This window comes from Microbacterium sp. NPDC056569, assembly GCF_042793475.1.
In the GTDB taxonomy this organism is placed as follows: Bacteria; Actinomycetota; Actinomycetes; order Actinomycetales; family Microbacteriaceae; genus Microbacterium.
In genome coordinates this window covers 54,117-110,564 of sequence record NZ_JBHTUV010000004.1, presented here as the reverse complement: position 1 = coordinate 110,564, position 56,448 = coordinate 54,117, and the positions used below count along the sequence as shown (strand labels likewise).

Genomic DNA, 56,448 nt, shown 5'->3' with positions numbered 1-56,448 from the left:
CGTTCACTCGGATGCCGGCGGGTGCGAGCTCGAGGGCCAGCGCCTTCGTGAGCATCACGACCGCGGCCTTCGAAGCCCCGTAGAGCAGCTGGCCGGGCGAGACCGTGAACGCGTCCACCGACGCGAAGTTGACGATGGACGAGCTGTCGATCAACCGCGGGCGGGCCGCGGCGATCACGTTCAGGATGCCGAGCACGTTGATGTCGAAGATGCGCCGGTACGTCGACTCGTCGTACGTCTCGAGAGTGGTGGGCGGGTAGACGCCGGCGATGTTCGCGACGGCGTGGATGGACTCGCCGATCGGGAGCAGCTCGCCCAGCGCCCGCTCGAGTTCCTCGCGGGAGCGCACGTCGACGACAGCCGACAGGTAGGTGCCGGGGGCGGCGGCGTCCACGGCGCTCTCGACGACGTCGAGGCCGACGACCCGCCATCCGGAGCGCAGGAACGTCTGGACGGTGGAAAGTCCCATCCCGGATGCTGCTCCCGTGACGACGACGGTGCGCTGAGTGCCCTGCATGTGAGTTCCGGCCTTTCGATGCGTTTTGGCTGTTGGGAACCCAGTGCACCAGGCTTGAATAACCAGGGCAATGCTTGGTCGCGGATGGTAGACATAGGTTGAACCTTGAGAATGGAGCTCGTCATGGCACTCCCCACCGTCCGCCAGCTGGAGTACTTCGTCTCGGCCGCACGTGTCGGAACGTTCGCGGGAGCGGCCGCCGAGCATCACATCGCACAGCCGAGCCTTTCGGAGCAGATCAATGTGCTCGAAACCTCGCTAGGCGTCACACTCTTCACGCGGACGTCGCGCCGGCTCCTGCTGACGGACGCCGGCAAGCAGCTGCTGCCGCTCGCGGAGCGCACATTGAGCGATGCGCGCGAGCTCGCCGACTGGAGCAAAAGGCTGCGGTCGCTCGAGGAGGGCACCGTCTCATTCGGCACGTTCAACAGTGCGCACCTGTATCTGCTCACCGACCTGATCCGCGAGTTCCACGAGCTGTACCCGTCGGTGCGCATCCAGGTGGTCGGCCTCAACTCGTCGGAGGTTGCCGACGAAGTGCGTGAAGGTCACCTCGAGGCCGGGCTCGTCCAGCTGCCCGTCGACGATCGAGAGCTCGAGCTGACGCCGTCGGTCTTCCGCGATCAGGCCGTGTACGTGTCACGCAACCCCGAGCACACGACGGGGCCGATCGACATCGCGACCCTCGCGTCGCGGCCGCTCATCCTGTCGGAGGCGCGCTGGTCGAACGACGACCCGCTGCGCGTCTCGCTCACGGAGCGGGCGCAGCGCGAGGGGGCCGTGATCCACCCGATCGTCGAGGTCGAGTTCCAGACGCACGCCCTCGAGCTCGCTGCGCAGGGCGTCGGCGACTCCCTCGTCTCCTTCCACGTCGGACGCCAGTTCATGCAGGCGCGCGGACTCTCGTGGGCGCCGCTGGATCCTCCCATCGTCGAGCACTACGCGTTCGTGACACGCAAGGGCGGCGCCATCTCCCCCGCCACAGCGCAATTCATGCGGCTCGCCCACAGGATCCTGCAGCGCATCGCGCGCGACGCCCCGCCCCTGTAGAAGCAGACGACCGGCGCGGCACCGGCACTGACGCGGCGGTCACACCCGCGCCCGACTCCTCCCCACGAGGGTGCATGCGATGACGAGACCGGCGCCGAGAGCGATGAGCGCGCCCCCGAGCACGACCCCACGGAGCGGGTGATTCCGCTCCCGTGGCGGGGAGTGAGCCGCCGCCCGACCGCGCCACGCGGCACACAGGCCCCCGCCGACGACAAAACCCCCGGAGATCCGGGGGTTTTCATCTGTAGCAGGAGCGGGGCTTGAACCCGCGACCTCACGATTATGAGTCGTGCGCTCTCACCAACTGAGCTACCCTGCCAAACACATCCAACGGTCACGAATTGGATGCTGCGAGCCCCGAGTCAGGATTGAACTGACGACCCCTTCCTTACCATGGAAGTGCTCTGCCACTGAGCTATCGGGGCGTGCTGCCCGCAAGCAGGCAACTAGAAGAGGATACCAGAGCCGCGGCATCCTTCCGAACCGGCTCAACCCACCGTGTGGGTCCCGTCGGTGTACTGCTGCAGCCACGGCCACGGGTCGATGGCGGTGGTGCCGTTCTTGAGGAGCTCGAAGTGCGTGTGGGCACCGTACGAGCGTCCAGTGTTGCCGGTGCGGCCGAGGACGGTGCCGACCGTCACGCGCTGACCCTGGCTCACCTGCAGCGACCCGTACTGCATGTGCGCGTAGTGGCTCGAGATCAACTGGCCGTCGACGATGTGGTCGATGATCACGTGCACGCCGTAGGCGCCGCCGGCCTCGGAGGCGACGCGGACGGTGCCGTCGGCGATCGCCTGGATCGGCGCGCCGTTGCCCGGCGTGAAGTCGATGCCCTCGTGCATGCGGCCGGAGCGCATGCCGAAACCGTACGACATCGTCACTCCGACCGCGAAGGGCCACTGGATGTTCGAGTTCTGGTTGTTGTGGAACAGGTTCGAGAAGTTGCGGATGCCGGCCTCGGACGCGAGCTGGGCCGTCGTCGTGGTCGAGTAGTTCTCGGTGCGCTGCAGGGTGTCGCTCTGCGCGTCGCCCGGAGCCACATAGGCCTGGATCTCGGCCTCGTCGATCACCGGAGCCGTGTTGTCGCCCGCGGCGAGCACCGACAGCGAGGTTTCCGTTCCGCTGACCGCGGCGACCGCTTCGGCGGGGGTGGTCATGCCGACGGCCATCAGACCGACGATGCCGAAGACGCCGACCGAGAACGACGCGGTGGCGACGCGCTTGAAGGCGGAGCCGCGACGCGCCTGCGACCGGCGAGGCGCCGCGTGCGGGGCGGTCTCCTCGGCAGCAGCGTGGGCCTCGGCCTCGGGCGCGGCCTGCTGGACGGGGGTCTCCCCCGTGAACGAGAACAGGCGGGACGCCGCCTCGAACTCGTCGACTCCGGATGCTGCGGGCTGCGGGATCGGGCCGGTGAGCGGTTCGATGCGCTCGGTGCGGGGACGCTCGGCACGCGCACGCGCAGCGCGCTCCTCGACGGGCTGCGACGGCGCGCGGTCTGCGACCGGCTGCGCGGCGGGCACCGCCTGCGCGGCGGTCGCGGTCGTCGACGGCTCTGCGACACGCGGGGCCGCGACCGTCGGCTGCTCGGCACGCTGCGGAGCCGCGGGCGCCGGGGACTCTTCGCGCCGCGTCGCGGTTGTCGGCTGCGGGGCGGCCGTCTCCACGACGGGGGCGGTGGAGGCGGCCTCGGCGGCCAGGAGCTTCGCGAAGGTCTCGGCCATCCACGTCGAAGCGCCCTCAGCAGGCGTCGCGTCGGCGGCGGGCGCGGCCACAGCGGTGGTGGAGGCGGGCGACTCGGCGATCGCGACAGGCTCGAGGAGCTCGAACGGCTCCGCCGGCGCGAGCACGGTGTCGAGAAGCGGTGCCGGCTCTTCGCGGGTCGGCAGTTCGGCCTCGAACGCGGCGGCCGGACGCTCGGGCTCCGCGGGGGCGACGGGCGCGATCGGCGGCACGACCGTCACAGGCTGCTCGCCGGTCTGGGCACGACGCGAGCGACGGCTCGCCTGCCCCGCGGCGGGTGCGGCTGCCGCCGAACGCGCGCGGACGCGGGGCGCGGCGGGCGCGACGACCGGTGCGGAAGCGACCGGGAGCTCCACCGACGACGGACCAGGAGCGACGACCTCTGCGGTCGGCTCGGCCGAGACAGACGGGGCGGTTGCAGCCACGGGCGCCTGCGTCGTGGGCGCCTCGGCGGCCGGCGTCAGATACGTCGTCGCCTCGTGCTTGGTCGCGACGGCAGCATCCGTCATCCGCTTCGCGTCGACAGGACGGCCCCACACGACCGCGGGACGCTCGGGAGCCGTGCTCGCCGCCTGGCGCCGTGCGGTCGCACGGCCGGCCCCGGGAGTCTCCGGCGTCGCCTGAACAGGCGTTGCGGAGGTTCGGCTGGACCGGCGCGTGGGCGCAGATCCGGCCTGGGGGGCGTCGAAAGGCAAAGCGGAGTCGGGCTCTCGGGTCGTGCCGCGACGGGGGGTGTTCGCGACAAGGCGGTCTTCGGGCTAGGACCACTTCACCGTTTCGGGGCGGTGAAGGTAACGATCGGGTAAACCCTACCCCGGGCGTCCTGGGAATGCCATGTGCGGCTCGGATTTCATGGCGCGCGTCGCATGAGGATTCGATGAGAGTCGCCGTCTCAACGCAGTCCGGCGGCCTCCGCGAGGCGGTCGAAGATCGCCGGAGCCGCGGCGACGACAAGGGGCTCCCGCCAGCCGCCATCGGGCTTCGCACGACCGAAGCGACCGCCGGCCTCGGTCACGAGGAGGGACCCCGCGGCGAGGTCCCACGGGGCCAGGCCGCGCTCGAAGTAGCCGTCGAGACGACCGGCCGCGACGTACGCGAGGTCGCTGGCCGCCGACCCGCCGCGGCGCAGGTCGCGCGCAGGCACGGCGGGCATCACGCGGCCGATGAGCTCGATGTCGCCGGGCCGCGTCGCCGGGTCGTAGCCGAAGCCGGTCGCGAGCAGCGCGCCGGCGCCGCCGACCTCCGCGTTGACGGCCAGGCGGTTCACACCCAGCCACGCCCCCTCGCCCCGGGCGGCGTGGAACATCTCGCCCAGGACCGGGGTGTAGACGACGCCCGCCAGCGCCTCCCACTCGCCGGGAGTCGGCTCGCCCTGCACCGCGGCGATGCTCACCGCGTACGACGGGATGCCGTAGGCGTAGTTCACGGTGCCGTCGATGGGATCGACGACCCAGGTCACGCCGCTCGCGCTGCGCGCGCCCCCGGTCTCCTCCCCGAGGAAGCCGTCGTCGGGGCGGGCAGCCGTCAACCGGGTGCGGATCAGCGCCTCGACCTCGCGGTCGGCCTCGGTGACGATGTCGGCGAGCGCGGTCTTGGTCGCCGCGATCGCGACGCCGGCGTCGCGGCGCACCCGCGCGAGCTCGCCCGCCTCGCGGGCGATGTCGATGGCCAGGGATTCGAGGTCGTGCTCGAGGCTCATGCCTCCACGCTATCGGGCGGGACGCTCCGTCCGGCCCGGGCAGTCCCGACGACGGGCGGCTGCCGGGGCCGCGGCGCTGAGCCTGGGTAGCGTGGAGCTCATGGTCGCCGACGCCCGTTCCGCTCGTTCCCCGTTCTACGACGTCGCCATCGTCGGCGGCGGTCACAACGCCCTCGTCGCCGCCGCGTACCTCGCGCGGGCCGGACGCTCGGTCGTCGTCCTCGAGCGACTCGGCCACGTCGGCGGCGCCGCCGTGTCGGAGCGGCCGTGGGCGGGTGTCGACGCGCGGCTGTCGCGCTATTCCTACCTCGTGAGCCTGCTGCCGCAGCGCATCATCGACGACCTGGGTGTCGGCATCCGTCTCCTCCGCCGCCGCTACTCCTCCTACACACCCGATCCCGCGGACGCGTCTCGCGGAATCCTGATCGACACGGCGGATGCTGCCGCCACCGCCGACTCGTTCGCCCGCGTCACCGGCAGCACGGCAGAGGCGAGGCGGTTCGGGGAGTTCTCCGACCGCATCGCACCCGTCGCGCGCCTGCTCTTCCCGTCGATGACGCAGCCGCTGCCCCGGCGCGGCCAGGTGCGGGAGGAACTCGGCGACGACGGCCTCTGGACCGACCTTTTCGAGCGCCCGCTGGGTGCGATGCTCCGCTCGTCGTTCGACACCGACATCGCCCGCGGCATCGCCCTCACCGACGGCCTCATCGGCACATTCGCCTCGGCCGACGACGAGAGCCTGCGCCAGAACCGCTGCTTCCTGTACCACGTGATCGGCGGCGGAACCGGGCACTGGGACGTGCCCGTGGGCGGCATGGGTCGCGTCAGCGCCGAGCTGTCACGTGCCGCCGTCGAGGCCGGCGCCGAGGTGCGCACCGACGCCGATGTCGTGGCGGTGACGCCGGACGGCGAGATCACCCTCGCCGATGGAGGTGCGGTGCATGCGCGACTGGTGCTGAGCGGCGTCGGCCCCGCCGTGCTCGACCGGCTCCTCGCGGTCGGCGGCGCCGGCGCATCGGCTCTCGGTGCGGTCGTTCCGGAGGGCGCGCAGCTCAAGGTCAACATGCTGCTGCGGCGCCTCCCCCGTCTCCGCGACGACCGCGTCGCCCCCGAGGGCGCGTTCGCCGGCACCTTCCACGTCAACGAGACCATGACCCAGCTCGACGACGCGTACCGGGCGGCGGCGGGCGGCAGCATCCCTGATCCCCTCCCTGCCGAGATCTACTGCCACTCGCTCACCGACCCGACGATCCTCGGCCCCGAGCTGCGGGCAGCGGGCGCGCAGACCCTGACACTGTTCGGTCTGCAGCTGCCGCACCGCCTCCTCGAGGGACGGGACACGGATGCTGCGCGCACAGCGCTCCTCGAGGCGGCCCAGCGCTCGCTCGACGCGGTGCTGGCGGAGCCGATCGCCGACTGCGTCTACGAGGCACCGGACGGCACCCCGTGCGTCGAGGCGCGGACGACCGCCGACCTGGAGCGTTCGCTCGGCATGGCGGGCGGCGACATCTTCCACGGACCGCTCTCGTGGCCGTGGGCGGGCGACGACGAGCCGCTCGACACCCCGGCGCAGCGCTGGGGCGTTGCGACGCACCATCCGAGCGTCCTGCTGTGCGGCTCCGGCGCGCGCCGCGGCGGCGCGGTCAGCGGCCTCGGCGGTCACAACGCCGCGATGGCCGCGCTCGAGCTGCTCGGGCACTGACCCGGCGCGGTCAGTTCACCTGTTCTCACCGAGATCACACGTCGTGCCCGCGCGTAACGCGTGCACTCGGCGAGAGCACGTGATGTGGACGGATGCCGCGGCCCGAGGGCCCTCGGCACTCAGGGACGCGGCGGCAGCGGCGGAGGCGGCGGGTAGCCCTCGTACCCGGGCTGCGTCGTCGGCTGCTGCGGAGTGACCGGCTCAGGGGCCGGTGCCGGCAGCTCGGTCGACGGCGTCGGCTCGATCCGCGCGAACACGTGCGCGCCCGGCGACGGGTAGCCCGTGTAGTACGCGTTCCAGTCCGGCGAGCCGTCCGGGAGCATCGGCAGCGGCGTGACCGCATCGACGTAGTTAGGCCACGGCAGGAGGTCCTGGGTGGCAGGCGCGGCGGGTGCGGCGAGCGCGGCGGGGCCGACGGGCGCCGCCTGCACGGGGTAGACCACGTGGGGCCGGGGCTTCTTCGGCGCGAAGAGGATGTTCACGAGGGGGACGAGCGCCGTGCCGACGGCGGCGAGGATCGCGACGGCGACCACGATGCGCCAGTAGATGTCGGCGAAGTAGAACCACTCCCAGAACGCCAGCGGAATGATCAGCAGGGCCGCCAGCCCGACGACGAGCGCGATCGTGACGATGAACACCGCGCGGGTGAAGGCCGTGTCGTGGCGCTGGAACGCCTTGAAGTACAGACGTACGTGCAGCAGCACCAGCTGGAGAATGAGCACGATGAGCAGGAACTGGATGACCCGCGAGAATCCGAGCCAGGGGAAGCGCTCCGGCATCCAGATCATGATCGCGCCGAGCAGGAGCGCGATGATCCACGAGGCCATGCTCGCCAGGGCGAACCAGGCGGGCCGACGGGGTGCGAGGTGCGCATCGAGGATCGCGACCCCCGCGAACGCGACGAGCAGCAGGATCGTCAGGAACGCGCGGCCGACGAGACCGTTCTGGCCGCCGACCAGCACCCAGACCACGCAGACCAGCGCGGCAGCGATGAGGGCGCCGATCGCCACCCAGATGGCGACCCGCAGCAACGGCGAGGGCGAGGCATCCGTGTGCGCGGCATCCGCTGCGGGGGCGGGCGTCGCATACGGGTCGGGCGCGGTCATGGCGTTCCTCTCGTGACGCGGGCGGAGTGCCTGCACCGCCCATCCTGACACGCCGACCGGCGGCGCGTGGGAGCGATCGCGCACCGGCGGTCGGCGCCCGCCACGACAGGGGACGGACGGATGCCTCAGCCCGCCGCGCGTCCGAGACCGTCGACGAGTTCGGCGCCCGGCAGCGCGAGCAGAGCGCTGCCCGGCAGGAACAGCTTGCTGCCGCGCACTCCCCCGCCGATGACGACCTCCGGCGCCGCCGCCACGGCGGCGTCGACGAGGATCGGCCAGCCGGCCGGAAGCCCGATGGGCGTGATGCCGCCGTACTCCATGCCGGTGAGCGCCACCGCCTCGTCCATCGGCGCGAACGAGGCGCTGCGCACGTCGAGGCGCTTGCGCACGATGCCGTTGACGTCGGCGCGCGTCGTCGCGAGCACCATGCACGCGGCGAACCTCACGTCCCCGCCGCGCTTGCCCTTCACGACGACGCAATTGGCAGACGCCTCCGGAGCGACGCCATAGCGCTCACAGAACGCGGCCGTGTCCGCGAGCGCGGCGTCGATCGCGGCAACGCCCACCGTCGCGGCGACCGCGGGATCGAGCAGCGCGAGCCCGCTCGCGACCACGGGGCTGACGAGCTCGGGATGCCGCGTCGCAGCCTCCGCGGTGAGGGTGCCGGTGGCGGTCCAGGTCATCGCCTCAGGCTAGCCGCCCCGAGAACCACGAAGCGCCCCGCGGAGCGGGGCGCTTTCGGATGGTGGCGAGTGAGGGATTCGAACCCCCGAAGTCTAAGACGGCTGATTTACAGTCAGATCCCTTTGGCCGCTTGGGTAACTCGCCAGGTGCGCACCCGTCCGACTTTTCCAGACGACCGGAGGCGCGATCCACCATCTTACGCGTAGATCCCCGAGGTCCGAAATCGAGCCGGTTCAGGTGCCGATGCGGTCGAGATCGAGGCTGTCGAGCGCGCTCGGAGTGCGCAGCAGCGCCCCCTCGAAGCGGCACGTCGCGGCCGCGGCATCCATCGCGGACTGCAGCACCGCCTCCCAGTCCTCGGCGGTGGCGGGCGTGCCCGCGACGAGCGCGGCGATCGTCGCGGCGAAGGCCGCGTCGCCCGCGCCCATCGTGTCGACGATGCGGCCCGGCAGATTCGAGATCGGCCGGGTCACGACCACGTCGCCCGCTTCGATCGTGGCGCCGGCGGCGCCCTCGGTCGCCAGCACCGCACGGGCGCCGACGTCGACGAGGTGCGCGCGCAGCGCGTCGAGCCGCTCGTCGTAGAGGAGGACGGCATCGTCCTCTCCGACCTTGACGAGTGCGGCACCGGCGGCCAGTCGCTCGAAGCCGCGCACGAACTCGTCCGTGTCGTGCATCATGCCCGTGCGGGGGTTGGGATCCACGGCGACGGATGCTGCCGCCCCGGCGATCGCGTCGGCCAGCTCGGCGGCCTGCGCGGCGTCGTCGAAGGCGAAGCAACTGACGACCACGAGGTCGGCGTCCGCGAACGCCTTCCGCTCGGCCTCGCCGAAGCGGATCCGCCGCTTCTGCGACGCCTCGTTGAACTCGTACACCGGCTCGCCGGCCCCCGAGCGGGTGCTCACCGCGCGCGCCGTGCCGAGCAGCGACGGCGTCGCCAGGAGGTCGACGCCGAAGTCGGCGAGGTAGCGGCGCACGCGCGACGCAGGCTCGTCGTCGCCGAGCATCGCGACGAGCGTCGCGGGCACGCCGAGCCGCGAGAGTCCCACCGCGACGTTGAGCGCCGCCCCGCCGACGAACTCGCGCACGCCATGGCCGTCGCGCAACTCGTCGATGAGCGCGTCGCCCACCACGACGACGGTCATCGCCGCACGCCCGCGGTCTCGAGCACGCGTCCGACGAACGCCTCTGTGCGGCGGCGCGTGCCGTCGATCTTCAGGTCGACGCTCGCGCGCACCTCGTTCGGGGCGAGCGGGGGCGCCAGCCGCACGTTCTCGTGGCACGACAGGTCGGCGCAGATATACGTCCCCACGCTGTCGCCGTGCGCACCGGCTTCGCCGGCCTTGCGGGCGGTGTACATGGTGACCTGATCGGCCGGCTGCATCGTGTGGCACAGGTTGCACAGCGCCGCTCGCGCGTGGGACGACCCCTCCGCGCCGCGCAGCACGATGCCCGCGGGCTCGCCGTCGATCTCGGCTACCAGATACCCGCGCCCGCGCGTGCGCGGGTCGCGCCACGCCAGGAAATCGAGGTGATCCCAGTCGGTGATCATGAAGTCGGCGGGCAGGGCGACGAGTCGCAGCTCGTCGGCGGAGGCGTTCACGAACGATGAACGCAACTCATCCTCGGTCAGTGGGCGCATGGCACCTCCTCGCCCGCCCAGTCTACGAAGGACGACGGATGCCGCCACCCCGCGTGTTCGCGCACGCGGGGGCGGCAGCATCCGTCGTCCTCATCGTCAGGCCGACGCCGCCGGCGCCGCGGCGTCGTCCGTGCGGTCGGGAACGGAGCCGTCCGCGGCGGCCGAGCGGTCGCGGATGAGGAAGCCGAACCCGAACGCGATGAAGAACATCAGGACGCCGTACACGGCCGCGGGCAGCGACAGCTCGACCGAGCCGAGCACCGTCTGCGCGATGACGATGGCGAGCGTCGCATTGTGGATGCCGATCTCGAACGACGACGCGATCGACTGCCTCTTGCCCACCTTGACCAGGCGCGGGGCGAAGTAGCCGACGGTGAGGCTGATGAGGCAGAACACGATCGTGATGAGCGAGAGCCGGCCGAAGTTCTCGAGCAGCAGCGCCCAGTTCTGCGCGACGGCGCCGGCGATCACGACGACGAGGATGACGACCGACGCGATGCGCACCGGCTTGTCCATCGCTTTCGCGAAGCGCGGCCAGAACCGGCGCACGATCATGCCGAGGGCGACCGGCAGCAGCACGATCGCGAAGACCTCCACGGTCTTGGCCCACTGCAGGCCGAGCTGGTCGTCGAACGGGTTGAAGTAGAGGATCGCGAGGTTCGTGATGAGCGGAAGCGTGAACACGGCGATCACCGAGTTCACGGCCGTGAGCGAGATATTCAGGGCCACGTCGCCCCGGAACAGATGGCTGTAGAGGTTGGCGGTGGTGCCGCCCGGCGACGCCGCGAGCATCATCATGCCGACCGCGAGGATCGGCGGCAGCTGGAACGCGAGCACGAGCCCGAAGCAGATGAGGGGCAGCAGCACGAGCTGGCACAGCAGCGCGACGATCACCGCCTTCGGCTGCTTGAGGACGCGGGCGAAGTCGCCGAGGGTGAGGCTCAGGCCGAGCCCGAACATGATGATTCCGAGGGCCACGGGCAGGCCGATGGTGGTCAACGCTGACATGGGACTCAGTGTGTCAAACGATGCGACTGCGTGTCACGCGTTGTCCACAGCCGTCCCGGTGCCGTCAGGCGGACTCGACCTCTTCCGCCGGCGTGGTCTCGTCCGCCGAGGCGACACCGCGCGAGACCTCGTCGGCCTGCGCGCCGGCGTCGGGCTGCGGAGCCGGAACGCTGACGCCCGCCAGGCGCCAGACCGCGAACGCCGGACCGTCCGCCGACAGCAGCACGGCGCCGTCACCGGCTACCGCGAGGGTCGCGTCGCCGAAGGCGGCCTCGGCGCCGGCCGCTCCGGGCAGTGCGCCGGGCGCGAGCTCGACGTCGGCGTCGCCCTTGGCAGCCAGCACGAGCAGCGTCTCTTCGGCGGATTCGCGGACGAACACGACGAACCCGTCGTCGACGTGCACCCAGCGGAGGCCCCCGGTCGACAGCACCGGGTGAGCGTGGCGCAGGGCGATCAGGTCGCGGTACAGCGCGAGGCGCTCGGCCACCGCGGGCTGGGCTTCGGTGCCCCACGGGATCGGCGTGCGGCTCGCCTCGCCGTCGACGCCGACGAGGCCGAACTCATCGCCCGCGAAGACCACGGGAAGCCCCGGCAGGGTCATCATGAGCCCGGCCGCCACCGGCACCGTTCCGGGCGCCGCGTTGGTGGCGAAGCGGCCGGTGTCATGCGTGTCGAGCGGCTGCATGTTGCCCAGGCGCACGCGCCACGGGATGCCTGCGGTGAACCGCACCACAGCCTCGACGAACTCCCTCGCGGTGTAGCGCGGGATGCCGCCGATCGGCTGCGTGAAGAACCACGGCTCGGTCTCCTCGCGGCCGTCGTACGTGAGGTACGGGGCGTGCGTCGGCTCGGAGAGCCAGCCCCACACCGGCCTCGTGAACGACGGGTACGTCATCGCGCCGTGCCAGCCGTCGCCCTGCAGGTCGCTCGCGGCGTCGTTCGTCGATTCGCCGAGCAGGATCGTGTCGGGGTTGATCTCGATCATGGTCTTGCGCAGCAGCTGCCGCACCTCGGCATTGAGGTCGACGGCGCCGAGACGCCCCGTCATGTTGGCGACGTCGATGCGCCAGCCGTCGGCCGAGTACGGCGGCTTCAGCCACTTCGCGACCACCGAGTCGGGGCCCTCGATGAACCGGTCTCGCAGCTCCTGCGACGCCCAATTGAACTTGGGCAGCGTCGGCACGCCGAGCCACGACGCGTACTGGGTGTTCGCCTCGTCGGTGAAGTAGTAGAACTCCTCCTCCGGCGCGCCGGGGTGGCCCAGCGCCGCCTGGAACCACTCGTGCCGATCGCCCGAGTGGTTGCTCGTGAGATCGCCGATGACACGGATGCCGCGGGCATGCGCCGCCTCGATGAGCCGGATGTACGCCTCATCGCCGCCGAGGAGCGGGTCGACGCGGTCGAAGCTCGACGCGTCGTAGCGGTGGTTCGACGCGGCCGGGAAGATCGGCGTGAGGTACAGCAGGTCGACGCCGAGCGCGACGAGGTGGTCGAGCTTCTCGATGACGCCGTCGAGGTCGCCGCCGTAGAACTGCTGCGATCGCCCCGGCACGACCGGGTCGACGGGCTCGTCCCACTTCGCCGGGATCGCCCAGTCCGGTGTCGGATGAGTGTCGGCCTGCGCCGACCGCGCGAAGCGATCGGGGAACACCTGGTACATCACGGATTCGGTGAGCCACGCGGGCGGCGCCGGGTACGCGACGAGGGCGAAGTCCTCGGCGTCGAGCGTCTCGATCGTGTGCAGCCCGGTCTGGTTCAGCCATTCGACGCGCCCGCCCTCGTGGAGGAGCACCCAGCGGTAGCCGTGCCGCGGGTTGCGGACCGTCACGGGTGCCTCCCACCACTCCCAGCCGTCCGCGGCGCCGAGGGGCGCAGCATCCGTCCATTCCGGCTCGTGATCGGGGTTCGAGCGCGTGCGCACCGCCGCCAGGGGGCCGTAGCCGGCCGGCACGCGCAGCCGCACGGTGACCACGTCGCCGAGCTGCGGCGCGAGGTCGGACACGTACAGCGGCGAGCCGTCGTGGTGAGGGAGGAGGGTCGTCATGGCTCGGCCTTTCGTCAGGCGGGCGGTGGCGGTGCTCGCCTCGATCATCGCAGAGCGGATGCTGCCGCATCCGCCCTGCGATCGGCCGAGCTCGATCAGCCCTTCGTCGCGCCGGCCGTGAGGCCGCCGACGATGTACCGCTGCAGCAGCAGGAACACCACGACCACGGGGATGGCCGCCATCACGGCGCCGGCCGAGAACGCCGCCCAGTCCGCGTAGCGGGGGTTCGACACGAGCTTGGTCAGGCCGACCACGAGGGTCTGCTTCTCGGGGTCGATCAGCATGACGCTCGCGATCACGTACTCGTTCACGATGCCGATGAACGACAGCAGGCCGACGACCGCGAGGATCGGGGCGACCAGCCGCAGGATGATCGTGAAGAAGATGCGCGCGTGGCCGGCGCCGTCGATCTTGGCGGCCTCGTCGATCTCCTTGGGGATCGTGTTGAAGAACCCGTACATGAGATACGTGTTCACACCCAGCGCACCACCCAGGTAGATCAGGGTCAGTCCGCTCAGGGTGTTGAGGCCGATCGCCGGGAACCAGTCCCCGATCGCGCTCATCATGAGGAAGATCGCCACCACGGCCAGCAGCTGCGGGAACATCTGCACGACGACGATCGTGATGAGCCCCACGCGACGGCCGGTGAAGCGCATGCGGGAGAACGCGTAGGCCGCCAGCGCGCCGAGGAACACCATCGTGATCCCGGTGACCGTCGCGACGATGATCGTGTTCAGGAACCACATCGGGTACGGGATCTGGGGATCGGTCAGGATGCGCACATACGCGTCGATCCCGACCTGGGAGAACAGCTGGTTGCTGCCGGTCAGCGTGCCCCGCGGGTTGAGCGAGGCCGACAGCACGTACAGCAGCGGGAAGATCGCGAAGATCGACACGACGATCGCCACGACGTGTCGCCAGCCGGTGTCGGCGAACCACTTCCCCGGCGATCGGCGTCGCACGGGCGGGACGTACGGAGTCGGCGCCATTCCGCCCACGGCGCTTTCGAACTGTTCGGCCGTGCCGCCGGCGGACACCGCGAGCGCGGAGTTCTGTGCGACGGTCTTATCGGGGTGGGCGAGGCGGTCCTGGGAATCGGACATGTCAGTTCAGCTCCTCGAGCGCCTTGGTCTTGCGGAAGCTGATGACGGCGATCACCGCGACCACGATGAAGATGATGATGGTGAACGCCGAGGCGAGACCGTAGTCCCGGTTCTCGCCGGTGAACGCGACCTTGTAGACCATCGAGATCAAGAGATCCGTGTGGCCGACAGGCAGGCCGCTCACGTCCTGCATGCGGGGTCCGCCCTCGGTGAGCATGTAGATGGTGTTGAAGTTGTTGAAGTTGAACGCGAACGACGCGATCAGCAGGGGCGTCACGGTCACCAGCAGCAGCGGCAGCTTGATGCGCCGGAAGATCTGCCACGGGTTCGCACCGTCGACGACGGCGGCCTCGTTGACGTCCTCCGGGATGCCCTGCAGCGCCCCGAGGCACACGAGGAACATGTACGGGAATCCGAGCCACAGGTTCACCAGGAGCACCGAGACCTTGGCGAGCCACGGGTCGGTGAGCCACGGGATGTCGGCTCCGCCGAAGATCACCTGGTTGATGAAGCCGAAGCTCTCGTTCATCATGCCGCCCCAGATGAGCGCGCCGAGGAACGCGGGGAAGGCGTAGGGAAGGATCAGCATGATCCGGTAGACGTTCTTGAAGCGCATGCCCTTGTGGTTGAACACGAGGGCGAGCAGAAGTCCGAGGAAGAACGTCGAGGCCACGGAGACGATCGCGAAGACGAACGTCCAGATCGTGACCGACAGCAGCGGCGTGCGGATCGTCGGGTCGGTGACGGCTCGGATGAAGTTGTCGAAACCGACGAACACCTGCCAGCCCGGGAGCAGCTCCTCGCCCTCGGCCGAGACGAAGGCGCCCTCTCCGGTGTCGGTGTAGACCGTGCCGGTGGTGACGTCGGTCATCGTCCCGGCCGCGGCGTCGTACTCGAGGGTGGAGACGTAGAGGTAGCCCTTCTGGCCGTCCTGCGTCCGGATGGCGCCGTCGTTGGGGTCGTCGCTGAACGGGACGGCGAGGGCCTCGATGTCGTTGCTGCGCTGGAGCACCTCGGCGAACGAGAGGGTCGTCCAGCCGTCCACGGCGACGGCCTTGCCGCCCTCCACGGTCGCGTCGTCGACAGCCTCGAGCGGCTTCATGGCGGTGCCGAGCGAGACGTCGCCGTCAGTCGGGTCGGTGACCAGCAGGCCGAGCTCTCCGACGCGCTCGACCACCGTCACGTCGTACGTCGGCGAGTCCTCGACGCGCACGAGCGACGAGCGCATCAGCGAGGCGACCGCCTGATCCTTGCTGCCGTTGTGTCCGGTGCCGTAGTTCGTGAACCCGATGTAGCCGGTGTAGACGAGCGTGAAGATCTGGAAGAGGACCAGCATGATGATGCCGGGAGCGAGGTACTTCGCCGGGATCTTGCGGCGGGAGAAGTAGATCCAGTTGACCAGCGCCGTCACCACCACGACGAGCGCGAGCACGAGCCATTCGTTGTGCAGGAAGAGCACGAACGCGGCGTACAGCGCGATCGCGTCGACGATCGCGAGCAGGGCGATCTTCGCGATCAGCCCGCGCAGCGACCCGCCGGCGGCGTCGGCCATGCGTGCCGCGCTGCGCTGCCGCGGGGTCTGCGGCGGCGCCGCTTCGTTCGTCTCGGTGGAGAGGGTGTCGGTCATGGGGGCGTCCTCATCGTCGGGACCGGGACGGATGCCTCGGCATCCGTCCCGGTCTCGTTTCGCGGCCTCTCGACCGCCAGGTGTTACTGGATGGCGGCGGTCACGTCGTCGACGAGCTTCTGCCACGTCGTCGTCGGGTCGGCGCCGTTGATGATGGCGGCCTCGGCGACACCCCAGTACTCCCAGACCGATCCCATCGCGGGGATCGCGGGCATCGGGACGGCCTCGGCGCCCACGGCCTGGAAGCCGGCGACGATCGGGTCGGACGCCGCGGCGTCGGCGGCAGCGGTGAGCGCCGGGAGGACGTTGCCGGCCTCGAACAGGTCGAGCTGGACCTCTTCGGTGCCGATGTAGTTGACGAGGAAGTCGTTCGCGGCGACCTTGTTGTCGGACTCCGAGCTGACGAAGAAGCCCTTCACACCGGCGAACGGCTGGGCCGCAGCATCGGTCGGGCTGGGGACCACGTCGATCGCGACGTTGATGCCGCCGTCGACGGCCACACCGACGTTCCACGGCCCGGTCAGCCAGAACGCCGCCTCGCCGTCGAGGAACTTCGTCTTGGCGATGTCGCCGTCGACGTCGGTGTTGAGGGTGCCCGCGGCGCCCTGGGCGCCCAGCCAGTTGGCGAACTCGAAGCCGCCCTCGCTGCCCAGCTGGAGGTCGGACGGGTCGTAGTTGCCGTCGGCGTCGGTGCCGAACACGGGGGCGCCGAACGCGGTCTGGAACGGGTAGAGGTGGTACGGGTTGCCGTCGACGCCCTGCTCGACGACGAACGGGGTGGCAAGGCCCGCCGCGGTGCCCTTGGCGATCATGTCGTCGAAGTTGGCCGCAGGCTCGGGGATGAGGTCGGCGTTGCGCAGCACGGCGATGTTCTCGACCGCGTACGGGAGCATGTAGGTGGTGCCCTCGTAGGTCGACGCCTGGATCGCGACGGGAGCGTAGTCCGCGGCGCTGTCACCGAGCTCGATCGGGGCGACGACGCCGTTGGTCGAGAGCTCGCCGAGCCAGTCGTGCGCGCCCATGACGACGTCCGGGCCCTTGCCGGTCGGCACCTGCTGGATGAAGTCTTCCTTGATGTCGCTGTTGTCCTTGCCGACGAGGTCGACCTCGATGCCGGTCTTCTCGGAGTACGCGTCGGCCGCACCCTGCAGCGCGTCCACGCGCTCGGTGTCGACCCAGACCGTCAGGGTCGAGGTGGCGTCGCCGCCGTCTTCGGTCTCGGCCGGGGTGCCGCCGCCGCCCGCGCAGCCGGCCAGGACGATCGACGTGATGGCGAGGCCGCCGAGCGCGAGCCAGCCCTTCTTGTTCACCTTCATCGGTGCAGTGCCTCTCTGGAGTGCTGAGTGAGTCCGGCCGCACTGTCGGTCGCGACGGTGCGGGTTCGACTCTCGCCTGCGATTGCAAGCGCTTACATTTCTAACTCAGCAGACGATATATGGCAACACCGGGTTCGGATCGATATCTCGCCGTGACTTTTGCCGTCTGCATGGAACCGCTTGCACGTCGATCTCCGGCGCCAGCCGCGTGGCGCAGCATCCGCTCCCCCGCGTTGCGCCGCAGGCGCCGATAGACTGCCCGGCATGGCAGATTCCTCGTTCGACATCGTCAGCAAGGTCGACCACCAGGAGGCGGAGAACGCGCTCAACCAGGCCCGCAAGGAGATCGAGCAGCGCTACGACTTCAAGGGCACCGGAGCCTCCGTCGAATGGAGCGGCGAGTCCGTGCTCATCAAGGCGAGCACCGAGGACCGTGCGAAGGCCGTCCTCGACGTCTTCCAGTCGAAGCTCATCAAGCGCGGCATCTCGCTGAAGAGCCTCGAGTCGGGCGAGCCCTTCGCCAGCGGCAAGGAGTACCGGATCGTCTCGACGATCAAGGACGGCATCTCGTCCGAGAATGCCAAGAAGATCTCGAAGATCATCCGCGACGAGGGCCCCAAGTCGGTGAAGTCGCAGATCCAGGGCGACGAGCTGCGCGTGCAGTCCAAGTCGCGCGACGATCTGCAGGAGGTGCAGCGCCTGCTCAAGGCCGCCGACCTCGACGTCGACCTCCAGTTCGTCAACTACCGGTAGCGCCGGCCCGACCTGGGGCCCTCCTCCCCTCCCCGGCGTCGGCGCGCCTCGATCAGCGCCCGCCGGTCGCTGTCACGGGGCGACCGCGCGGAGAGCCGCGGGGAGTTCCCGCGCCAGCTCCCGCGCGAGATAGCCCAGCCCGAACCGCGCACCGAGCAGACGCCCTGCGCGGCCGTGCGTCCACGCCGCCCACACGGCGGCGTGCGCCGGATCGAGGCCTCGGGCGGCGAAGCCGGTGATGGCGCCGGCGAGCACGTCGCCGCTTCCCGAGGTCGCCAGGCCCGCGTCGCCCTCGTCCACTCGCCACACCCGCCCGTCGGGATGAGCGACCACGCCGTAGCAGTTGACGACGGCGGCGTATCGGTCGGCGATCTCGCGCACGTCGGCCTCGTCGTCCTCCCCGAGGTCACGACGCAGCAGGATGCTCGCCTCCTCTTTGTTCGGGTTCAGGACGAGGTTCTCGGGGAGGCTGCTGCGATCCACATCCGCGAGGACACCGAGCGCGAAGGCGTCCAGCACGAGGATCCCCGGGCCTACAGCGGCGACCGCCGAGAGCGTGGCGCGTGTCTCGTCCGCGTCCGAGAAGCCCGACCCGACCAGGACCGCGTCGGCCGAAGCGATCTGATCCCGCAGCCGCCCCTCCAACGGTGCTCCCGCGTCATCGGGGAGGGCGAGGACTCCCGCCTCCGGCAGCGCGATCCCCACATGCGCATCGATCGACTGCGGCACGGCGAGCGCCACTCGCCCGGCGCCGACGCGGAGCGAAGCCTCGCCCGCGAGCAGCGCCGCTCCCGGCGAGGTGCGCGACCCGCCCACGATGACGACCTCTCCGCGCGACTTCTTCGAGTCGCCCGGGTCGGGCAGGCCCCACCCCCGCAGGAGGGACGCGGTGACGCGTTCAGCCGGGCTCGACATCCGGGTCTCCCGGGTGAGCGGTGACGGCGGCGCCTTCGCGTTGCAGGTGGCCCACCTCCGAGAACTCGACGAGCTCCCACCCCGATCCGGATCGCACCAGGCGCGTGACCGACGCGTTGAGAACCGTGTGATCGTCGGCGAAGGAGAGCAGCTCGTCCTCGCGGAGCGGCAGCAGGATGTACAGCAGCAGCATCACGACCGCATCGTGAGCGACCACCATGACACGCTCCGCGGGCCCCGGGAGAACCTCCCCGAGAAGGGACCTCAGCCGGAGCGCGACATCCGCCCACGACTCTCCCCCGGGTGGCCGGTGGTAGAACTTGCCGAGGTGCCGGCGCCGGGCCATCTCCTCGGGGTGGCGGGCAGCGACACCGGCGCGCGTCAGAAGATCCAGAATCCCGAGTTCTCTGTCGCGCAGCCGTTCGTCGATGAGGAACGTCGCATCCGATCCGCCCGCGCCCAGGGCGATCGTCAGCGTCTCTCTTGCGCGCAAGTAGGGCGAGGACCAGTACGCGTCGATCGCCGACCCGCGGGCGTCCAGCCACTCGCCCAGCGCGGCCGCCTGATCCCGACCGGTTCGGGAGAGCGGCACATCGGCATCGCGCTCATCGAGCGGGATCACCTCGAGCCCCGCGATCTCCGCGTTCGTCGCGGCGACGTTGCCGATGCTCTCCCCGTGCCGCACCAACCAGAACTCACTGACAGCCATCACCCCAGGCTAGGGACGCGATGGCCGGAGGGCACCGGGTTGACACCGAGGGTCGAAGCGGTCGCGCTGCGGTGCGACAGGGTAGCCGTCGCGCCGCGCGCCGTCGACCCCCGCGACGGGTGCACCGGCCGGCGCGGAGGGTGGAACCTCATCGCCGGCGATCGAAGGAGCACCATGTATTTCCACTTGCAGCAGCTGATCAACCCGATCGAGCAGGACGAGCCGGATCCCGCGGCGGCCAACGCCCTGCAGGAGGGGCTCGGCGGGCAGTTCGGCGAGATGCGCACGATGATGCAGTACCTGTTCCAGAGCATCAACTTCCGAGGGCCGGAGGCCAAGCCCTACAAGGACCTCATCCAAGGCATCGGCACGGAGGAGATCAGCCACGTCGAACTCATCGGCACGACCATCGCGCGGCTCGTCGACGGGTCCCCGCGATACCAGGGGAAGTCGGGCGACCCCATCGACCAGCCCGGCGCCGGCGGAGCGGTGCCGCTGAACATCGCCCTCTCGGAGGGCAACATCCACCACTACCTGGTCGGCGCCCAGGGCGCGCTCCCGGTGGACGCCGTGGGCAATCCCTGGAGCGGCAGCTACGTCTACAACTCGGGGAACCTCGTCCTCGACCTGCTCTACAACCTGATGCTCGAGTCGACCGGACGCCTGCAGAAGTGCCGGCTCTACGAGATGACGGCGAACAAGACCGCCCGTTCGACGATCTCGTACCTGATCGTCCGCGACCAGGCGCATGAGAACGCCTACGCCAAGGCTCTGGAGACGCTCGGCGTCAACTGGAGGAGCACCCTGCCGATCCCGAAGACGAATGCCGAGCAGTTCCCCGAGGTGAAGCGCCTGCTGGACCTCGGGCTGCAGAGCAAGCAGTACTCGTTCGACCTCGACGATCAGTCCGAGGCCGGTCGGATCTTCCAGGGCCTGTCGCCCTCCGGCGACGGAACCGAATTGGATGCCTCGCAGCAGGCGCCGGAGGGTGCGCCGATCACCATCGCCCCGGAGCGTCGCGAAGAGTTCTCGCCGGGTGCCGACGAGGAGCTGACGGCGCTGATCCAAGCCACCGCGGAGATGGAGATGGCCGACATCGACGCCACCTTCGGCCGCATGTGAGCGCGCCCTCGCCGTGTCGTCCGCAGTCGAAGGTCTCCGCCCCATCCGATGAGGCGACGGAGCAGCGGCCACGGCCGTCGGTCACGGTGGTCGTCCCGGTGCGCGACGACGCCGCGCTGCTTCGCCGATGCCTCGAGGCGCTGCGACTCCAGACATGGCATCCCGATGAGGTCATCGTCGTGGACGACGGCTCCGTCGACGCCTCTGCCGCCGTCGCCGCCGAGCTCGGGGCGACCGTCGCCCGGCAGCCGCCGCGCGGCATCGCGACCGCCGGCGCCGCCGGTTACGACATGGCGAAGGGCGAGCTGATCGCCCGACTGGACGCGGACTCGCTTCCTCCCCACGACTGGCTCGAGAGACTCCTGGCACCGTTCGACCGGGACCCGTCCGTCGCGGCCGTCGCCGGCGATGCGTGGTTCGTCGACGCGGCAGGGAAGCCGCGTCCGCGCGCGGCGGCCGCATACCTCGGCGCCTACCGGGCCGTGCTCCTCCCGACACTCGGACACACGCCCCTGTTCGGCTCCAACATGGCGATGCGGCGGGATGCCTGGTCGCAGGTCGCCGCCGAGGTCCATCGCGACGACGATCTGCTGCACGACGACCTGGACCTGTCGTTCCACCTCGGCAGGACGCACCGGATCCGGCGCGCCCGCGGCGCGGCCGTCGGCATCTCGGCCCGACCGCTCCGGCTGGACGCGGCGCTGCTGCTGCGCATCCGCCGCGGGTTCCACACGGTGCTCATCCACTGGCCGCGGGACTTCCCGCCGTGGCGATGGTGGATGCGCGCACGCGCGCTGCGCACGGTCGCACCCGAGCGAGCAAGGTAGAGACGAGCGGTGGAGAACGGATGCCTCGAGCCGAGGCATCCGCTCTCCGCATCGCCCCCTACACTCGGGCCATGCGCTTCCTCCGGGCCGTGTTCTCGGCCGTCGTCGCGACGCTGCCGGTGCTCGTCATCCTCCTCGTCCCCGCGCTCGTCCGGGGCGACGTCGACGGCGGCTCGGCCGCCGGCGTCGGCAGCACGCTCCTCAACGCGGCGTTCATCGCGGCCGTGATCCTTGTACCGAAGGTGAACGGGTGGCTCGACCCCGAGGTGCCGGACTGGACGTCGTCGACGGCGATGGCCGCGACCGGCCGCGTCTGGCGCGGTCGGATCTGGCTGGCCCTCCTCGCGGTGCTCGCGCTGCTCGGCATCTTCGCCGCCGGCCAGACCGCCGCCTACTTCCTCGGCGTCAGCGCGCCGGCGATGGCCGGCGGCGAGCTCGACTACAGCCGGTTCCTCGCGCAGGAGCTCGTCGTGTACCTGCTCGGGTACGTGCTGTCGCTGACGACGTACGTGCTCATGATGCGCGTGCTCGCCCGCCGCGCGGAGTGACCGACCGGGAGCGGGGACGATAAAGGCCCCGGGTGCTGGGGACACCCGGGGCCTGTCGTCGCTGCTCTCGCTCCCAACCCCCCGGTTGCGGCGCGTGGCGACGGATGGGAAGGATTCTTGGGGAGGGCCTTCCCTGAGATGCTGGGGACATCTCCCCTACAGCTTAACCCGACTGTCTACAAGGGCGCTGTCCCCTCTTCGGGGGACAATCGCGTCCGGTACGACGTACGCGCGCGCCCAGCGGTCGAGAGCATCGTACGCGATCTCGCGCGGGCCGGTGCGGGAGAGGAAGACGTCGTGGATGGCGCCGTCCACGCGCGCGATCGTGACGAGTTCGCCGATCCTGGTCGCCGCGCGGGCGATGTCGTCGACGACGAGCACGGAGTCAGTCGAGGTCATGGATTCCCGCCACGACAGCGGCGGCGTCGATCCCGTCGACAGCAGCACCAGCGCCGGACACCCGACGTCGACGCCGGCGGCGACCCGGCGATGCCCCTCCATCACCGCCGACAGCCACCCCGGCGCCGTCGGGAATCCCCGATCGGGCCGCCACACGGCACGGTGCTCGTCGTGCGGCAGCGTGCCGATCTCGTCCTGCGCGCGGGTGTAGAACCCGAAGTCGACGGCGGGCTGCGTCCCGCGCGGATCGAGCCTCGCCCGCATGTCGACCAGCGGTGCCAGCGCCTGGCGTCCGAGGGTGCCGAGCTGAAGCTCGAGCCACGGGCTGTTGAGCACGACGGCATGCGCCTGGCCGGGGTGCCGGGCCGCCCAGAGCGTGAGCGTCAGACCGCCCGTCGAATGGCCGAGCAGCACGAGCCTGCGTCCGGTGCGGCTGTCCGGTTCGGACGCCGGCGGTTGTCCGGCTGACCCCACGGGGTGTCCCATCGCGTGCAGCGCCGCCGCGATGTCGACGTCGTAGTCCTCGAGGGAGTCCACGTACCCGGGCAGCTGCCCGTCGCGCAGGCTGCGACCGTACCGGCGCAGGTCGAGCGCGTAGAACCGCGCGCCCCGACGCGTCCAGAACTGCGCGAGGTCGCGCTGGAAGAAGTAGTCCGACCAGCCGTGCACGTAGAGCACGTCCACATCGCGCAGCGGTGCGAACAGCGTCAGGAACGGATTCGGGATGCTGCGCACCAGCGTCGCGACGAGCGGCCCGTGCTCGCCGTCCACGCCGAGCGGCAGCGTCGACTGCTCGAAGGGGTTCCCGAGGATGTCGGGGACCCAGGTGAGGGATGGCCCGGCCATGCCCCTCAGCCTAGGGTGCGGCGTTTCGGCAGGCTCAACGACCGGATGTGGCCCGGGAGATCGTCACCATCTCGTCGCGGGGCACCACCTTGATCCTCGCGCGCTCGTGCGGCGCGCCCAGCGCCATCTCGTGCTCGTCGAGGCGGTGCCAGCCGTCGAGGTCGGTCCAGGCCACTCCGCGCTCGGCGAGCAGGGCGGGGATCGCCGCCTCGGACGGGTCGGCCGGCTGCCACCACGTTCCCTGGTCGTTGATGAGGTGACGGACCGTCTCCATCGCGTCGGACTTCGTGTGGCCGATCAGGCCCACCGGTCCGCGCTTGATCCAGCCGGTGGCATAGACGCCGTTGACCCGCTGATTCGAGTCCTTGCTGAGCACCTGGCCCTCGCGGTTCGGGATGACGCCGTGCCGCTTGTCGAACGGCACGCCGGGCAGCGGCGATCCGAAGTAGCCGACGGCGCGGTACAGCGCCTGGATGGGCACCTCGCGCAGCTCGCCGGTGCCGACGACGCCGCCCTCGCCGTCGGGGCGCGTGCGCTCGTAGACGAGCGCGGACACGCGGCCCTCGGCATCCGTCTTCACTTCGATCGGCTTGGCGTAGAAGTGCAGGTGCAGGCGACGCGAGGCCGTGCCGCCGTTGTTGTTGACCGAGTCGCGCTTGCGCCACGACTGCAGCACGCGGTCGATCACCATGACCTGCTTGTTGCTGGCGATCGCGGCGCGGGCGGCCTCGTCGTAGTCGAAGTCCTCGTCGTAGACGACCATGTCGACGTCGCGCAGCTCGCCGAGCTCGCGGAGCTCGAGCGGGGTGAACTTCACATTGGCCGGACCGCGACGGCCGAACACGTGCACGTCGGTCACGTTCGATGCCACCAGGCCCTGGTGCACGTTGTCGGGGATCTCGGTCGGCAGCAGGTCCTCGGCGTGCTTGGCCAGCATGCGCGAGACATCCAGTGCGACGTTGCCGTTTCCGATGACGGCGACGGATGCTGCATCCAGCGGCCACTCGCGAGGCACATCCGGGTGCCCGTCGAACCAGCTCACGAAGTCGGCCGCTCCGTACGAGCCGACGGCGTCGATGCCGGGGATGTCGAGGTCGGTGTCGCGGATGGCGCCCGTCGCGAAGATCACCGCGTGGTAGTGGTGCTTGAGATCCTCGAGGGTGATGTCCTCGCCGAATCGGACGTTGCCGAAGATGCGGATGTCGCCGCGGTCGAGCACCTCGCGCAGGGCCGTGATGATGCCCTTGATGCGCGGGTGGTCGGGGGCGACGCCGTAGCGGACCAGCCCATAGGGTGCGGGCAGCTGCTCGAACAGATCGATCGACACGTCGAACTTGCGCTCGGCCTTGAGCAGGATGTCGGCGGCGTAGATGCCAGCCGGGCCCGCGCCGACGATCGCCAGTCGGAGCTTGGTCATGGGTGGTCCTTTCGGATTCCGGAGTCGCCCGGCCCCGGTCGTCGAGCGAGCGAAGCGAGACGAGACGCGGGGGCTAACTGGAGCGGTCGGCGACGGCCTGGGCGAAGCGGGTGAGCGCCTCGCGCACGGCGCCGTCGGGGATCGGCGCGAGCGCATCGATCGCTTCGGTCGACCACGCGTTGGCGAGGTCGAGGGTGGCCTGCGTCGCCTCGTGGTCGCGCAGCTGCGCGAGCGGCTCGTCGAGGATCTCCGGGTCGGCGCCATCGGCGATGCGCGCCACTCCCTCGTCGATGCGGGCGCGCAGGTCGACCGAGGCGGCATCCGTCCGCTGTCCGAGCACGAGGTACGGCATGGTGGGCACGCCCGCTCGAAGGTCGGTGCCGGGCACCTTGCCGGTCTCGTCGGGGTCGGCGGACAGGTCGATGACATCGTCGAGCAGCTGGAACGCGACGCCGGCCTTCTCGCCGAAGGTCACCATGGGCTGCTCGAACTCCTGCGGGCCGTTCGAGAAGATCACGCCCGCCTGCGCGGCCGCCGCGATCAACGAGCCCGTCTTGTCGGCGAGCACCTGGAGGTAGAACGCGACGCGGTCGTCGTCGGCGGACGGCCCGACCGTCTCGTGCATCTGCCCGAGCACAAGACGCTCGAACGTGTCGGCCTGCAGCCGGATCGCGTCCTCGCCGTGTCGTGCCATGATCTGACTCGCACGCGAGAACAGCAGGTCGCCGGTCAGGATCGCGACGTTGTTGCCCCAGACCGCGTGGGCGCTGGGGACTCCGCGGCGCTTGTCGGCAGCATCCATCACGTCGTCGTGGTAGAGGGATCCGAGGTGCGTCATCTCGAGAGCCGTCGCGGCGTCGATCACCTCGTCGGTCGCGCCGTCGCCGAGCTGGGCGGTCAGGAGCGCCAGCATGGGGCGGATGCGCTTGCCGCCGGCGTCGTAGAGGTAGCGGCTCGTGGCGTCGGCGAGCGTGTCGGCGACCCGCAGCTCACGCTCGAGGGCGCTGTCGACGCGCTTGAGCCCCGCCTCGACGGTCTTGAGCAGGCCGCGAGAGCGCGCGCCCGCGAAGATGCGGTCGGTGAGGCCCAGCTTGCCCGCGATATGCGAGCCCGGCGCTGTCGGTGTCACGCGTCCAGCCTACCGGGGGCGCGTTTCGTCGCGGTCCGCCGTGCGTCGATGGCCGCTAGGCCTGGGGTTTCGTGGCGCGGTGCAGCGCGACGATGCCCATCGACAGGTTGCGGTGCGCGACGTCCGTCCAGCCCGCCTCGCGGATCCACGCGGAGAGCGTTCGCTGGTCCGGCCAGTCGCGGATGGACTCGTTCAGGTAGTCGTACGCCTCGGCGTTGGAGCTCACGGTCTTCGCGACGACGGGCAGCACGCGGTCGTTGTAGAAGCGATAGAGGCCGTTGAACGGCCTCGACGGCGGGTGCGAGAACTCGCAGATCACGAGGCGGCCTCCCGGCTTCGTCACGCGCAGCAGCTCGCTCAGCGCCTTCTTCGGGTCGTTGACGTTGCGCAGCCCGAACGACATCGTCACCGCGTCGAACTCGTCGTCGCCGAACGGCAGGTCGGTGGCATCGGCCTGCACGAAGGAGAGATTCCGGATGCTGCTGTGCCGGCGCCTTCCCTCGGCGATCATGCCCGGCGAGAAATCGGCGGCGACGACCGTGGCGCCGCGGCCGGCGAGCGCGACGCTCGAAGCTCCCGTGCCTGCGGCGAGGTCGAGGATGCGCTGGCCGGCGCGGGGGTTCACCGCGCGCGTCGTCGCGGCGCGCCAGAACCGGTCGTTGCCCATGCTCAGCACGGTGTTGGTGCGGTCGTAGCCGGCCGCGACCTGGTCGAACATGCCGCTCACGCGCGACGGATCCTTGTGCAGGTCGGCGCGGTTCGGCTCGTGATCGGAGGGGTGGGATGCCACGCTCCGAGTCTAGGCGGCGCCTCCGGGTCCGCCGAGGTGCGAGGCGTCGCCGGCGTCCGCGAAGGTGAGCGGCGGCGGCGGTGCCACCGCGTCGTAGGAGGCGAGGCGCGCGAGCCAGGCGGTCGCGGTCGCGTCGTCGAACGGCGCCTCCGCCGCACCGACGCGCCGCTCGAGGTCGGCGGCGAGCGCCTCGAGCCTCTCGACGAGATCGAGCGGGTAGCCGTAGGCCACGCGGTGCTCCTCCCACTCGTCGCGGTCGTCGATGAAGAGCCCGCGCCCGTCTGTCGCCTTGACGACGTCGAGGTCCATGTCGATCCCAGTGGGGCCCTCGTGGTCCCACCGGACATCCCACGCGATGTCGATGTAGACGCGCACCCGGTGCGGAGCGGCATTCACCGTCAGCACGAAGTCATCGCTGGGGACGAGCATCACCGCGGGGGTCTCTGCGGGGAACCGGCGGCCCGGCCGCGCGTTGAGCCAACCCTGCGGCTGGCCGAGCCAGTCTCCCCAGCGGTCGCTGCCCAGATAGATGCAGTCGTTGACCCAGTGCGGCCCGCCGTCCCATTTGCGCCAGCGGAACCGGAGCGGAGCGCCGGGCTGGGGATGCTCGGGCGGGCCGGGGGTGGGGCGCTGTGCGGCGGCGTCGGTCACCCCGCGAGTCTAGGCTGGAGGCGTGACATCTTCGCACCGCCCGCCTGAGCTGGTGGTCGAGACCCGCGAGATCGAGCACGTCGACGACCTCCTCGCCTACGCCTCCCCCGACGAGCCGCTCGCCTGGCTGCGGCGCGGCGACGGCATCGTCGGCATCGGTGAGGTCGGCGGCTACGAGCGAGGCCCGCACTCCGCGCCGGGCGTCGACCCGGTCACCCTGCCGACGGCGGCCGAGACCTGGCGCCAGATCGCCGCGAACGCGGAGATCGACGACCCGGTGGGCCTTCCCGGCACCGGCCTGGTCGCGTTCGGCACGCTCGTGTTCGACGAGCGGTCGTCGGCCACGAGCCGCTTGATCATCCCGCAGGCGGTGGTCGGCCGCCATCACGGACGATCATGGGTCACGCGCATCCGGCAGACGCACGTCTCGCGCCCCGACCCGGCGGTCGAGCCCAGGCCGTACGGCCCGTACTGGTCGGCGACGCTCGGCCCCGGAAAGCTCGATCGCGCCGGCTACCACGCCGCCGTGCGGGCGGCCGTCGACGCGATCGTGCGGGGCGAGCTCGAGAAGGTCGTGCTCGCGCGCGACCTCGTCGGCACGATCCCGGTCGGCGCCGACCTGCGCCGCCTCGTGCGCGCCCTCGCCGACGACTACCCCGACACGTGGACGTTCGCGGTCGACCGGCTCATCGGCGCGAGCCCTGAGACCTTGGTGACCGCCGCGCGCGGCGTCGTGACCGCGCGGGTGCTCGCCGGCACGATCCCCCGCGGTGTCGACGCGCACGACGACACCGAGGCGTCCGCGTCGCTCGCGCACAGCGCGAAGGATCTCGACGAGCACCGCTATGCCGTGCAGAGCGTGCTCGCGAAGCTGGCACCGCACGTGCGCCACCTGCGCGCCGATCCCGAGCCCTTCACCCTCAAGCTGCCGAACCTGTGGCACCTCGCGACCGACGTCGCGGGCGACCTGGCCGACCATGCGTCGGCCCTCGACCTGGTCGCGGAACTGCATCCGACGGCGGCCGTGGCCGGCACGCCGACGGACACCGCGCTGGACCTGATCCGCCGGCTCGAGCCGTTCGACCGGGGGCGCTACGCCGGCCCGGTGGGATGGATCGACGGCGACGGCAACGGCGAGTGGGCCATCGCCCTGCGATGCGCGCAGATCGGCGATCCCGGCCGTGTGCTCCGCCGGTACGCCGAGTACAGCGCAACGATCCCGGTCGTCGCGCACGCGGGCGCCGGGATCGTCGCCCAGAGCAACCCCGACAAGGAGCTGCTCGAGACCCGTGTCAAGTTCCGCCCGATCGTCGACGCGCTCGCCTGAGCTCGCGTCCGCCGCGCATCCGGCAGGCGGTCAGGCCTTCCTTCGGGGCCCAAGACCATGCGGGCGACCACCAGCCGGTGCGAGGATCAGCTCGCCGCGAGGCGCTTCTTCTCGGCCTCGACGTCGAACGTCGCGGCGGGCCAGTGCGGGTCGATGTCTTCGAGGGCCTCGAGCAGGAGGTTCTGGACGGCGAGCCGGCCGTACCACTTGCGGTCGGCGGGCACGACGTACCACGGGGCGTGGTCGGTCGACGTGCGGTCGAACACCGTCTGGTACGCCGCCATGTACGACGGCCACAGCTCGCGCTCGTCGACGTCGCCCGGGTTGTACTTCCAGTGCTTGTCCGGGCGCTCGAGCCGCTCCATCAGGCGCTTCTTCTGCTCGTCGGGCGAGATGTGCAGCATCACCTTGACGATGCGCGTGCCCGTGTCGGTCAGGCGCTTCTCGAACTCGTTGATCGCGCCGTAGCGCCGCTCGATCTCCTCGACGGGTGCGAGTTTTCGAACCCGGCCGATGAGCACGTCCTCGTAGTGGGACCGGTCGAAGACGCCGATGAGTCCCGACACCGGCAGGCGTTGCTCGACGCGCCACAGGAAGTCGTGCGCGAGCTCCTCGGGTGTGGGCTTCTTGAATGCCGACAATACGACGCCCTGAGGGTCGACGGAGCCGACGACGTGGCGGATGATGCCGCCCTTGCCGGCGGAGTCCATGGCCTGGAGAACCAGGAGCACCGAGGCGTCGGTCGCGTCGACACGGCTCTGCGCGAACAGCCGTTCCTGGTACTCGTCCAGCTGGGCGGCGCCGGTCTTGAGGTCCTCCGCGGCGTGCACCTTGTCCTTCTCGTATCCCGGCGTCGAGCGGGTGTCGACGTCGGCGAGGACGAAGCCCTCGCGGACTCGGAGGAGATCGGCGACGTCGCCACTCCAGTGCTTCTGACTCGAGGCGATCATGGAGCCATCATGGCGGATGCCGCGGGCTCAGCGCTCGAGCGGGACCTCGATGAGCTGCCGACCGCCGACCGGAGACGTGAGCGCCTGATCGAGCGCCGCGCGCGTCGTGACGCGGCGGTACTCCCAGCCGTAGGCGAGCGCGAGCTGCTCGAGGCGCACGGTGTGCGGGGTGAGCAGCACGCGGTCCATGACATCGGCGCCCGCGACGGCGGCCACCTCGAGCGCGTCGAAGATCGTGCCGCCCCCGTCGTTGCCGACGATGAGCTGGATGCGCGGCTCGCCCTCCTGCGGCGGCAGCAGCATCGCGCCGACGTCGTGCAGCAGCGCGAGATCGCCGAGGACCACGCGGGTGACCCCCGCGCCCCCCGCGGACTGGCTCGCGAGGGCGATGCCGGTCGCCGTCGCGATCGTGCCGTCGATGCCGGCGAGCCCGCGGTTCGCGTGCACGGGCACCTTCTTGCCCGGCAGCACCTGGTCGGCCACGCGTACGAGGCGCGACGACCCGAACACGAGCCGGTCGTGCGGCCACGTCGCCCGCCAGACGGCGTCTACGAGCGCGGCGCGGTCGACGGGTGCACGGATCACGCCGAGCTCGGCCGCGATCGCGCCGAGCCGCTCTCCCGGCACGGCCGACGAGAGGCCCTCGGCGTCGGGAGCGGGCGGAGTGAGGTCCACGGATGCTGCGCGCGACGCCTGCAGCCACGCCCCGAGCCATGCGCGGTCGGGGTCGCCGGTCGCGACGGCGATGCGGTCGGCGGCGACCGTCGCGCCGTTGAGGTTGAGCGGCTCGCCCGGCCCCCGGACCGCGATGACCTCGATCTCGGGGTCGGACAGCAGCGCCGCGGTCTCCCGGCTGAGCGTCGGGTGCCCGAGCACCACGACGCGCTCGATGCGCCCGCCGAGCTGCGGGTCGCGCAGCAGCTCGCGGTACCCGTGCACGAGGTGGCGCCCGAACCGCGCGCCGCTCACGATCTCGGCGATGAGCGGCCACGCGCCGACGTGGGCGAGCTGCTCGGCGTCGGGACCGGCGTCGGACCCGGCGAGCACGACGGTGCGCGGACCGCGTTCCAGCACGAGCGGCGCGTCCTCCGGCTCGGTCGGGACGTCGGCCTCGCCGATGCCGCCACCACCCTGGTAGAGCGCTCCGGATGCCTCGTCCTCGGCGTCGACCGCCACCGGCGGTCCGTCGGGGTCGTCGACGACCGCGGTCTCGAGCTCGGCGGCCGGAACGCCCATCCATGCGGGGAGCGCGCCGGAGAGCGGCTCGCGGTACGGGAGGTTCAGGTGCACCGGCCCCGGAGAGCGCGTCCCCGCACCCAGCGCGGCGGCGACGGCGTCCTCGGCGAGCAGGCGCAGCATCGCGCTCTGCTCGTGGGTGCCGTCGGGGTCGACGCATTCGGGCACCGGCACGTCGGCCTCGAGCCGCACGGTGGGGGCGAACATGCCGGGCTGGCGCGTGGTCTGATTCGCTCCGACGCCGCGCAGCTCCGGCGGGCGGTCGGCCGTGAGCAGCAGCAGCGGAACGCCGGCGTGGTGCGCCTCGAGCGCGGCGGGCAGCAGGTTGGCGACCGCGGTGCCCGACGTGCAGACCACGGCCGCCGGTATCCGTGTCTCGCGTCCGATGCCGAGCGCCGTGAAGCCCGCGACCCGCTCGTCGATGCGCACGTGCAGGCGGATCGCGCCGCGCCGCTCGAGTTCGGCGGCGACCAGCGCGAGCGCCTGCGAACGAGAACCGGGGCTCAGCACGACGTGGCGCACGCCGAGTTCGACGAGCCGGCACAGCAGCGCGGCGGCGGCGTCGGTCGCGGGCGCGGAGTCGAGCGCGCCCCCGGCGCTGTCGGCGTCGGTCACGTCAGCCGATGGCTCCGCGCTGGCCGCGGGCGTCGTCGTCGCCGTCCGCGGGGCTGACCGGCGGCTTCGCCTGCGGCGGGGTGCCCGGCGTCGCGGTGCCGCCCGCGGCTGTCGCACTTCCGGGTGCGGCGGCGTCGTCGGATGCCGCGGGCCCTGCCGGCGGGTTGTACCGCGGGTCTTCGCCCTCGGCGTCGAGCTGCGCGAGCTCCTCCTCGAGGCGGCGGATGCGCTCGTCCTGGTCGCTGATCGTGCCGATGCGGCCGAGGAACTCGGGGTCGTCGTCGGGCGCCCGGCGAGAGGCGACGGACGACGCGCGCCCGCGGCCCACGATGAGCCAGAGGATGCCGCCGAGGACGGGGAGCAGCACGACGATGAGGATCCAGATAGGCTTGCTCACCCCGCGGTGGCGGGTCGGGGGCTGGACCGCGCAATCGACGATGGTGAAGACCCAGAACGCGGTCGCCACCAGGGCCAGAATCAGCAGCACCCGAGGCATCTTCCCATCCTAGGCGGGCGGGGCCCGCAGTGGGCGGTCGTCGGCGCTCCGTGACGCAACCGTCTCCGAATCCGCCTCTGGGACGGAACGTAGGATGGACGGGTGAAAGCGCGCTCTGCCATCGTCTACTCGGTGCTGCGGCTGCTGGCGTTCCTCGTGCCGTTCGGCATCCTGATGCTGTTCCCGATCATGCGCGAGTACTACTGGCTCGCCGCGATCTTCGCCGCCCTCATCGGGCTGAGCCTCTCGGTGCTGTTCCTGCGCAAGCCCCTCGACGACGTCACCTCGGACCTCGCCGAGCGCCGCGCCAAGGCTCGCGCCGCCGCCAGCGACGAGGAGGCGGAGGATGCCGCGGCCGACGCCGCGGCTCCGTCGGCGCCCGACGGCGAAGCGCCGGATTCCCGCGCCTGACTCAGGGGCGCAGCATCCGTCAGCCGATGAACGCCCACATCAGGAACGCGCCGTACGCGACCGACGTCAGCGACGTGAGGCCCAGGGCGACGACCAGTTCCCGCGGGTCGCGGTAGGTCCACACGATGAGGATCGCGGGCGCCCCGGCCAGCAGCGCGAGCAGCGTGAGCCACGCGATCGGGTAGCCGATCCACGCGAGGAAGGCCGCGATGGCGAACGCGACCAGCAGGAACACGGTGAACAGCGCGCGCGTCGCGGTGCGGCCGATGAGCACGGTGAGGGTGCGCTTGCCCGCGGCGCGGTCCTGGTCGATGTCGCGCAGGTTGTTGGCGAGCAGCACCGCGCACGCGATGAGGCCGACGCCGACCGCGCCGAACCAGGCCTCCTGCGGCAGGGCGAACGCCTGCACCCACGTCGTGCCGAGCGTGGCGACGAGTCCGAAGAACACGAAGACGAAGAGCTCGCCGAGTCCGTAGTAGCCGTAGGGGCGCTTGCCGCCGGTGTAGAACCACGCCGCGATGATGCAGACGGCGCCCACGGCGATGAGCCACCACTGCTGCGTGCGGATCGTGATCGCGAGGCCGGCGAGCGCGGCGATCGCGAAGAAGGCCAGCGCCACCACGAGCACCGTGCGGGGCTTCACCCTGCGGCTCGCCGTGAGGCGCGCGGGTCCCACGCGGAAGTCGTCGGTGCCCCGGATGCCGTCGCTGTAGTCGTTGGCGTAGTTCACGCCGATCTGCAGCGACACCGACACGATGAGGCAGAAGAGCGCGATCACCCAGTGGAAGACGTCCGCGACGAGGATCGCGGCGCCGGTGCCGACGAGGATCGGCGTGATCGCGAGGGGCAGGGTGCGCAGCCGCGCCGCGCCGATCCAGTCGCGCGCCGTCGGCTTCGCGACGTGGGCGGGGTCGCGCGAGACGTGCGCCTTCTGCGGGTTCCCGCGGGGAGGCTGCTTCTTGCGTCCGGCGGTGGTGCGCTTCTTGCTCGGGGTTCCTGCCACGAATGCACATCATAGGGGCCGCGCCGATGAGGAACGCGCATTCGTCAACCCGGGTGACGGATGTCGGCGGAGAGCCGAGGATGGGGCCATGCTGAGCATCGGATCCATCGTCCTCACCGTCGAAGACATCTCCCGCGCCGGCGACTTCTGGCGCGCAGCCCTCGGCTACGTCGACCGCAACGAGCCCTCCGACGACTGGGTGATCCTCGATCCGCCGGGCAAGGCCGACTGGGCGGCCCCGGGGGCGAGCCTCGCGCTGTCGGTCACGGGCTACCCGCAGCACTATCCGCCGCGCATCCACCTCGACCTCTACGCCGAGGATCAGCGGGCCGAGGTCGAGCGCCTTCTCGGCCTCGGCGCGCGCGAGGTCGACTGGGACGACTACCCCGACGACGCGGACTGGATCGTGCTCGAAGACACCGAGGGCAACAGGTTCTGCGTCGTCGACACCGGTCCGTACCCGCTGGGCTGAGGCGCAGTCCCGAGTCGGCCCGTATGGTCGCGACGGTCGCGGGAGACGACCGCGGGGGCCGACTCGGCCCGTATGGTCGCGACGGTCGCGGGAGACGACCGCGAGGGCCGACTCGGCCCGTGGTCAGTGCAGCGACATCACCGCACGGCGGATCGCCTCCCGGTCGGGCTTTCCCGAGGGCAGCGTCGCGAGCTCGTCGACCAGCACGAGCCGCGCCGGCCGGGCGTGGGCGCCGATCTCGGCCTGCACGGCGGCGCGCGCCTCTTCGAGCTGGACCGATTCGCTCCGGCGAAGCGCCTCGCCGCGGGAGGCGACGACGACGGATGCCTCGCCCCAGCGCTCATCGGGAACCCCGACGACGACGGCCAGGGCCAGGCCGGGGATCCCGCGCACGATCCGCTCGACGCGGTCGAGCGAGACGTTGATGCCGCCCGACACGATGACGTTGTCGATGCGGCCGCGCACGCGCAGCACGCCGTCTTCGATGAGCCCGGCGTCGCCGGTGCGGTACCACCGCGAGCCGTCGCGGTCGCGGAGGAAGGCAGCATCCGTCCGCCCCTCGTCGCCGAGGTAGCCGTCGGCCAGGATCGGGCCGGAGACCTGCACCTCGCCGCGCTCGATGCGCAGCCGCACGTTGCCCAGGGCCACGCCGTCGTAGACGCAGCCGCCGCTCGTCTCGGTCGAGCCGTAGGTGCGCACGATGCGCGCGCCGGCGGCCTCGGCGCGCTCGAGCGTCGCGGCCGGCAGGGCCTGCCCCCCGACGAGGATCGTCTCGAACGAGCGGAGGGCCGTCAGCACCGCGGGGTCGTGCTCGGCGGCGTCGAGCAGCTTCGTCAGCTGCGCCGGCACCAGCGACGTGTAGGTCGGCACCCGCTCGCCGTGCTCGGTCGACACCATCGTGAGCGCCGCCGCCGAGAACGCCTGCGGGGTGAAGGCGCCCGCGAGGATGGCGGGCTCGCGGTCGGCGACGAGGGAGCGCACGAGCACCTGCAGGCCGGCGACATAGCTTGCGGGCAGGGCGAGGAGCCACGCGCCGTCGCCGATGCGGTCGGCGGTCGACAGCGCGCTGGCGGTGAGCGCGTCGCGGCTGAGGACGACGCTCTTCGGGACGCCGGTCGACCCCGAGGTCGTCACGACCACCGCGGTGCCGGCGCGGACCTCGGGCGGCAGCCCGCTCACGAGCCCGAGCCCGAGCGCGGGGCCGGCGCCATGGAGCGCCCCGCGGAGTCCTCGCAGGATCTCGCGGGGGTCGTCGCCGATGACGGGTACGAGCTTCATGCGGGCATCAACTCCTCCAGAACCTGCCAGCCCATGCGGTATTGCCGCGACCGCGGGTCCCAGGCATGAGAGTCGGAGGAGTTGGTGCTCATCAGAAGTGCCAGGGGTACGGCGACCAGTCCGGATCGCGCTTCTCGAGGAAGGAGTCGCGGCCCTCGACCGCTTCGTCGGTGCCGTAGGCGAGGCGCGTGGCCTCGCCCGCGAACACCTGCTGACCGACCATGCCGTCGTCGACGGCGTTGAAGGCGAACTTGAGCATGCGGATCGCGGTCGGCGACTTGGTGAGGATCGTGCGCGCCATCGCCACGGCCTCGCGCTCGAGGTCGGCGTGCGGCACGACGCGATTGACGGCGCCCATCTCGTACGCGCGCTCGGCGGAGTACTCCTCGGCGAGGAAGAACACCTCGCGCGCGAACTTCTGCCCGATCTGCCGGGCGAAGTACGCCGAGCCGTAGCCTGCGTCGAACGAGCCGACGTCGGCGTCGGTCTGCTTGAACCGGCCGTGCTCGGCGGAGGCGATGGAGAGGTCGCACACGACGTGGAGCGAGTGCCCGCCGCCCGCGGCCCACCCGGGGATCACGGCGATCACGACCTTGGGCATGAACCGGATGAGGCGCTGCACCTCGAGGATGTGCAGCCGGCCGGCGCGGGCGGTGTCGGTGACCGCGTCGGTCTCGGAGTACTTGTAGCCGTCGCGTCCGCGGATGCGCTGGTCCCCGCCGGAGCAGAACGCCCAGCCGCCGTCCTTCGGGCTCGGGCCGTTGCCGGTGAGGAGCACCACGCCCACGCGCGGGTCCTGGCGGGCGGTGTCGAGCGCGCGGTACAGCTCGTCCACCGTGTGCGGGCGGAACGCGTTGCGCACCTCGGGCCGATCGAACGCGATGCGCGCGATGCGGCCGTCCTGCGACACGTGGGCGGTGATGTCGGTGTAGCCGCCGTCCGGCTGTCCGGGGGCTTGTCGCCACTCGCTGTCGTCGAACAGTTCCGAAACGCTCACCCGGCCAGCCTACGGCGGGCCGCGCGCGGGCGTCATGTGCGACCGGACACCGATGGCCGGGGCCTAGCCTGGATCGGTGACTTCGACTCTTCGCGCCGCGGCGGCTGCCGCGGCATCCGCTGTCCTGCTCTTCGCCCTCGCCGCCTGCTCGTCCGACGCGCCCGAGGCGACGCCCACGGCCTCCGACACGCAGGCCGTGCAGGTCCTCGACGAGGCGTGCGCGGACGACGCCGGCATCACGGTGGCCGTCGACGCGTCGGCTCTCGAGGACGGCGACAGCAAGGCGTGGTGCATCGAGACCGACGAGACACTCGCCGCCGCCGACGCGCTGACGCTCGTGGGCGTCGAGACCGAGGGCACCGAGGAGTACGGCGACCCGGTCGTGTGCCGCGTCAACGGCGTCCCGGCGGAGGACCTGGCGATCCCGGCCGAGGACGGATCGGACTACTTCGAGTCGTGCGAGTCCATGCCCGCCGCGTTCGCCTACTGGTCCCTGTGGATCAAGCCCGCAGACGGCGAGTGGGGCTACGCCGAGGAGGGCCTGTCGACCCTCGAGCTCGAGCCGGGCGAATCCCTCGAGCTGCTCTTCACCCTGAACGGCGAGCCGGCCGCGCCGACAACCTGACATGACGTTCCGACCCGGTCCTCTGCGAGCCGCGGCGATCCTCGCCGCAGGTTTCGTGGCGGCCCGGGTCGTCTACCGCATCCTCTTCCACGGCGCCGACGGCGACGGCTTCGTCCTGCTGGACCTTCCGGCGGTGCGACTGCCGTCGCCGTTCGCGCATGTGGTGCTGCTGGGTCCTGTCACGGTCGACGGACTGTGGGATGCCGCCGCCAGCGCCCTGCCGATCGCCCTCGCGATCCTCGCCTTCGGTGTCGTCAACGCCGTCATCGACCTGCACCGGGTGTTCGCGCACGCCTCGCGACGCGGACCGCTCCGAGGTATCGGACGGGCCCTCGCGATCGCCGCGGCGACCCTCCCCTCGCTCGCCGACGGCGCCCGCGCGGTGCGGTTCGCCCAGCGACTGCGCGGCGAGCGCGGCGGGGCACGGATGCTGCTTCCCCTCCTCGAACGCACGCTCGAGCGCGCCGGGGCCGTGGCGGCGGCTCTCGAGCTCCGCGGGTTCGCGGGGCGCGGGCTCGACGGGGACTGCTTCGCGCCCGTCGAAGCGGAGGACGTCGAGATCGGGTTCGGCTCCGCGGCGGCGCGCGGCGCGGCGCGGGAACGAGGCATCCGGCTTCCGTCCTCGCTCGTGCTCGACGCGGGCACGCTCACCCTCGTCGCGGGGGCGACCGGGTCGGGCAAGTCGACGCTCCTGCGGGCGATCTCGGGGTTGCACACGCACACCGACGGCGGGTGGATCGCCGGGGCGCTGCGGGTCGTGGGACACGAGCGCGCTGCCGTGCCCCCGCGCGACCTCGCGCAGCGCGTGGGCGTGGTGCTGCAGCATCCGCGCGAAGCGTTCGCGACCGAGCGGGTGCGCGACGAGATCGGGCTCTCGCTGGAGCTGCGCGGCGTCGCACCCGTGATCACTGCGGCCCGCGTGGCCGAGGTCGCCGACCGGGTGGGTGTGACGGCCCTGCTCGACCGCCCCACGCGCGGGCTCTCGGCCGGCGAGGCGACGCTCGTCGCGATTGCCGCCGCGATCGTCGAGCACCCGATCGTGCTGCTGGTCGACGAGCCGCTCGCCGACCTCGACGCCGACGCCCGGGTGCGCATCGCGGGCCTTCTCGACGCACTCGCTCACGACGCGGGCATGTGCGTCGTGGTCGCCGAGCACCGCGTCGAGGCGCTGGAGGGGATCGCCGACACGGTGCTGCTGATCGACGACGGCGTGGTGGCGCTGGTGGGCCCCGCGGGTGTGGGGCGCGCCGCGGACGATCGGGGCGCGTCGCACCCGCCCCGAACGCACGGCATGCGCCCCGCAACGGAGCCGGCGACGCGCGACTCCGGTGTGCCGGGCAAACTCGTGCTGCGCGCCCGCGGCCTCACGGTGCGCCACCGTGACACCGTCGCCGTGGCGGGTGCCGATGTCGACCTGCGGGCCGGCGAGATCGCCGCGCTCGTGGGCCCCAACGGCGCGGGCAAGTCGAGCCTGCTCGCCGCCCTCGCCCTGCCTGCACGAGGAATGGCGGTCGAGTCGGACGGTCGCGTGGCACTGGTGCCCGACGCCTCGGACGATCTCTTCGTCTGCGACACCGTCGCCGCCGAGTGCCGGCGGGCGGACCGCCGGGCCGCGCGCCGCGACCCGGGTGCGGCGACGGGGACTGCCGCGCGGTTCGCGGGGTTCCTGGGCCTCGATCCCGGGGGCCCGCCTTTCGCGGCGCGTCTGGCGCGGCATCCGCGCGATCTGTCCGCGGGCGAGCGGCGCTGCCTCGCCCTGGCGATCCAGCTCGCGCCCTCCCCGCGCGTGCTCATGGTCGACGAGCCGACGCGGGGCCTCGATCCGACCGCCCGCGACATGGTGTGGGAGGCGCTGACCTCGCTCGCCGTGTCCGGCACCGCGGTGCTGGTCACCTCGCACGAGCCCGACTTCACCGCCCGCACCGACCGGACGCTGACGATGCGGGCAGGCGTGCTGGCCGCAGCATCCTTCGCCCGCCCGATTCCGGGTCCATTCGCGCCGGTTGCACGGCGCGCACCGCTCGCAACTCAGGATGAAAGCCGGGAAGACCGTCCCGCGGACGCGGGTTCGGCGAACCATCCTGAATTGCGAACAGGGAGGACCGCGCCCCGCAGCCGCGGGCGCCGGCTCGGCGGCCGCCTGCCCGTTGCCGCTCTGGCCGCCGCGAACCTCGTCGCGCTCGGGGCGTTCTGCTGGCCGCTCGTCGCGACGGCGGTGCCCGAGCAGGCGTACGCGGCCGTGCCGGTCGCGGCGCTCGCGCTCGTGCCGCTCGCCGCGCTCGTCGTCGTGGCGACGCTCGACGGCAGTGTGCGCTCCGCGCACATGCTCGCGCTCCTCGGCACGCTCGCGGCCATCGGCGCGGCCGTGCGCATCGCGGGCACCGGCGTCGGCGGCGTCGAGGCGGTGTTCATCCTGCTGATCCTCGCCGGCCGCGCTTACGGCGCGCGGTTCGGCATGCTCCTCGGCATGGCGACGATCGCCCTCTCCACGCTCATCACGGGCACGTTCGGCCCGTGGACTCCCTTCCAGATGTTCGCGTGCGCATGGGTCGGCGCTCTCGCGGGCCTCCTCCCCCGGCGCATCTCGCGGATCGGCGAGATCGCCATGCTCAGCGTCTACGGCGTCGTCGCGTCGTACGCGTTCGGCCTGCTGATGAACCTGTGGTTCTGGCCGTTCGCGGTCGGCTACGGCACCGGCATCTCGTACGACGGCAGCGCGCCGCTCGACGTGAACCTCTCGAGCTTCCTGCTCTACTCCCTCGTGACCTCGACCCTCAGCTGGGACACCCTCCGCGCGATCACCACCGTCATCGGGCTCGTCGTCGTGGGCCGCCCGATCCTCGCGGCCCTCCGCCGCACCAAGCCGCTCGCGTCGCGCACTGAGACCAGCCTGACGCCGCGAGAGCGCTCCTCTGCCCTATCGTGAAGCTCACGTGCCGGAAGGAGCCCACGTGACCGCAGCGACCGTCGCGACGCCGGTATCGGCGAGCCTCGTGGGTGCCTACGTGCCCGAGATCATCTCGCTCGCCAAGCGCGGCCTGCTGTGGGCGTTCCTGTACGGCGTGCTCACCCTCGCCTCGAGGGGTGGATGCCTCGACCCCGCGTCGGGCGGCGATCCGGTCTGCTACACCGCGACCCTCCGCCCGTCGCCGCTGACCTGGTTCGTGATGGCGCTCGTCTTCGTCGTCGCGCTGAGCCGAGCCGCGAAGGCGACGTCGACGGCGCAGATCTCGCGGATCCTGTCGCTCGCGGCGACCGCCCTGTGGGTCGTGCCGCTCCTGGCCGCCGTGCTCGGCGTGGTGTCGTTCATGTCCTCCGGGCCCGAAGCGTGGCTCGACGGCGGGGTTCCCGTCAACATCGACTTTCAGATCACGCCGGGCTGAGCCGGACCCGCGCTGAGCCCGACCGCGCCTCGCGGCCTCACCGTGTATCAGGGATTCCGCACGGAGGTGGCAGCCGACGCCGCGTGACCTCGTGCGACGCGACCACACCTGCCACCTCCCTCCGCATCGCCGCACGCCGATGGGGCATCCGTCGCCGGTTCGCACGGCGGATCGCGACGACGGCTGACACCTTCCCGGATGCTGCGGGCGGCGGCATCCGTCATCCCCGACAGCGCCGGGTCAGACGGAGAAGTACTTCGCCTCGGGGTGGTGGAAGACGAAGGCGTCGGTGGACTGCTCGGGATGGAGCTGGAGCTCCTCGCTGAGCTCGACGCCCATGCGCTCGGGGCGCAGCAGCTCGACGACCTTGCGGCGGTCCTCCATGTCGGGGCATGCCGGGTAGCCGAGGGAGAAGCGGGCGCCGCGGTACTCGAGCTTGAAGAGACCCGCGGTGTCGGTCGGGTCCTCGGCCGAGAAGCCCAGCTCGGAGCGGATGCGGGCGTGCCAGAACTCGGCGAGTGCCTCGGTCAGCTGCATCACGAGACCGTTGAGCTCGTAGTAGTCGCGGTACCTGTCCTCGGCGAAGAGCTTCGCCGTGACCGAGTCGATGTTGGCGCCCGCCGTCACGAGCTGCACCGGCAGCACGTCGACCTGCCCCGATTCGCGCGAGCGCACGAAGTCGGCGAGGCAGAGATGCCGGTCGCGGCGCTGACGCGGGAAGTGGAAGCGCAGGCGGTCGGTGCCGAGCGTGCCGCCCGATCCGCCGTCCGGGGCGAGGAGGCCGGCGGCGCCGAGCGCGCCGGAGGGGTCGTCGCCGTGGTGAAGCACGACGACGTCGTTGCCCTCCGACACGACCGGGAAGAAGCCGTACGCGACCGACGCGTCGAGCATGCCCTCGCCGAGGATGCGGTCGAGCCAGTAGCGCAGCCGCGGCCGGCCCTCGGCCTCGACGAGCTGCTCGTAGGTGGCGCCGTCCTCGCCCCGGCCGGGCTTGAGGCCCCACTGGCCCATGAACGTCGCGCGCTCGTCGAGGAACGCGGCGTAGTCGTGCAGCGCGAGGCCGCGGACGATGCGGGTGCCCCAGAACGGCGGTGCGGGGACGGGATTGTCGGATGCCACGTCCGAGCGTGCCGGCATCGCCTCGGGCTCCGTGAGGGTGAGCTTGGAGCCGGCCGCGTGCCGCCGCTTCTTGAGTGCCGGCAGCCCGACCGAATCGGGCGCCGCGCCGCGCGCGATCTTCACGAGCGGCTCCATGAGCGCGAGCCCCTCGAACGCGTCGCGGGCATAGCGCACCTCACCGTCGAACAGCGAGGCGAGGTCGTCCTCGACATACGCACGGGTGAGCGCGGCGCCGCCCAGGATCACCGGCCACTTGGTGCCGAGACCGCGCGACGTGAGCTCCTCGAGGTTCTCCTTCATCACGACGGTCGACTTCACGAGCAGGCCCGACATGCCGATGACGTCGGCGTCGTGCTCCTCTGCCGCCGCGATGATGTCGGCGATCGGCTGCTTGATGCCGAGGTTGATGACGTCGTACCCGTTGTTGGTCAGGATGATGTCGACGAGGTTCTTGCCGATGTCGTGCACGTCGCCGCGCACCGTCGCGAGCACGATGCGACCCTTGCCCGAGGCATCCGACTTCTCCATGTGCGGTTCGAGCAGCGCCACCGCGTTCTTCATGACCTCGGCCGACTGCAGCACGAACGGCAGCTGCATCTCGCCGGCGCCGAACCGCTCGCCGACGATCTTCATGCCCTCGAGCAGGTGGTCGTTGATGATCTGCAGCGGTGCGAGCCCGCCCGCGCGGGCGAGGTCGAGGTCGACCTCGAGGCCCTTTCCCTCGCCGTCGATGATGCGGCGCTCGAGCCGCTCGCCCACCGGCAGTGCGGCGAGCTCGGCCGCGCGCTGGTTGCGCAGGGCCGCGGTGTCGACGCCGGCGAAGAGGTCCAGCATCCGTGCCAGCGGGTCGTACGTGATGTTGCCGTCGGCGTCGTACTCCCGGCGGTCCCACACGAGGTCGAGGGCGACCTTGCGCTGCTCCTCTGAGATCGAGGCGAGCGGCACGATCTTCGCGGCGTCGATGATGCCCGACGTGAGCCCCGCCTGCACCGCTTCGTGCAGGAACGCGGAGTTCAGCACGCTGCGCGCGGCCGGGTTGAGGCCGAACGACACGTTCGAGACGCCGAGCGTCGTGTTGATGCCGGGGTACTTGGCGCTGATCTGCCGGATCGCCTCGATGGTCTCGATGGCGTCGCGGCGGGTCTCCTCCTGGCCCGTCGCGATCGGGAACGTCAGGCAGTCGACGATGATGTCGCTGACGCGCAGGCCCCACTCGCCGACGAGCTCGTCGATGAGGCGCGAGGCGATCGCGACCTTGCCCTCGGTCGTGCGGGCCTGGCCGTGCTCGTCGATGGTGAGCGCGATGACCGCCGTGCCGTGCTCCTTGACGAGCGGCATGATGCGGCCGAACCGCGAGGTCGGGCCGTCGCCGTCCTCGTAGTTCACCGAGTTCACGACGGGGCGGCCGCCGATGAGCTCGAGTCCGGCGGCGATGACCGCGGGCTCGGTCGAATCGACGACGAGGGGCAGCGTCGAGGCGCTCGCGAAGCGCGAGACGACCTCGCGGATGTCGGCCACGCCGTCGCGGCCGACGTAGTCGATGCAGACGTCGAGCAGGTGGGCTCCGACGCGGATCTGATCCCGCGCGATCTCGACGCAGTCGTCCCAGCGGCCCTCGAGCATCGCCTCGCGGAACGCCTTCGAGCCGTTGGCGTTGGTGCGCTCGCCGATCGCGAGGTACGAGGCGTCCTGCTGGAACGACACGTGCTGGTACAGCGACGCGACACCCGGGTCGAGGTCGACCACGCGCTCGCCCAGCGTCCGGACCGGGATGGCGCGGTCGCTGTCTGCGCGGGGTGCGGCACGTTTCGGCTCGCGTCGCTCGCTCGACGACCGGAAGCCGGCCAGGCGCTCGACGACCGCGGCGAGGTGCTCGGGCGTCGTGCCGCAGCATCCGCCCACCAATCCCAGCCCGAATTCGCGCACGAACTGCTCGTGCGCGGTCGCGAGCTCGACGGGCGTGAGCGGATAGTGCGCGCCGTTCGCGCCGAGCACCGGCAGACCGGCGTTGGGCATGCAGGCGATCGGCACAGTGGCGTGCTTCGACAGGTGCCGGAGGTGCTCGCTCATCTCGGCGGGGCCGGTGGCGCAGTTGAGGCCGATCGCGTCGACCCCGAGCGGCTCGATCGCCGTGAGCGCCGCGCCGATCTCGGAGCCCATGAGCATGGTGCCGGTGGTCTCGACGGTCACCTCGACGAAGATCGGCAGACGGATGCCGCGGCTCACGATCGCCTGACGACACCCGTTGATCGCGGCCTTGGTCTGAAGGAGGTCCTGGCTCGTCTCCACCAGGAAGGCGTCGGCTCCGCCGTCGATGAGGCCCTCGGCCTGCAGCGCGAACGTCTGCTTGAGGTTGTCGTAGGTCGTGTGACCGAGGCTCGGGAGCTTGGTGCCGGGGCCCATCGAGCCGAGCACCCACCGCACGCGGCCGTCGGCCGCCTCGGCGGCCTCGACGCGCTCGCGCGCGATGCGAGCACCGACCTCGGCGAGCTCGGCGATGCGGTCGACGATGCCGTAGTCGTCGAGGTTCGACCAGTTCGCGCCGAACGTGTTGGTCTCGACCGCGTCGACGCCGACCGCGAGGTACGCGTCGTGGATCGCCCCCACGACATCCGGACGCGAGACGTTGAGGATCTCGTTGCAGCCCTCGAGGCCCTGGAAGTCGCCGTCGATCGACAGGTCGTACCGCTGGAGCATCGTGCCCATCGCGCCGTCGGCGATGACCACGCGCTCGCGCACGCCGTCGAGCAGCTGCTGAGAGCGCTCCGGCCGGGGCACCCCGTCGATGTCGAGGCTGAACCGGGGTGCGGGCGGTGCTGCGGTCACCCCCGCGATTTTAGTCGCCGGTGTCTTCGGCGTCCCGTTCCATGACGGACACCGCAGTCCTCGTCCGGTGCGGACGCTGGTCCAGCCTCGCCCCAGGTCAGCGAGAGTACAGCTGGTCGCCGAGAGGTAGGGAACCAACCGCACCCTCGGCGACCAGCTGTACTCTCGCGGTTCGGGCGAGGCCGGAACGATGGATGCTGCGGCCCGGCGCCGTGCGCCGGGCGGCAGCATCCGTGAGAAAAGCGTCAGGCGTTCTTGGCGTCGCGCCAGGCCAGCCACCCGCGGATGAGGTCGTAGTCCCAGTCGGGGCCCTGGAAGCCGATGGTGAACAGGCGCACGCCGGCGTCGTAGAGGCGGTCGGCGTGGGCCTCGTCACGCTGGTGCAGCTCGTTCGAGATGACGAGGTTCGAGGTGTCGCGCTGCTCGCCCGCGGCCCACCGCTCGATGACGTCGAGCTTGTGCGGCAGATCGTTCGCGCGCACGTAGCTGTGCCAGATGTCGGCGTGCCGGGCGACGAGGCGCAGGGTCTTCTGCTCGCCCGCGCCGCCGATCATGACCGGGATCTCGCGCGTGGGCGCAGGGTTGAGCTTCTGCCAGCGCGCCTCGATGCGCTCGAGCCCTGCGGCCAGGTCGTTCAGGCGCGAGCCGGCGGTGCCGAACTCATAGCCGTACTCCTCGTAGTCACGGGCGAACCAGCCGGACCCGGTGGCGAAGATGAAGCGGCCGACGCCGTCCTTCGCCGAGATGTGGTCGATGGTGCGGGCCATGTCGGCCTGCAGGTCGGGGTTGCGGTAGCTGTTGCAGTTGACGAGGGCGCCGAACTCGACGCGCTCGGTCTGCTCGGCCCACGCGGCGAGCATGGTCCAGGACTCGAAGTGGAGGCCCTCGGGGTCGCCCGTCAGCGGGAAGAAGTGGTCCCAGTTGAAGAGGATGTCGACGCCCATCTCCTCGAGGCGGAGGACGGCGTCGCGGAAGGCCGAGTAGGGGGCGTGCTGGGGCTGCAGCTGCACGCCGAGGCGCACGGGAGTGTCGAGGAGGGGCATGGGGAAAACACTAGGGCCGCTGCGAGGGGTCGGTCCTCGTTCGAGGGGAAGTGCGTGAGGCCGGTCGGCACCGACTCCTCAACGAAGGGCCCTCAGCCGAGATCTTCGGCCGAGAGCCCTCCGTCGAGCCCCGAGGTTGAGGAGTTGCTACGCCCGGCGCGCACGCGCTGCCTTGAGCGCGGCATCCACCGTGTCCCAGATCGCGACGCCCGCGATCACGAAGCCGACGATGATGGAGAGGATCTGCCCCACCTCGTCACCGCCGTCGGGGATGATCGTCGGGAAGTACGCGGGGTTGATCAGGCGCCCCTCGAACAGCAGCCACAGCGCCGGCACCGCGATGACGAAGTTCAGGACGCCGTTGACCACGGCCAGCCCGATGGTCCAGCGTCCGAGCGCGTAGACGACGACCGCGAGCACAGCTTCGAGCGCCATCACGGCGAACAGGGCGAGGATCCACCACGGCCAGAGACCCGGGTCGAGGAACGACAGGCCCGGCTCGGTGGGCACGAACCCGACGAACAGGTCCCACAGCACGACCCCGACCATGATCGCGAGGAACGCGAGGGACGTGATCATGTCGCCGAGGCCCACGCCCTTCTGCCGCGGCTCGGGGAGCTGATCGGGCGTCCACGGCTCGCCCCGCATCGCCTCGTTGCCGGTGCGCTCGAGGATGACGAAGATGAGCGTGGTCCAGAACGCGAGGTGCACGACCACCGAGAGCAGCAGCGGCACGAGCGCACCGATGATCTCGCCGAACGAGGCGCCGTCGATCACCATTGCGAGCGAGACCCCGAACGCGGCGCAGGCGGGCACGATGTAGAGAAGGAGCTTCAGCAGCCGCCACCAGTCGAGGAAGTAGCGCGGCCCCACGAGCCAGAGCGGACGGTCCGTGTACCCCGCGGCCAGCTTGTCGGGGTCGCCCAGCTCGGTGAGCACGGCGCGCTCGGCGCTGTCGCGGGGTTCGCCCTGCTCGACGCGGGCCTCGATCTGGTCGTCGATCGAGGCGCGCAGCTCTGCGGCGAGATCGGCGCGCTGCGCCTCGGGCACCGTGCGCATGGCGGCGTCGACGTAGCGGTCGGTGAGGGTGGCGGTGGCAGTCATGTCAGTTCTCCTCAGGAAGGGCGTCGATCGCGGCGGCGATCGCGCGGAAGTCGTCGGTGAGGGCGCCGGCCAGGCGGAGGCCGGCGTCGCTGGTGCGGTAGAACTTGCGGGGACGGGACTCGTCGGTGTTCCACTCGCTCGTGAGGAAGCCCTGCTTCTCGAGGCGCCGCAGCAGCGGGTACAGCGTGTTCGCGTCGGTCGGGAAGCCACGTTCCCCGAGCTCCTCGAGCAGGCCGTACCCGTACCCCGGCGTCTCGAGCAGCCGCAGGCACGCCAGGACGACCGTGCCGCGCCGCAGCTCCTGCAGGTGCGTCTCGAGGATCTCGGATTCGCTCATGTCTCACACCATACTGTGTGTCACACACTATCGTCAACAACACTTTATAGTTCCAGTCGAAACTGGGATGCTGGGGCCACAGGGCGAGAGGGGGCCTCGATGTCCGAGAAGCCGAGCCGCTGGACACGCCTGAAGTGGGCGATCCTCGGAAAGCCGGCGACCCACGAGGAGTACCGGGCCGTGCAGTCCTCCTCGTACCGCGACGCCCGCGTGATCGGCCACTACGAGACGCGCGACGCGCGATTCCAGGTCGGCGGGTTCTGAGCCGGGATTCGCGGGCAGACTGAACCCGTGACGACGCCCGCTCCGCTCCCCCCGCTCGCCGAGATCCTCGACTCCGCGCACGTCGTGGCGCTGCCCCTGGTCGCGCGGTTCCGCGGCATCGACGTGCGCGAGGCGCTCATCTTCGAGGGCCCGGAGGGCTGGGCGGAGTTCTCCCCCTTCGCCGAGTACGGCGACGCGGAAGCCTCGACGTGGCTGGCTGCCGCGATCGAGGATTCACGGATGCCGCGCCCCACCGCCCGCCGTGAGCTCATCGGCGTCAACGCCACGGTGCCCGCGGTGGCGGCTGCATCCGTCCCCTCCGTGCTCGCGCGATTCGACGGCTGCCGCACGGCGAAGGTCAAGGTGGCGGAGCCCGGGCAGGTGCTCGCGGACGACGTCGCGCGCGTGCGCGCGGTGCGCGAGGCCATGGGCCCCGAGGGCCGCATCCGCATCGACGCGAACGGCGCGTGGAACGTCGACGAGGCCGAGCACGCCGTCCATGCGCTCGCGGAGTTCGACCTCGAGTACGCCGAGCAGCCGTGCGCGAGCGTCGAAGAGCTCGCGGAACTCCGCCGCCGCGTGAAGTACATGGGCATCCCGATCGCCGCCGACGAGAGCGTGCGCAAGGCCGCCGACCCGCTTGCGGTCGCCCGTGCCGGCGCCGCCGACCTGCTGGTGATCAAGGCGCAGCCGCTCGGCGGAGTGCGCCGAGCGCTCGAGATCGTCGCCGAGGCCGGCCTTCCTGCCGTTGTGTCGAGCGCCCTCGACACCTCGGTGGGGCTGTCGATGGGCGTCGCGCTGGCCGCCGCGCTTCCCGAACTCGACTACGACTGCGGTCTCGGCACCGCGTCGCTGTTCACCGCCGACGTCGTCGACCCGCCACTCGCGCCGCGTGGCGGAGCGCTGGCAGTCGGCCGCGTCACCCCCGACCCGGCGCTGCTCGCCGAGCACGCAGCATCCGCCGACCGCCGTCAGTGGTGGCTGGACCGCGCGGCCCGCTGCTACGAGGCGCTCGGTGCCTGACTGATCAGAGGGGGTCGACCAGAGCAGTCGCGAGGCGGGCGGTGCGTTCGTTCACCAGCTGGTGCATCTCGGGGGTGCTGAGGCCCGACATGATGGCGAAGGCCGACGTGTCTTCCCAGGTCTGGAGGATGAGCCCGGCGAACTCCTGCGAGGGCACGCGCAGGCGGAAGCGGTAGGTGAGCGCGAGCTCCTCGATGAACGAGCCGACGCGCTCGACCATGCCCGCCTGCCACGCGATGTACGTCTCCGCAAGCCGCTGATCGCGCATGGCGCGCGTGCGGATCTCGCTCGTCAGCAGGATGCCCTGCTTCTTGTCGAACGCGACGTCGAGCAACTGGCGCACAAGGGCGCCGGGCTCGAGGTCCTCGCCGCGCTCCTGCAGCACCGCGACCCGCTCGGCGACCTCGTCGATCTTCTCGCCGGCGACGCGCTCGGTGAGGGCGAGCATGAGCTCGTCCTTCGTCTCGAAGTTCGAGTAGAAGGCGCCGCGCGTGAAGCCGGCGCGCTCGCAGATCGCTTCGACGGATGCCGCGTCCAGGCCGACTTCGGCGAAGACGAGGGCCGCAGCATCCAGCAGCTTCTGCCGGGTCGCCTCACGGCGACGCGAGGTGCCGGTCGCTTCGGCGACGGGGGTGTCGGTCATCGGTCCTCCATTCCGTCCAGTCTCACACGCACTACTCAGGTTCCGGCGGGCAACCCGCCTTACGATACACTCATGTATCCGATACAGCGCTGTATCGACGGTTCCCGAACTCTCCACCCGTAACCGGAGGCGCTGTTGTCGACTCTTCTGTATGCGCTCGGCCGCTGGACCTACCGCCACCCGTGGCGGGTGCTGGTTTCGTGGCTGATGCTGCTCGGCATCGCCCTCGGACTCGCGATCCCGCACCTCGGCGGCACCGACAACTCGTTCTCGATCCCGGGCACCGAGGCTCAGGAGGGCATCGAGCTGCTCGACCGCAGCTTCCCTCAGGCGAGCGGCACGAGCGCACAGCTGGTCATCGTGACCGCGGACGGCGACCGGATCGACGAGGAGCCGTACGCCGGCGCCATCGACGACACGGTGGCGCACCTCGAAGACCTCGACGGCGTCATCGCCGTCACCGACCCGTTCAACGAGATGGTGACGGGGATGGTGTCGGACGACGACTCCGCCGCGATCATCCGCCTCCAGTTCGACGGCCAGGCCACCGATGTCTCCGACGAGACCAAGGATGGACTCGAGGACGTCGCCGACGACCTGCGCGAGACGCTCCCCGAAGGCTCCGAGGTCGCGATGGGCGGCGACCTCTTCTCGACGTCGGTGCCGGCGCTGTCCATCATCGAGGCGGTGGGCGTGCTGATCGCGCTCTTCGTGCTGATCGTGACGTTCCGCTCGTTCGCGGTGGCGTGGTTCCCGCTCGTCTCGGCGCTCATCGGCGTGGGTCTCGCGATCGCCCTCATCTTCGTCGCGACGGCGTTCGTCTCGGTGTCGTCGACGACGCCGATGCTCGCGATCATGCTCGGACTCGCGGTCGGGATCGACTACGCCCTGTTCATCGTCGCGCGACATCAGGATCAGGTGCGCGCCGGGGTCGAGCCCGAGGAGTCCGCCGCCCGTGCGACGGGCACCGCCGGCTCCGCCGTCGTCTTCGCCGGCATCACGGTGCTCATCGCCCTCGTCGGCCTCGGCTTCGCCGGCATCCCCTTCCTCACCACGATGGGCATCGCCGCCGCCGTCGCCGTCGCGATCGCCGTCGTCGTCGCCCTCACCCTGACGCCCGCCCTCCTGGGCTTCGCGAAGCACCGCGTCGCAGGCTGGGGCCACGGCAGGAAGCGTCGCGGGATTCCGCTGCCCGGCGCCCGCCGCTCGACCGACGCGGAGAACGGAACATCGACTCAGTCGGACGCACCCGCCTCGGACGACGCGGATGCCTCGCACCCGCTGAGCGGAGCCCGGCCAGAGGAGACCTCGAGGCGCGCGCGAGCGGCCACCGAGGCGGCGGAGACGCGCGAACAGGCGACCGACGAAACCGCCCTCGCAACCGAGCCGATCCACGGAGGTCCCCAGAAGACCAACAAGTGGGTCGCGCTGGTGACCAAGCACCCGTGGATCACCACGATCGCCGTCGTCATCACCCTCGGCGTCATGGCGATCCCGGCCGCCAGCCTCGCGCTCGCGCTGCCGAACGCCGGCCAGCAGCCGGAGTCGAGCCAGGCGCGTCAGGCGTACGACCTCACGGCCGAGCATTTCGGGCCGGGGTCGAACGGTCCGCTCATCATGACGGGCACGATCGTCACGTCGACCGATCCGCTCGGCCTCATGGCCGACCTCCAGGCCGAGATCGAGAAGGTCCCGGGTGTGAAGGAGGTCGCGCTCGCGACACCGAACGAGACCGCCGACACCGGACTCATCCAGATCGTGCCCGAGACCGCGCCCGACGACCCCGCGACCGCCCAGCTCGTGCGCGACTTGCGCGCGCTCGCCCCGGAGCTGGAGGACGAGTACGGCGTCGACCTCAAGGTGACGGGCTTCACCGCCGTCGGCATCGACATCTCCGACCGCCTGGGCGCCGCCCTGCTGCCGTTCGGCGTGTTCGTCGTGGGCCTGTCGCTGGTGCTCCTCATGATCGTGTTCCGCTCGATCTGGGTGCCGATCAAGGCGGCGCTCGGCTACCTGCTGTCGGTGATGGCCGCATTCGGCGTCGTCGCGGCGGTGTTCGAGTGGGGCTGGGGCGCGGAGCTGCTGCACGTGGACCGCACGGGCCCGGTCATCAGCTTCATGCCGATCATCCTCATGGGCGTGCTGTTCGGCCTGGCGATGGACTACGAGGTCTTCCTCGTCAGCCGCATGCGCGAGGACTACGTCCACGCCCGCCGCGCCGCCGGCGGTCACGCGACCCGCAGCGGCCGAGACATCGCCGTCGGCGCGGTGCGCTCGGGCTTCACCGCCTCGGCGCGCGTGGTCACCGCGGCGGCCGTCATCATGTTCGCGGTGTTCGCGGCGTTCGTGCCCGAGGGCGACTCGTCGATCAAGCCGATCGCGCTCGGTCTCGCCGTCGGCATCGCGGTCGACGCGTTCCTCGTGCGCATGACGCTCGTGCCGGCGGTCATGACCCTGCTCGGCGACAAGGCGTGGTGGATGCCGCGCTGGCTCGAGCGGATCCTCCCCCACTTCGACATCGAGGGAGAGGCCGTCGAGCGCGAGCTGTCGCTCGCCGAGTGGCCGGAGCCGAACACGACCGCCGCGGTCGTCGGCGACGGCGTCGGCGTGCGCGCAGACGCGGGCGGATCGGCCGGGGAGGTCGTGCTGTTCGAGGACGCCCGGTTCCGGGTCGAGCCCGGCGGCACGCTCATCGCGACCGGCGACCCCCGCGCCGCACGGGCGTTCGCCCTGACGATCGCCGCACGACTCGCACCCACGGACGGACGCCTCCGGGTCGCCGGCCACCTGCTCCCCGAGCGCGGGGCCTGGGTGCGCGCGCACGTCGGCCTCGCACTTCTCGCCGACGCGGACGACCGCGTGCCGGCGCTGCGCACCGCACTCGCCGGAAAGGCCGGCCTCGTCGTGATCGAGGGCGTCGACGCGCTCGACCACGCGGAGCGCGACCAGGCGGCGGCGCTGCTGCGCGATGCCGCCGCGGCGCTGGCCGCGGGCGACGAGCGTCTGACGCTCGTCGTGACCGGCCGCACCGAGAGCGCGGCCCTGGCCCTCCTCGCGGATGCGCACCGCCCCGACGTGACCTCGATCACGCTGCGCTCCGCCACCTCACAGACCACCACCACCGCAGAGGTGAACGCATGACCCCGAACTGGATCACCACGGCCGTCGAGCGCGCCCGCTCGACCCGGCCGGTCACGTGGCTGACGCTCATCGGCGTGCTGCTGCTGCCCGTCGTGATCGGCGGCATCCTCGTGGCCGCGCTGTACAACCCGGTCGACCGGCTCGAGAGCCTGACCGCCGCCGTCGTGAACGAGGACGAGCCGGTCACCGTCGACGGGCAGATGGTGCCGCTCGGCCGCCAGCTCACCGCCGGGCTCGTCGAGGGCTCGGACGAGCTCGACAGCAACCTCACGTGGACGCTGTCGAACGCGGATGACGCGGCCGCCGGCCTCGCCGACGGAACCTACGCCGCCGTCATCACGATCCCCGAGAACTTCACTGCCGCCGCCCTGTCGACCCGCCCGGGCGAGACGCCGGAGCAGGCCACGATCGAGGTCACGACACCGCCCGACAGCCTCATCGTCGACGATGCGATCACCGCGCAGGTCGCCTCGGCTGCGGCCTCGACCATGGGCACCCAGCTGTCGACCGTGTACCTCGAGAACGTCTTCCTCGGCTTCACGACGCTGGGTGACCAGCTCGGCACGGCGGCCGACGGCGCGCAGCAGCTCGCCGACGGCGCGACCCAGGCCGCCGACGGAGCCGCGCAGCTGCCCGACGGCATCTCGCAGCTCGCGGACGGCAACGAACAGCTCGCCAGCGGCGCCTCGCAGCTCGCGAGCGGCGCCGGCCAGATCGCGGGCGGCGCGACATCGCTGCAGTCGGGGCTCACGACGATCGCCGGCAAGACGCGCGAGGCCGCCGGCGGCGCGCAGCAGATCGCGGACGGCGTGAACGCGGGCGCGGCCACCTTGGAGCAGACCGGGGTCGTGCCCGATGGGCTCACGCAGGTCGCCGGTGGGGCCAACGCGGCGACCGCCGCCGCGGCTGCGAAGGCGAAGGCGAACTTCGAGGCTCTGCAGGCCCTCGCCGCGTCCTGTGCACAACCCGGAGACTTCTGCGCGGACCTCGGAGCCGCGGTCGTCTCGGCCGGCACGACGTCGGCGATCCTCAACGGCACCGACCCGGTGGACAATCCCGGCGCGGTGGCTCTGACCAAGTACACGGCGGACGGCATTGCGCAGCTGAACACCGGCGTCACCGCGGAGTTCGCGAAGCAGTTCCGCGGCATCGGCACCGGCGTGGGCACGCTCGCCGGCGGTCTCACCCAGCTCGCCGGCGGCATCGACCAGTCGGCGGCGGGCGCGGGCCAGCTGGCCACGGGCGTCACCGGCATCCAGAGCGGTGCGAGCGGCCTCTCCGACGGCGCATCGCAGCTCGCCTCGGGCGCGGCCCAGGCTGCCGACGGCGCCACGAGCCTCGCGGACGGCGTTGCCCAGCTCGCCGACGGCACCGGGGAGCTCGCGACCGGGCTGGCCACGGCATCCGACTCCCTCCCGTCGTACACCGACGACGAGGCGACCGACCTCGCCACCGTGGTGGCGAACCCCGTCGAGGCGGAGGGTGTGGGCACGTCCCTGTTCGGCGCCTCCGCGATCCCGCTCCTCGCGACTCTCGCGCTGTGGTTCGGCGGACTCGGCACGTTCGTCGCGCTGCAGGCCGTGTCGCGCCGCGCGCTCACGTCGCGCAAACCCTCGGCGCTGCTCGCGCTGCGCTCGTTCGCGCCGGCGGCCGGGCTCGGCGCCGTGCAGGGCCTGCTGGTCGCCGGCGTCGTGCAGCTCGCCGCGTCGTACTCGTGGGCGCACTGGTCGGTCTTCGCCGTCGTCTGCGTGGTCGCCGGCATCGCGTTCGCCGCGGTGAACCAAGCGCTCATCGCCGTGTTCGGCGGCGCCGGGCGGTGGATCGCCGCGCTCATCGGCGTGTTCGCCGTCGCGACGGGGGTCGTCTCGACCGTGCCGGGCGTGCTCTCGAGCGTCGCGGCGCTCCTGCCGACCGGTCCCGCTTACAACGGCATGCTCGCCGCGCTGACGTCGGCGTCAGGCCTCGGCGCCGCGATCGCCGGTCTCGTCGTGTGGACGGTGCTCGCCCTCGCCGCGACGATCCTTGCGGTCGCCCGTCGGCGCAGCACGTCGGCGGCGGCACTGCTGAAGGCGACCCCGGTCACCGCCTGACCTGCCCGTTCCCGTTGTAACTTCTCGGGTTTGGGGCGCGGCATGTACATTCGGGGCGCGTCGCGCGCGCCCCGAATGAACGCGACGCGCCCCGAACCTGAGACGGCATCACCGTGGACGAGCGGCTCGGCCGATCGGCCGTCGATCCTGGCCGATCGGCCGATTGCCGGCGCCCCGCACGCGCGTCAGGATCGGAGGCATGAACGCCGCCGACCCCCGTCCGACCGAGCAGCCGCACGACGCCGCGCGCATCCCGCCCCGCTGGTTCATCCGAACCGCGTGGGTCGTCCATCGCGCGCTGTACCGGGTGACCGGCGGACGCGTCGGGCTGCGGCATCCGTCCCCCACCGTCTACGGGATGATGCGCCTGCACACGATCGGACGCAGGTCGGGCGAGCCCCGCGTCGCCATCCTGGGCTACTTCGAGGACGGCCCCGACCTCGTCACGCTCGCGATGAACGGGTGGGGCGACCCGCCGCCGGCATGGTGGCTGAATCTGCAGGCGCGGCCCGCGGCATCCGTCGACCTACCCGACGGCAGGCGCGACGTGCTCGCTCACGAGGCGACGGGTGCGGAGCGCGAACGCCTGTGGGCCGTGTGGCGCACCCTCGAAGGCGACGCGGACCTCGACGCCTACGCGGCGCTGCGCAGCCGCGAGACACCCGTCGTGGTGCTGGCGCCGGCGCCGGCCTGAGCCCCCAGGGCAGCTCAGCTCAGCTCAGGCCCGAGTAGGCGTGCAGACCCTTGAAGAACATGTTCACGATCGTGAAGTTGAAGATCACGGCTGTGAAGCCGATGATCGACAGCCATGCCGAGCGCGCTCCGCGCCAGCCGCGGGTGGCACGCGCGTGGATGTAGCCGGCGTAGAGCACCCAGATCACGAAGGTCCAGACTTCCTTCGTGTCGAAGCCCCAGTAGCGACCCCAGGCGTCGTTCGCCCAGATGGAGCCGGCGATCAGCGTGAAGGTCCAGAAGATGAAGCCGAGGATCGCGAAGCGGTAGGCCAGCGACTCGAGCGCCTCAGCGCTCGGAAGGGTCTTGAGGAAGCCCGGTCCTGTCTTGGCGGTGCCGGATGCTGCGGCCTCCGCCTTCGCGAGCGCCGCCGTCTTCGCCTCGCGGCGGGACTGCATGAGCTGCAGCACCGAGAGGCCGAATGCGAGGGCGAACAGCGCCGTCGCGAGGGAGGCGACGAACACGTGGATGACGAGCCACACCGACTTGAGGGGGTCCATCAGCGGCACGATCTCGGTGTAGAACCAGATGGCCGTGCCGCCCAGCAGCACCACCACGAGCCCGGTGATGAACGTGCCGAGGAAGCGCAGGTCGTAGCGGAAGAGCACGCCCAGGTACACCGCCACGATGAGCAGGGTGCCGGTCAGGGCGAACTCGTACATGTTCGACCACGGCACGCGCCCCGCGGCGATGCCGCGCGTGACGTCGCCGCCGAGGTGGAACAGGAAGCCGAGCACCGTCAGCGACGTGCCGATGCGGGCCCAGACGAGCCGCGGGCGGTGGCCGACCGGGGCGTTGAGGGCCTCCTCCGAGGCGGTCTCCTGTGCGCGCATCTGCGCGATGATCCCGGTGCGCGAGCCATCGCCCGCACCCCCTGCCGCGACGAGTTCACGCTCGCGCGCGGTCTTGGCCGCGGCATCCTTCGCGTCCGCCGCAACGGCGCCGCGGCGCGCGAGATCGACCGCGTACGCGACGAACGCGAGGGCGTAGATGGCGATGGCCGTCCAGACCAGCAGCACCGAGACCGAGTCGAGGGTGAGGGGGGAGGCGTCGGGCATGGCTCTCAGTCTACGTCGGGGGTGGATTCGGGCTTCGTGGCGCGGTCGCCCGCGGCAGCGTGGTCGGCGAGCGATGCGAGGTGGCGCTGGGCGAACTGCTCCACGGCGTCGTCGAGCGCCGGGTCTTCGCCGCGCGCGAGACCCGCGTACTCGAGGTGCACGGTGTGGCCCTGGCGCGTCGCCTTGACCCACATGCGCCGGCGCGGCACGAACAGCGCGGCGAGCAGGCCCGCCAGCGCGAGCACGGCGAACACGAGCACCCAGGTCGCCGAGGCGTCGCGGTGGATCGAGAGCGACACGTACCGCTTGACCGAGTCCTGGAAGCCCGCCGCGTCGGGCGTCTCGTTCTCGAACGTGATCGTGCCGAGGCCGTCCGGAAGGTCGACCGTATCGCCGGGCTTCAGTTCGAGCGACGAGGTGCCCGAGTCGCCGCCGGCGAGCTGGGTCATCTCGCTCGGGTCGAGCGTGTAGACCGACTTCGGCACGCCGCCGTCGATGCCGAGGTCGCCGGCGTAGACCCAGAACGTGAGCATCGGGTACTCGAGGTCGCCGTACACCGAGGTGTAGGCGCCGTTGGTGAGCTCCTGTGCGGTGGGATAGAAGAAGCCCACCAGACCCATCTGCTCGCGCAGGCCGTCCGGCACCTTCACGACGCCCTGCGAGGTCATGTTGTTGTCCTGCGGCAGGAACGGCACGGACTCCGAGAACACCACGTCCCCGGCGTCGTTGCGGATCGTGATGGTCGGCGCGTAGCCGTTGCCCATCAGGTACACCCTGTCGCCGGCGATCGCGAGCGGGTGGTTGACGCGCACCTCGCCCTCTTCGGCGTCGGCGCTCGGGAACTGCGTCGTCAGGTGCGCGATGAAGTCGCCCGCCTGCCCTGCGCCGTTCTGTCCCGGGGTGACGTACGAGACCGAGAACTCGTCGAGCG

Annotated in this window: 49 protein-coding genes and 3 tRNA genes (2 of these 52 running past the window's edge); 17 read left to right on the top strand and 35 right to left on the bottom strand. The window is 71.3% G+C overall.

Going from position 1 to position 56,448, the window contains the following annotated elements; genetic code table 11:
* Positions 1-517, bottom strand: the 5' portion of a protein-coding gene (locus ACFQ7C_RS06520; protein WP_378898694.1) for an SDR family NAD(P)-dependent oxidoreductase. It extends 200 nt beyond the left edge of the window; 517 of the gene's 717 nt are visible here — the first part of the coding sequence; it begins with the start codon at positions 515-517; the stop codon falls past the left edge of the window.
* A 123-nt stretch (positions 518-640) separates the two neighbouring features.
* Here ACFQ7C_RS06520 and ACFQ7C_RS06515 point away from each other — a divergent pair, with 123 nt between their 5' ends.
* The gene (locus ACFQ7C_RS06515; RefSeq protein ID WP_378898693.1) at positions 641-1,567 is read left to right on the top strand and encodes a LysR family transcriptional regulator; all 927 of its coding nucleotides are present in this window, start codon (positions 641-643) and stop codon (positions 1,565-1,567) included.
* A 245-nt stretch (positions 1,568-1,812) separates the two neighbouring features.
* On the opposite strand, the gene ACFQ7C_RS06510 is transcribed toward ACFQ7C_RS06515, so the two are convergent.
* The 4 genes from ACFQ7C_RS06510 to ACFQ7C_RS06495 form a co-directional block, all read right to left on the bottom strand.
* A tRNA-Met gene (locus ACFQ7C_RS06510) sits at positions 1,813-1,886 on the bottom strand.
* A 34-nt stretch (positions 1,887-1,920) separates the two neighbouring features.
* Positions 1,921-1,992 (bottom strand) — tRNA-Thr (locus tag ACFQ7C_RS06505).
* A gap of 63 nt (positions 1,993-2,055) precedes the next feature.
* Positions 2,056-3,846, bottom strand: coding sequence for a peptidoglycan DD-metalloendopeptidase family protein (locus tag ACFQ7C_RS06500; RefSeq protein WP_378898692.1), 1,791 nt, complete (start codon positions 3,844-3,846; stop codon positions 2,056-2,058).
* A 353-nt stretch (positions 3,847-4,199) separates the two neighbouring features.
* Positions 4,200-5,006, bottom strand: coding sequence for an inositol monophosphatase family protein (locus tag ACFQ7C_RS06495; protein WP_378898691.1), 807 nt, complete (start codon positions 5,004-5,006; stop codon positions 4,200-4,202).
* A 100-nt stretch (positions 5,007-5,106) separates the two neighbouring features.
* Here ACFQ7C_RS06495 and ACFQ7C_RS06490 point away from each other — a divergent pair, with 100 nt between their 5' ends.
* Positions 5,107-6,708 carry a phytoene desaturase family protein gene (locus ACFQ7C_RS06490; protein ID WP_378898866.1) on the top strand — a complete coding sequence of 534 codons (1,602 nt, stop codon included), beginning with the start codon at positions 5,107-5,109 and terminating at the stop codon, positions 6,706-6,708.
* Between the two features lie 119 nt (positions 6,709-6,827).
* Here the strand turns inward: ACFQ7C_RS06490 and ACFQ7C_RS06485 are convergent, their stop codons facing one another.
* From ACFQ7C_RS06485 to ACFQ7C_RS06440, 10 genes are all read right to left on the bottom strand, one after another.
* Positions 6,828-7,814 (bottom strand): hypothetical protein, encoded by a 987-nt coding sequence (locus ACFQ7C_RS06485; protein ID WP_378898690.1) that lies wholly within the window; start codon positions 7,812-7,814, stop codon positions 6,828-6,830.
* A 125-nt stretch (positions 7,815-7,939) separates the two neighbouring features.
* The gene (locus tag ACFQ7C_RS06480) at positions 7,940-8,497 is read right to left on the bottom strand and encodes a YbaK/EbsC family protein (RefSeq protein WP_378898689.1); all 558 of its coding nucleotides are present in this window, start codon (positions 8,495-8,497) and stop codon (positions 7,940-7,942) included.
* A 60-nt stretch (positions 8,498-8,557) separates the two neighbouring features.
* A tRNA-Tyr gene (locus ACFQ7C_RS06475) sits at positions 8,558-8,642 on the bottom strand.
* Between the two features lie 89 nt (positions 8,643-8,731).
* Positions 8,732-9,643, bottom strand: coding sequence for a PfkB family carbohydrate kinase (locus tag ACFQ7C_RS06470; protein WP_378898688.1), 912 nt, complete (start codon positions 9,641-9,643; stop codon positions 8,732-8,734).
* Positions 9,640-10,140 carry an FBP domain-containing protein gene (locus ACFQ7C_RS06465; protein WP_378898687.1) on the bottom strand — a complete coding sequence of 167 codons (501 nt, stop codon included), beginning with the start codon at positions 10,138-10,140 and terminating at the stop codon, positions 9,640-9,642. Before ACFQ7C_RS06465 ends, ACFQ7C_RS06470 begins: the two co-directional genes overlap by 4 nt.
* Before the next feature lie 96 nt (positions 10,141-10,236).
* A complete protein-coding gene (locus ACFQ7C_RS06460; protein ID WP_378898686.1) occupies positions 10,237-11,148 on the bottom strand; it encodes a bile acid:sodium symporter family protein in 912 nt (303 codons plus the stop codon).
* Positions 11,149-11,212: 64 nt separating this feature from the next.
* Positions 11,213-13,192 (bottom strand): glycoside hydrolase family 13 protein, encoded by a 1,980-nt coding sequence (locus tag ACFQ7C_RS06455; RefSeq protein ID WP_378898685.1) that lies wholly within the window; start codon positions 13,190-13,192, stop codon positions 11,213-11,215.
* A gap of 95 nt (positions 13,193-13,287) precedes the next feature.
* Complete coding sequence (locus ACFQ7C_RS06450; protein WP_378898865.1) at positions 13,288-14,181, bottom strand: sugar ABC transporter permease; 894 nt, start codon at positions 14,179-14,181, stop codon at positions 13,288-13,290.
* 115 nt (positions 14,182-14,296) lie between these two features.
* Positions 14,297-15,922 carry an ABC transporter permease subunit gene (locus ACFQ7C_RS06445; protein ID WP_378898684.1) on the bottom strand — a complete coding sequence of 542 codons (1,626 nt, stop codon included), beginning with the start codon at positions 15,920-15,922 and terminating at the stop codon, positions 14,297-14,299.
* An 83-nt stretch (positions 15,923-16,005) separates the two neighbouring features.
* Positions 16,006-17,238: an extracellular solute-binding protein gene (locus ACFQ7C_RS06440; protein ID WP_378898683.1), complete on the bottom strand. Its 1,233-nt coding sequence runs from the start codon at positions 17,236-17,238 to the stop codon at positions 16,006-16,008.
* Between the two features lie 264 nt (positions 17,239-17,502).
* Here ACFQ7C_RS06440 and ACFQ7C_RS06435 point away from each other — a divergent pair, with 264 nt between their 5' ends.
* Positions 17,503-17,991, top strand: a complete 489-nt coding sequence (locus tag ACFQ7C_RS06435) for a YajQ family cyclic di-GMP-binding protein (protein ID WP_045296670.1) — start codon at positions 17,503-17,505, stop codon at positions 17,989-17,991.
* Between the two features lie 72 nt (positions 17,992-18,063).
* Here the strand turns inward: ACFQ7C_RS06435 and ACFQ7C_RS06430 are convergent, their stop codons facing one another.
* Entirely contained in the window at positions 18,064-18,906 is an 843-nt protein-coding gene (locus ACFQ7C_RS06430) for an NAD(P)H-hydrate dehydratase (RefSeq protein ID WP_378898682.1), read from the bottom strand.
* Positions 18,890-19,615: a histidine phosphatase family protein gene (locus tag ACFQ7C_RS06425; RefSeq protein WP_378898681.1), complete on the bottom strand. Its 726-nt coding sequence runs from the start codon at positions 19,613-19,615 to the stop codon at positions 18,890-18,892. The genes ACFQ7C_RS06430 and ACFQ7C_RS06425 overlap by 17 nt, the downstream gene beginning before the upstream one ends.
* 174 nt (positions 19,616-19,789) lie before the next feature.
* Here ACFQ7C_RS06425 and ACFQ7C_RS06420 point away from each other — a divergent pair, with 174 nt between their 5' ends.
* The 3 genes from ACFQ7C_RS06420 to ACFQ7C_RS06410 all read left to right on the top strand — a co-directional run bounded on the left by ACFQ7C_RS06420 (position 19,790) and on the right by ACFQ7C_RS06410 (position 22,112).
* Complete coding sequence (locus tag ACFQ7C_RS06420) at positions 19,790-20,737, top strand: manganese catalase family protein (RefSeq protein ID WP_378898680.1); 948 nt, start codon at positions 19,790-19,792, stop codon at positions 20,735-20,737.
* Positions 20,734-21,564: a glycosyltransferase family A protein gene (locus ACFQ7C_RS06415; protein ID WP_378898679.1), complete on the top strand. Its 831-nt coding sequence runs from the start codon at positions 20,734-20,736 to the stop codon at positions 21,562-21,564. Before ACFQ7C_RS06420 ends, ACFQ7C_RS06415 begins: the two co-directional genes overlap by 4 nt.
* 71 nt (positions 21,565-21,635) lie before the next feature.
* Positions 21,636-22,112, top strand: a complete 477-nt coding sequence (locus ACFQ7C_RS06410) for a hypothetical protein (protein ID WP_378898678.1) — start codon at positions 21,636-21,638, stop codon at positions 22,110-22,112.
* A gap of 156 nt (positions 22,113-22,268) precedes the next feature.
* On the opposite strand, the gene ACFQ7C_RS06405 is transcribed toward ACFQ7C_RS06410, so the two are convergent.
* The 5 genes from ACFQ7C_RS06405 to ACFQ7C_RS06385 all read right to left on the bottom strand — a co-directional run bounded on the left by ACFQ7C_RS06405 (position 22,269) and on the right by ACFQ7C_RS06385 (position 27,344).
* A complete protein-coding gene (locus tag ACFQ7C_RS06405) occupies positions 22,269-23,357 on the bottom strand; it encodes an alpha/beta hydrolase (RefSeq protein ID WP_378898677.1) in 1,089 nt (362 codons plus the stop codon).
* Positions 23,358-23,391: 34 nt separating this feature from the next.
* Positions 23,392-24,774, bottom strand: coding sequence for an FAD-dependent oxidoreductase (locus ACFQ7C_RS06400; RefSeq protein ID WP_378898676.1), 1,383 nt, complete (start codon positions 24,772-24,774; stop codon positions 23,392-23,394).
* A 73-nt stretch (positions 24,775-24,847) separates the two neighbouring features.
* On the bottom strand, positions 24,848-25,903 hold the full coding sequence (locus ACFQ7C_RS06395) for a polyprenyl synthetase family protein (protein WP_378898675.1): 1,056 nt from the start codon (positions 25,901-25,903) through the stop codon (positions 24,848-24,850).
* Between the two features lie 55 nt (positions 25,904-25,958).
* On the bottom strand, positions 25,959-26,693 hold the full coding sequence (locus ACFQ7C_RS06390) for a demethylmenaquinone methyltransferase (RefSeq protein ID WP_378898674.1): 735 nt from the start codon (positions 26,691-26,693) through the stop codon (positions 25,959-25,961).
* A 9-nt stretch (positions 26,694-26,702) separates the two neighbouring features.
* Positions 26,703-27,344 carry a DUF402 domain-containing protein gene (locus ACFQ7C_RS06385; RefSeq protein WP_378898673.1) on the bottom strand — a complete coding sequence of 214 codons (642 nt, stop codon included), beginning with the start codon at positions 27,342-27,344 and terminating at the stop codon, positions 26,703-26,705.
* A 22-nt stretch (positions 27,345-27,366) separates the two neighbouring features.
* On the opposite strand from ACFQ7C_RS06385, the gene ACFQ7C_RS06380 reads away from it, so the two are divergent.
* Positions 27,367-28,671, top strand: coding sequence for an isochorismate synthase MenF (locus ACFQ7C_RS06380; RefSeq protein WP_378898672.1), 1,305 nt, complete (start codon positions 27,367-27,369; stop codon positions 28,669-28,671).
* An 86-nt stretch (positions 28,672-28,757) separates the two neighbouring features.
* Here the strand turns inward: ACFQ7C_RS06380 and ACFQ7C_RS06375 are convergent, their stop codons facing one another.
* The 3 genes from ACFQ7C_RS06375 to ACFQ7C_RS06365 are packed head-to-tail and all read right to left on the bottom strand — an operon-like array spanning position 28,758 to position 31,968.
* Positions 28,758-29,621 (bottom strand): polyphosphate kinase 2 family protein, encoded by an 864-nt coding sequence (locus tag ACFQ7C_RS06375; protein ID WP_378898671.1) that lies wholly within the window; start codon positions 29,619-29,621, stop codon positions 28,758-28,760.
* 27 nt (positions 29,622-29,648) lie between these two features.
* A complete protein-coding gene (menD, locus tag ACFQ7C_RS06370) occupies positions 29,649-31,472 on the bottom strand; it encodes a 2-succinyl-5-enolpyruvyl-6-hydroxy-3-cyclohexene-1-carboxylic-acid synthase (RefSeq protein WP_378898670.1) in 1,824 nt (607 codons plus the stop codon).
* A 1-nt stretch (position 31,473) separates the two neighbouring features.
* Positions 31,474-31,968 carry a PLD nuclease N-terminal domain-containing protein gene (locus ACFQ7C_RS06365; protein WP_378898669.1) on the bottom strand — a complete coding sequence of 165 codons (495 nt, stop codon included), beginning with the start codon at positions 31,966-31,968 and terminating at the stop codon, positions 31,474-31,476.
* A 102-nt stretch (positions 31,969-32,070) separates the two neighbouring features.
* Between ACFQ7C_RS06365 and ACFQ7C_RS06360 the strand changes: the two genes are divergently transcribed.
* Positions 32,071-32,379 (top strand): DUF4229 domain-containing protein, encoded by a 309-nt coding sequence (locus tag ACFQ7C_RS06360; protein ID WP_378898668.1) that lies wholly within the window; start codon positions 32,071-32,073, stop codon positions 32,377-32,379.
* 19 nt (positions 32,380-32,398) lie between these two features.
* Here the strand turns inward: ACFQ7C_RS06360 and ACFQ7C_RS06355 are convergent, their stop codons facing one another.
* Positions 32,399-33,382, bottom strand: coding sequence for a 1,4-dihydroxy-2-naphthoate polyprenyltransferase (locus ACFQ7C_RS06355; protein WP_378898667.1), 984 nt, complete (start codon positions 33,380-33,382; stop codon positions 32,399-32,401).
* 88 nt (positions 33,383-33,470) lie between these two features.
* Between ACFQ7C_RS06355 and ACFQ7C_RS06350 the strand changes: the two genes are divergently transcribed.
* Positions 33,471-33,854: a VOC family protein gene (locus tag ACFQ7C_RS06350; protein ID WP_378898666.1), complete on the top strand. Its 384-nt coding sequence runs from the start codon at positions 33,471-33,473 to the stop codon at positions 33,852-33,854.
* Positions 33,855-33,977: 123 nt separating this feature from the next.
* Here ACFQ7C_RS06350 and ACFQ7C_RS06345 read toward each other — a convergent pair whose 3' ends face one another.
* Positions 33,978-35,132: an AMP-binding protein gene (locus ACFQ7C_RS06345; RefSeq protein ID WP_378898665.1), complete on the bottom strand. Its 1,155-nt coding sequence runs from the start codon at positions 35,130-35,132 to the stop codon at positions 33,978-33,980.
* Positions 35,133-35,223: 91 nt separating this feature from the next.
* Entirely contained in the window at positions 35,224-36,129 is a 906-nt protein-coding gene (locus ACFQ7C_RS06340) for a 1,4-dihydroxy-2-naphthoyl-CoA synthase (RefSeq protein WP_378898664.1), read from the bottom strand.
* 76 nt (positions 36,130-36,205) lie between these two features.
* On the opposite strand from ACFQ7C_RS06340, the gene ACFQ7C_RS06335 reads away from it, so the two are divergent.
* From ACFQ7C_RS06335 to ACFQ7C_RS06325, 3 genes are read left to right on the top strand one after another with little or no spacing between them, the layout of a single operon-like run.
* Positions 36,206-36,754, top strand: a complete 549-nt coding sequence (locus tag ACFQ7C_RS06335; RefSeq protein WP_378898663.1) for a hypothetical protein — start codon at positions 36,206-36,208, stop codon at positions 36,752-36,754.
* Between the two features lies 1 nt (position 36,755).
* Positions 36,756-39,680 (top strand): ATP-binding cassette domain-containing protein, encoded by a 2,925-nt coding sequence (locus ACFQ7C_RS06330; protein ID WP_378898662.1) that lies wholly within the window; start codon positions 36,756-36,758, stop codon positions 39,678-39,680.
* 25 nt (positions 39,681-39,705) lie between these two features.
* The gene (locus ACFQ7C_RS06325) at positions 39,706-40,137 is read left to right on the top strand and encodes a hypothetical protein (protein WP_378898661.1); all 432 of its coding nucleotides are present in this window, start codon (positions 39,706-39,708) and stop codon (positions 40,135-40,137) included.
* 240 nt (positions 40,138-40,377) lie between these two features.
* Here the strand turns inward: ACFQ7C_RS06325 and metH are convergent, their stop codons facing one another.
* From metH to ACFQ7C_RS06305, 4 genes are all read right to left on the bottom strand, one after another.
* On the bottom strand, positions 40,378-44,082 hold the full coding sequence (metH, locus tag ACFQ7C_RS06320; protein ID WP_378898660.1) for a methionine synthase: 3,705 nt from the start codon (positions 44,080-44,082) through the stop codon (positions 40,378-40,380).
* A 245-nt stretch (positions 44,083-44,327) separates the two neighbouring features.
* On the bottom strand, positions 44,328-45,125 hold the full coding sequence (locus ACFQ7C_RS06315) for an LLM class F420-dependent oxidoreductase (RefSeq protein WP_378898659.1): 798 nt from the start codon (positions 45,123-45,125) through the stop codon (positions 44,328-44,330).
* A gap of 147 nt (positions 45,126-45,272) precedes the next feature.
* A complete protein-coding gene (locus ACFQ7C_RS06310; protein ID WP_378898658.1) occupies positions 45,273-46,229 on the bottom strand; it encodes a permease prefix domain 1-containing protein in 957 nt (318 codons plus the stop codon).
* A 1-nt stretch (position 46,230) separates the two neighbouring features.
* On the bottom strand, positions 46,231-46,566 hold the full coding sequence (locus ACFQ7C_RS06305) for a PadR family transcriptional regulator (RefSeq protein ID WP_378898657.1): 336 nt from the start codon (positions 46,564-46,566) through the stop codon (positions 46,231-46,233).
* Between the two features lie 99 nt (positions 46,567-46,665).
* Between ACFQ7C_RS06305 and ACFQ7C_RS06300 the strand changes: the two genes are divergently transcribed.
* On the top strand, positions 46,666-46,830 hold the full coding sequence (locus ACFQ7C_RS06300) for a hypothetical protein (RefSeq protein WP_378898656.1): 165 nt from the start codon (positions 46,666-46,668) through the stop codon (positions 46,828-46,830).
* Positions 46,831-46,857: 27 nt separating this feature from the next.
* On the top strand, positions 46,858-47,853 hold the full coding sequence (locus ACFQ7C_RS06295; protein ID WP_378898655.1) for an o-succinylbenzoate synthase: 996 nt from the start codon (positions 46,858-46,860) through the stop codon (positions 47,851-47,853).
* Between the two features lie 4 nt (positions 47,854-47,857).
* Here the strand turns inward: ACFQ7C_RS06295 and ACFQ7C_RS06290 are convergent, their stop codons facing one another.
* Entirely contained in the window at positions 47,858-48,496 is a 639-nt protein-coding gene (locus ACFQ7C_RS06290) for a TetR/AcrR family transcriptional regulator (protein ID WP_378898654.1), read from the bottom strand.
* A 135-nt stretch (positions 48,497-48,631) separates the two neighbouring features.
* Here ACFQ7C_RS06290 and ACFQ7C_RS06285 point away from each other — a divergent pair, with 135 nt between their 5' ends.
* The 3 genes from ACFQ7C_RS06285 to ACFQ7C_RS06275 all read left to right on the top strand — a co-directional run bounded on the left by ACFQ7C_RS06285 (position 48,632) and on the right by ACFQ7C_RS06275 (position 54,421).
* Positions 48,632-51,637: an MMPL family transporter gene (locus ACFQ7C_RS06285; RefSeq protein ID WP_378898653.1), complete on the top strand. Its 3,006-nt coding sequence runs from the start codon at positions 48,632-48,634 to the stop codon at positions 51,635-51,637.
* A complete protein-coding gene (locus tag ACFQ7C_RS06280; RefSeq protein ID WP_378898652.1) occupies positions 51,634-53,727 on the top strand; it encodes a YhgE/Pip family protein in 2,094 nt (697 codons plus the stop codon). The genes ACFQ7C_RS06285 and ACFQ7C_RS06280 overlap by 4 nt, the downstream gene beginning before the upstream one ends.
* 199 nt (positions 53,728-53,926) lie before the next feature.
* Positions 53,927-54,421 carry a nitroreductase/quinone reductase family protein gene (locus ACFQ7C_RS06275; RefSeq protein WP_378898651.1) on the top strand — a complete coding sequence of 165 codons (495 nt, stop codon included), beginning with the start codon at positions 53,927-53,929 and terminating at the stop codon, positions 54,419-54,421.
* A gap of 19 nt (positions 54,422-54,440) precedes the next feature.
* Here ACFQ7C_RS06275 and ccsB read toward each other — a convergent pair whose 3' ends face one another.
* Together ccsB and ACFQ7C_RS06265 are read right to left on the bottom strand one after the other, a co-directional pair.
* Positions 54,441-55,517 (bottom strand): c-type cytochrome biogenesis protein CcsB, encoded by a 1,077-nt coding sequence (ccsB, locus tag ACFQ7C_RS06270; RefSeq protein WP_378898650.1) that lies wholly within the window; start codon positions 55,515-55,517, stop codon positions 54,441-54,443.
* 5 nt (positions 55,518-55,522) lie between these two features.
* A protein-coding gene (locus tag ACFQ7C_RS06265; RefSeq protein ID WP_378898649.1) for a cytochrome c biogenesis protein ResB crosses the window boundary here: on the bottom strand, positions 55,523-56,448 show its 3' portion. Its footprint extends 775 nt past the window's final position; the window shows 926 of its 1,701 coding nt (coding positions 776-1,701); its start codon lies off the right edge, out of view; it ends in the stop codon at positions 55,523-55,525.

Excerpts from the sequence above, each read along its gene's own strand:
- ACFQ7C_RS06515 (WP_378898693.1), top strand. The coding sequence starts at position 641 with ATGGCACTCCCCACCGTCCGCCAGCTGGAGTACTTCGTCTCGGCCGCA.
- ACFQ7C_RS06495 (WP_378898691.1), bottom strand. The coding sequence starts at position 5,006 with ATGAGCCTCGAGCACGACCTCGAATCCCTGGCCATCGACATCGCCCGC.
- ACFQ7C_RS06490 (WP_378898866.1), top strand. The coding sequence starts at position 5,107 with ATGGTCGCCGACGCCCGTTCCGCTCGTTCCCCGTTCTACGACGTCGCC.
- ACFQ7C_RS06485 (WP_378898690.1), bottom strand. The coding sequence starts at position 7,814 with ATGACCGCGCCCGACCCGTATGCGACGCCCGCCCCCGCAGCGGATGCC.
- ACFQ7C_RS06480 (WP_378898689.1), bottom strand. The coding sequence starts at position 8,497 with ATGACCTGGACCGCCACCGGCACCCTCACCGCGGAGGCTGCGACGCGG.
- ACFQ7C_RS06470 (WP_378898688.1), bottom strand. The coding sequence starts at position 9,643 with ATGACCGTCGTCGTGGTGGGCGACGCGCTCATCGACGAGTTGCGCGAC.
- ACFQ7C_RS06465 (WP_378898687.1), bottom strand. The coding sequence starts at position 10,140 with ATGCGCCCACTGACCGAGGATGAGTTGCGTTCATCGTTCGTGAACGCC.
- ACFQ7C_RS06460 (WP_378898686.1), bottom strand. The coding sequence starts at position 11,148 with ATGTCAGCGTTGACCACCATCGGCCTGCCCGTGGCCCTCGGAATCATC.
- ACFQ7C_RS06455 (WP_378898685.1), bottom strand. The coding sequence starts at position 13,192 with ATGACGACCCTCCTCCCTCACCACGACGGCTCGCCGCTGTACGTGTCC.
- ACFQ7C_RS06450 (WP_378898865.1), bottom strand. The coding sequence starts at position 14,181 with ATGGCGCCGACTCCGTACGTCCCGCCCGTGCGACGCCGATCGCCGGGG.
- ACFQ7C_RS06445 (WP_378898684.1), bottom strand. The coding sequence starts at position 15,922 with ATGACCGACACCCTCTCCACCGAGACGAACGAAGCGGCGCCGCCGCAG.
- ACFQ7C_RS06440 (WP_378898683.1), bottom strand. The coding sequence starts at position 17,238 with ATGAAGGTGAACAAGAAGGGCTGGCTCGCGCTCGGCGGCCTCGCCATC.
- ACFQ7C_RS06435 (WP_045296670.1), top strand. The coding sequence starts at position 17,503 with ATGGCAGATTCCTCGTTCGACATCGTCAGCAAGGTCGACCACCAGGAG.
- ACFQ7C_RS06430 (WP_378898682.1), bottom strand. The coding sequence starts at position 18,906 with ATGTCGAGCCCGGCTGAACGCGTCACCGCGTCCCTCCTGCGGGGGTGG.
- ACFQ7C_RS06425 (WP_378898681.1), bottom strand. The coding sequence starts at position 19,615 with ATGGCTGTCAGTGAGTTCTGGTTGGTGCGGCACGGGGAGAGCATCGGC.
- ACFQ7C_RS06420 (WP_378898680.1), top strand. The coding sequence starts at position 19,790 with ATGTATTTCCACTTGCAGCAGCTGATCAACCCGATCGAGCAGGACGAG.
- ACFQ7C_RS06410 (WP_378898678.1), top strand. The coding sequence starts at position 21,636 with ATGCGCTTCCTCCGGGCCGTGTTCTCGGCCGTCGTCGCGACGCTGCCG.
- ACFQ7C_RS06405 (WP_378898677.1), bottom strand. The coding sequence starts at position 23,357 with ATGGCCGGGCCATCCCTCACCTGGGTCCCCGACATCCTCGGGAACCCC.
- ACFQ7C_RS06400 (WP_378898676.1), bottom strand. The coding sequence starts at position 24,774 with ATGACCAAGCTCCGACTGGCGATCGTCGGCGCGGGCCCGGCTGGCATC.
- ACFQ7C_RS06375 (WP_378898671.1), bottom strand. The coding sequence starts at position 29,621 with ATGATCGCCTCGAGTCAGAAGCACTGGAGTGGCGACGTCGCCGATCTC.
- ACFQ7C_RS06365 (WP_378898669.1), bottom strand. The coding sequence starts at position 31,968 with ATGCCTCGGGTGCTGCTGATTCTGGCCCTGGTGGCGACCGCGTTCTGG.
- ACFQ7C_RS06350 (WP_378898666.1), top strand. The coding sequence starts at position 33,471 with ATGCTGAGCATCGGATCCATCGTCCTCACCGTCGAAGACATCTCCCGC.
- ACFQ7C_RS06345 (WP_378898665.1), bottom strand. The coding sequence starts at position 35,132 with ATGAAGCTCGTACCCGTCATCGGCGACGACCCCCGCGAGATCCTGCGA.
- ACFQ7C_RS06330 (WP_378898662.1), top strand. The coding sequence starts at position 36,756 with ATGACGTTCCGACCCGGTCCTCTGCGAGCCGCGGCGATCCTCGCCGCA.
- ACFQ7C_RS06315 (WP_378898659.1), bottom strand. The coding sequence starts at position 45,125 with ATGCCCCTCCTCGACACTCCCGTGCGCCTCGGCGTGCAGCTGCAGCCC.
- ACFQ7C_RS06310 (WP_378898658.1), bottom strand. The coding sequence starts at position 46,229 with ATGACTGCCACCGCCACCCTCACCGACCGCTACGTCGACGCCGCCATG.
- ACFQ7C_RS06305 (WP_378898657.1), bottom strand. The coding sequence starts at position 46,566 with ATGAGCGAATCCGAGATCCTCGAGACGCACCTGCAGGAGCTGCGGCGC.
- ACFQ7C_RS06300 (WP_378898656.1), top strand. The coding sequence starts at position 46,666 with ATGTCCGAGAAGCCGAGCCGCTGGACACGCCTGAAGTGGGCGATCCTC.
- ACFQ7C_RS06290 (WP_378898654.1), bottom strand. The coding sequence starts at position 48,496 with ATGACCGACACCCCCGTCGCCGAAGCGACCGGCACCTCGCGTCGCCGT.
- ACFQ7C_RS06280 (WP_378898652.1), top strand. The coding sequence starts at position 51,634 with ATGACCCCGAACTGGATCACCACGGCCGTCGAGCGCGCCCGCTCGACC.
- ACFQ7C_RS06275 (WP_378898651.1), top strand. The coding sequence starts at position 53,927 with ATGAACGCCGCCGACCCCCGTCCGACCGAGCAGCCGCACGACGCCGCG.
- ccsB (WP_378898650.1), bottom strand. The coding sequence starts at position 55,517 with ATGCCCGACGCCTCCCCCCTCACCCTCGACTCGGTCTCGGTGCTGCTG.